The sequence below is a fragment of the Conyzicola nivalis genome (assembly GCF_014639655.1).
Classification (GTDB): Bacteria; Actinomycetota; Actinomycetes; order Actinomycetales; family Microbacteriaceae; genus Conyzicola; species Conyzicola nivalis.
Map to the genome: position 1 here is coordinate 568,368 of NZ_BMGB01000002.1, position 56,641 is coordinate 625,008.

59 protein-coding genes (2 of these 59 only partly in view) are annotated in these 56,641 nt (G+C 68.7%); 44 read left to right on the plus strand and 15 right to left on the minus strand.

Going from position 1 to position 56,641, the window contains the following annotated elements:
* Together IEV96_RS16200 and IEV96_RS16205 are read left to right on the plus strand one after the other, a co-directional pair.
* Positions 1-453, plus strand: the 3' portion of a protein-coding gene (locus IEV96_RS16200) for a LemA family protein (protein ID WP_188511756.1). The gene continues 114 nt to the left of window position 1, outside the view; 453 of the gene's 567 nt are visible here — the last part of the coding sequence; its start codon lies off the left edge, out of view; it ends in the stop codon at positions 451-453.
* Positions 454-474: 21 nt separating this feature from the next.
* Positions 475-1,368: a M48 family metalloprotease gene (locus tag IEV96_RS16205; RefSeq protein ID WP_188511757.1), complete on the plus strand. Its 894-nt coding sequence runs from the start codon at positions 475-477 to the stop codon at positions 1,366-1,368.
* Here the strand turns inward: IEV96_RS16205 and IEV96_RS16210 are convergent.
* Both IEV96_RS16210 and IEV96_RS16215 read right to left on the minus strand, forming a co-directional pair.
* The gene (locus tag IEV96_RS16210) at positions 1,365-2,018 is read right to left on the minus strand and encodes a dienelactone hydrolase family protein (RefSeq protein WP_188511758.1); all 654 of its coding nucleotides are present in this window, start codon (positions 2,016-2,018) and stop codon (positions 1,365-1,367) included. The genes IEV96_RS16205 and IEV96_RS16210 overlap by 4 nt on opposite strands.
* A gap of 66 nt (positions 2,019-2,084) precedes the next feature.
* On the minus strand, positions 2,085-3,413 hold the full coding sequence (locus tag IEV96_RS16215; protein ID WP_229733471.1) for a winged helix-turn-helix domain-containing protein: 1,329 nt from the start codon (positions 3,411-3,413) through the stop codon (positions 2,085-2,087).
* A 175-nt stretch (positions 3,414-3,588) separates the two neighbouring features.
* Between IEV96_RS16215 and IEV96_RS16220 the strand changes: the two genes are divergently transcribed.
* Genes IEV96_RS16220 through ilvA form a run of 6 tightly spaced genes read left to right on the plus strand, consistent with a single transcriptional unit; the run spans position 3,589 to position 9,981 of the window.
* On the plus strand, positions 3,589-4,707 hold the full coding sequence (locus tag IEV96_RS16220; RefSeq protein WP_188511759.1) for an ABC transporter substrate-binding protein: 1,119 nt from the start codon (positions 3,589-3,591) through the stop codon (positions 4,705-4,707).
* An 11-nt stretch (positions 4,708-4,718) separates the two neighbouring features.
* Positions 4,719-5,669: an ABC transporter permease gene (locus IEV96_RS16225; protein WP_229733472.1), complete on the plus strand. Its 951-nt coding sequence runs from the start codon at positions 4,719-4,721 to the stop codon at positions 5,667-5,669.
* Positions 5,669-6,460: an ABC transporter permease gene (locus IEV96_RS16230; protein ID WP_188511760.1), complete on the plus strand. Its 792-nt coding sequence runs from the start codon at positions 5,669-5,671 to the stop codon at positions 6,458-6,460. The genes IEV96_RS16225 and IEV96_RS16230 overlap by 1 nt, the downstream gene beginning before the upstream one ends.
* Positions 6,457-7,542, plus strand: a complete 1,086-nt coding sequence (locus tag IEV96_RS16235; RefSeq protein WP_188511761.1) for an ABC transporter ATP-binding protein — start codon at positions 6,457-6,459, stop codon at positions 7,540-7,542. The genes IEV96_RS16230 and IEV96_RS16235 overlap by 4 nt, the downstream gene beginning before the upstream one ends.
* Positions 7,543-7,579: 37 nt before the next feature.
* The gene (locus tag IEV96_RS16240; protein ID WP_188511762.1) at positions 7,580-8,746 is read left to right on the plus strand and encodes an AI-2E family transporter; all 1,167 of its coding nucleotides are present in this window, start codon (positions 7,580-7,582) and stop codon (positions 8,744-8,746) included.
* Positions 8,743-9,981 (plus strand): threonine ammonia-lyase, encoded by a 1,239-nt coding sequence (ilvA, locus tag IEV96_RS16245; protein ID WP_188511763.1) that lies wholly within the window; start codon positions 8,743-8,745, stop codon positions 9,979-9,981. Before IEV96_RS16240 ends, ilvA begins: the two co-directional genes overlap by 4 nt.
* 59 nt (positions 9,982-10,040) lie before the next feature.
* Here ilvA and greA read toward each other — a convergent pair whose 3' ends face one another.
* Both greA and IEV96_RS16255 read right to left on the minus strand, forming a co-directional pair.
* Positions 10,041-10,529 carry a transcription elongation factor GreA gene (greA, locus tag IEV96_RS16250; protein ID WP_188511764.1) on the minus strand — a complete coding sequence of 163 codons (489 nt, stop codon included), beginning with the start codon at positions 10,527-10,529 and terminating at the stop codon, positions 10,041-10,043.
* Positions 10,530-10,629: 100 nt separating this feature from the next.
* A complete protein-coding gene (locus tag IEV96_RS16255; protein WP_188511765.1) occupies positions 10,630-11,046 on the minus strand; it encodes a DUF4307 domain-containing protein in 417 nt (138 codons plus the stop codon).
* A 76-nt stretch (positions 11,047-11,122) separates the two neighbouring features.
* On the opposite strand from IEV96_RS16255, the gene mca reads away from it, so the two are divergent.
* From mca to IEV96_RS16295, 8 genes are all read left to right on the plus strand, one after another.
* Positions 11,123-11,998: a mycothiol conjugate amidase Mca gene (gene mca, locus IEV96_RS16260; protein WP_188511766.1), complete on the plus strand. Its 876-nt coding sequence runs from the start codon at positions 11,123-11,125 to the stop codon at positions 11,996-11,998.
* Positions 11,995-12,282 (plus strand): hypothetical protein, encoded by a 288-nt coding sequence (locus IEV96_RS16265; RefSeq protein ID WP_229733473.1) that lies wholly within the window; start codon positions 11,995-11,997, stop codon positions 12,280-12,282. Before mca ends, IEV96_RS16265 begins: the two co-directional genes overlap by 4 nt.
* Before the next feature lie 83 nt (positions 12,283-12,365).
* The gene (locus IEV96_RS16270) at positions 12,366-13,127 is read left to right on the plus strand and encodes a DUF1684 domain-containing protein (protein ID WP_188511767.1); all 762 of its coding nucleotides are present in this window, start codon (positions 12,366-12,368) and stop codon (positions 13,125-13,127) included.
* A 31-nt stretch (positions 13,128-13,158) separates the two neighbouring features.
* Positions 13,159-14,649: an ABC transporter substrate-binding protein gene (locus tag IEV96_RS16275; protein WP_188511768.1), complete on the plus strand. Its 1,491-nt coding sequence runs from the start codon at positions 13,159-13,161 to the stop codon at positions 14,647-14,649.
* A gap of 51 nt (positions 14,650-14,700) precedes the next feature.
* Positions 14,701-15,678: an ABC transporter permease gene (locus tag IEV96_RS16280; protein WP_188511769.1), complete on the plus strand. Its 978-nt coding sequence runs from the start codon at positions 14,701-14,703 to the stop codon at positions 15,676-15,678.
* Positions 15,675-16,526, plus strand: a complete 852-nt coding sequence (locus IEV96_RS16285) for an ABC transporter permease (RefSeq protein ID WP_188511770.1) — start codon at positions 15,675-15,677, stop codon at positions 16,524-16,526. Before IEV96_RS16280 ends, IEV96_RS16285 begins: the two co-directional genes overlap by 4 nt.
* Complete coding sequence (locus tag IEV96_RS16290) at positions 16,523-17,329, plus strand: ATP-binding cassette domain-containing protein (protein ID WP_188511771.1); 807 nt, start codon at positions 16,523-16,525, stop codon at positions 17,327-17,329. Before IEV96_RS16285 ends, IEV96_RS16290 begins: the two co-directional genes overlap by 4 nt.
* On the plus strand, positions 17,326-18,078 hold the full coding sequence (locus tag IEV96_RS16295) for an ABC transporter ATP-binding protein (RefSeq protein WP_188511772.1): 753 nt from the start codon (positions 17,326-17,328) through the stop codon (positions 18,076-18,078). The genes IEV96_RS16290 and IEV96_RS16295 overlap by 4 nt, the downstream gene beginning before the upstream one ends.
* Positions 18,079-18,242: 164 nt before the next feature.
* Here IEV96_RS16295 and trhA read toward each other — a convergent pair whose 3' ends face one another.
* The gene (trhA, locus tag IEV96_RS16300; protein WP_188511773.1) at positions 18,243-18,980 is read right to left on the minus strand and encodes a PAQR family membrane homeostasis protein TrhA; all 738 of its coding nucleotides are present in this window, start codon (positions 18,978-18,980) and stop codon (positions 18,243-18,245) included.
* Between the two features lie 65 nt (positions 18,981-19,045).
* Between trhA and IEV96_RS16305 the strand changes: the two genes are divergently transcribed.
* From IEV96_RS16305 to phoH2, 3 genes are all read left to right on the plus strand, one after another.
* Entirely contained in the window at positions 19,046-19,831 is a 786-nt protein-coding gene (locus tag IEV96_RS16305; RefSeq protein ID WP_188511774.1) for an isoprenyl transferase, read from the plus strand.
* A complete protein-coding gene (locus tag IEV96_RS16310) occupies positions 19,831-20,952 on the plus strand; it encodes an aminotransferase class V-fold PLP-dependent enzyme (protein WP_229733474.1) in 1,122 nt (373 codons plus the stop codon). Before IEV96_RS16305 ends, IEV96_RS16310 begins: the two co-directional genes overlap by 1 nt.
* A gap of 83 nt (positions 20,953-21,035) precedes the next feature.
* Positions 21,036-22,493, plus strand: a complete 1,458-nt coding sequence (gene phoH2, locus IEV96_RS16315; RefSeq protein WP_188511775.1) for an RNA 5'-3' helicase PhoH2 — start codon at positions 21,036-21,038, stop codon at positions 22,491-22,493.
* Between the two features lie 212 nt (positions 22,494-22,705).
* On the opposite strand, the gene IEV96_RS16320 is transcribed toward phoH2, so the two are convergent.
* The 5 genes from IEV96_RS16320 to xseA are packed head-to-tail and all read right to left on the minus strand — an operon-like array spanning position 22,706 to position 26,968.
* Positions 22,706-24,127, minus strand: a complete 1,422-nt coding sequence (locus tag IEV96_RS16320; protein ID WP_268235604.1) for a class II fumarate hydratase — start codon at positions 24,125-24,127, stop codon at positions 22,706-22,708.
* A 28-nt stretch (positions 24,128-24,155) separates the two neighbouring features.
* On the minus strand, positions 24,156-24,791 hold the full coding sequence (locus IEV96_RS16325; RefSeq protein WP_188511776.1) for a carbonic anhydrase: 636 nt from the start codon (positions 24,789-24,791) through the stop codon (positions 24,156-24,158).
* Positions 24,791-25,501, minus strand: coding sequence for a DUF4245 domain-containing protein (locus IEV96_RS16330; RefSeq protein ID WP_229733476.1), 711 nt, complete (start codon positions 25,499-25,501; stop codon positions 24,791-24,793). Before IEV96_RS16330 ends, IEV96_RS16325 begins: the two co-directional genes overlap by 1 nt.
* Positions 25,502-25,503: 2 nt before the next feature.
* Positions 25,504-25,722, minus strand: a complete 219-nt coding sequence (locus IEV96_RS16335; protein WP_188511777.1) for an exodeoxyribonuclease VII small subunit — start codon at positions 25,720-25,722, stop codon at positions 25,504-25,506.
* 13 nt (positions 25,723-25,735) lie between these two features.
* Entirely contained in the window at positions 25,736-26,968 is a 1,233-nt protein-coding gene (xseA, locus tag IEV96_RS16340; protein ID WP_229733477.1) for an exodeoxyribonuclease VII large subunit, read from the minus strand.
* 90 nt (positions 26,969-27,058) lie between these two features.
* On the opposite strand from xseA, the gene IEV96_RS16345 reads away from it, so the two are divergent.
* From IEV96_RS16345 to IEV96_RS16360, 4 genes are read left to right on the plus strand one after another with little or no spacing between them, the layout of a single operon-like run.
* The gene (locus tag IEV96_RS16345) at positions 27,059-28,114 is read left to right on the plus strand and encodes a 4-hydroxy-3-methylbut-2-enyl diphosphate reductase (protein WP_188511876.1); all 1,056 of its coding nucleotides are present in this window, start codon (positions 27,059-27,061) and stop codon (positions 28,112-28,114) included.
* The gene (locus tag IEV96_RS16350) at positions 28,111-28,632 is read left to right on the plus strand and encodes a DUF6264 family protein (RefSeq protein WP_188511779.1); all 522 of its coding nucleotides are present in this window, start codon (positions 28,111-28,113) and stop codon (positions 28,630-28,632) included. Before IEV96_RS16345 ends, IEV96_RS16350 begins: the two co-directional genes overlap by 4 nt.
* 5 nt (positions 28,633-28,637) lie before the next feature.
* Positions 28,638-29,873 (plus strand): sensor histidine kinase, encoded by a 1,236-nt coding sequence (locus tag IEV96_RS16355; RefSeq protein WP_188511780.1) that lies wholly within the window; start codon positions 28,638-28,640, stop codon positions 29,871-29,873.
* Positions 29,863-30,999 (plus strand): hypothetical protein, encoded by a 1,137-nt coding sequence (locus IEV96_RS16360; protein WP_188511781.1) that lies wholly within the window; start codon positions 29,863-29,865, stop codon positions 30,997-30,999. Before IEV96_RS16355 ends, IEV96_RS16360 begins: the two co-directional genes overlap by 11 nt.
* Before the next feature lie 5 nt (positions 31,000-31,004).
* Here IEV96_RS16360 and fbaA read toward each other — a convergent pair whose 3' ends face one another.
* The gene (gene fbaA / locus IEV96_RS16365; protein WP_188511782.1) at positions 31,005-32,033 is read right to left on the minus strand and encodes a class II fructose-bisphosphate aldolase; all 1,029 of its coding nucleotides are present in this window, start codon (positions 32,031-32,033) and stop codon (positions 31,005-31,007) included.
* A gap of 205 nt (positions 32,034-32,238) precedes the next feature.
* On the opposite strand from fbaA, the gene glpX reads away from it, so the two are divergent.
* From glpX to IEV96_RS16380, 3 genes are all read left to right on the plus strand, one after another.
* Positions 32,239-33,171 carry a class II fructose-bisphosphatase gene (gene glpX / locus IEV96_RS16370; protein WP_188511877.1) on the plus strand — a complete coding sequence of 311 codons (933 nt, stop codon included), beginning with the start codon at positions 32,239-32,241 and terminating at the stop codon, positions 33,169-33,171.
* Between the two features lie 148 nt (positions 33,172-33,319).
* Positions 33,320-33,652, plus strand: a complete 333-nt coding sequence (locus IEV96_RS16375; RefSeq protein WP_188511783.1) for a hypothetical protein — start codon at positions 33,320-33,322, stop codon at positions 33,650-33,652.
* 44 nt (positions 33,653-33,696) lie between these two features.
* Entirely contained in the window at positions 33,697-35,256 is a 1,560-nt protein-coding gene (locus tag IEV96_RS16380; RefSeq protein ID WP_188511784.1) for a PucR family transcriptional regulator, read from the plus strand.
* On the opposite strand, the gene IEV96_RS16385 is transcribed toward IEV96_RS16380, so the two are convergent.
* Together IEV96_RS16385 and IEV96_RS16390 are read right to left on the minus strand one after the other, a co-directional pair.
* Entirely contained in the window at positions 35,253-35,711 is a 459-nt protein-coding gene (locus tag IEV96_RS16385; protein ID WP_188511785.1) for a PPC domain-containing DNA-binding protein, read from the minus strand. The genes IEV96_RS16380 and IEV96_RS16385 overlap by 4 nt on opposite strands.
* The gene (locus tag IEV96_RS16390) at positions 35,698-36,693 is read right to left on the minus strand and encodes an adenosine deaminase (protein ID WP_229733479.1); all 996 of its coding nucleotides are present in this window, start codon (positions 36,691-36,693) and stop codon (positions 35,698-35,700) included. The genes IEV96_RS16385 and IEV96_RS16390 overlap by 14 nt, the downstream gene beginning before the upstream one ends.
* Positions 36,694-36,963: 270 nt before the next feature.
* On the opposite strand from IEV96_RS16390, the gene add (IEV96_RS16395) reads away from it, so the two are divergent.
* The 9 genes from add (IEV96_RS16395) (at position 36,964) to IEV96_RS16435 (ending at position 48,239) form a co-directional block, all read left to right on the plus strand.
* Positions 36,964-37,983: an adenosine deaminase gene (add, locus tag IEV96_RS16395; protein WP_229733480.1), complete on the plus strand. Its 1,020-nt coding sequence runs from the start codon at positions 36,964-36,966 to the stop codon at positions 37,981-37,983.
* Positions 37,984-38,141: 158 nt separating this feature from the next.
* Positions 38,142-39,341, plus strand: coding sequence for an amidohydrolase family protein (locus IEV96_RS16400; RefSeq protein ID WP_188511786.1), 1,200 nt, complete (start codon positions 38,142-38,144; stop codon positions 39,339-39,341).
* A gap of 47 nt (positions 39,342-39,388) precedes the next feature.
* Positions 39,389-40,999, plus strand: a complete 1,611-nt coding sequence (locus IEV96_RS16405; protein WP_188511787.1) for an ABC transporter substrate-binding protein — start codon at positions 39,389-39,391, stop codon at positions 40,997-40,999.
* Between the two features lie 24 nt (positions 41,000-41,023).
* Entirely contained in the window at positions 41,024-42,052 is a 1,029-nt protein-coding gene (locus IEV96_RS16410; RefSeq protein WP_188511788.1) for an ABC transporter permease, read from the plus strand.
* Complete coding sequence (locus IEV96_RS16415; RefSeq protein ID WP_188511789.1) at positions 42,049-42,846, plus strand: ABC transporter permease; 798 nt, start codon at positions 42,049-42,051, stop codon at positions 42,844-42,846. Before IEV96_RS16410 ends, IEV96_RS16415 begins: the two co-directional genes overlap by 4 nt.
* Complete coding sequence (locus IEV96_RS16420; RefSeq protein ID WP_188511790.1) at positions 42,843-44,498, plus strand: dipeptide ABC transporter ATP-binding protein; 1,656 nt, start codon at positions 42,843-42,845, stop codon at positions 44,496-44,498. The genes IEV96_RS16415 and IEV96_RS16420 overlap by 4 nt, the downstream gene beginning before the upstream one ends.
* Positions 44,495-45,634, plus strand: coding sequence for an adenosine deaminase (add, locus tag IEV96_RS16425; RefSeq protein WP_188511791.1), 1,140 nt, complete (start codon positions 44,495-44,497; stop codon positions 45,632-45,634). Before IEV96_RS16420 ends, add (IEV96_RS16425) begins: the two co-directional genes overlap by 4 nt.
* Positions 45,631-47,469 carry an adenine deaminase C-terminal domain-containing protein gene (locus tag IEV96_RS16430; protein WP_188511792.1) on the plus strand — a complete coding sequence of 613 codons (1,839 nt, stop codon included), beginning with the start codon at positions 45,631-45,633 and terminating at the stop codon, positions 47,467-47,469. Before add (IEV96_RS16425) ends, IEV96_RS16430 begins: the two co-directional genes overlap by 4 nt.
* Positions 47,466-48,239, plus strand: coding sequence for a GntR family transcriptional regulator (locus IEV96_RS16435; protein WP_188511793.1), 774 nt, complete (start codon positions 47,466-47,468; stop codon positions 48,237-48,239). Before IEV96_RS16430 ends, IEV96_RS16435 begins: the two co-directional genes overlap by 4 nt.
* A 28-nt stretch (positions 48,240-48,267) precedes the next feature.
* Here IEV96_RS16435 and IEV96_RS16440 read toward each other — a convergent pair whose 3' ends face one another.
* Complete coding sequence (locus IEV96_RS16440; protein ID WP_188511794.1) at positions 48,268-49,518, minus strand: DNA recombination protein RmuC; 1,251 nt, start codon at positions 49,516-49,518, stop codon at positions 48,268-48,270.
* A gap of 55 nt (positions 49,519-49,573) precedes the next feature.
* Positions 49,574-49,990, minus strand: coding sequence for a DUF1844 domain-containing protein (locus IEV96_RS16445; protein WP_229733481.1), 417 nt, complete (start codon positions 49,988-49,990; stop codon positions 49,574-49,576).
* 270 nt (positions 49,991-50,260) lie between these two features.
* Between IEV96_RS16445 and infC the strand changes: the two genes are divergently transcribed.
* From infC to pheS, 9 genes are all read left to right on the plus strand, one after another.
* Positions 50,261-50,944, plus strand: coding sequence for a translation initiation factor IF-3 (gene infC, locus IEV96_RS16450; RefSeq protein WP_229733490.1), 684 nt, complete (start codon positions 50,261-50,263; stop codon positions 50,942-50,944).
* Positions 50,937-51,131 carry a 50S ribosomal protein L35 gene (gene rpmI / locus IEV96_RS16455; protein ID WP_188511795.1) on the plus strand — a complete coding sequence of 65 codons (195 nt, stop codon included), beginning with the start codon at positions 50,937-50,939 and terminating at the stop codon, positions 51,129-51,131. The genes infC and rpmI overlap by 8 nt, the downstream gene beginning before the upstream one ends.
* A gap of 33 nt (positions 51,132-51,164) precedes the next feature.
* Positions 51,165-51,551, plus strand: a complete 387-nt coding sequence (gene rplT / locus IEV96_RS16460) for a 50S ribosomal protein L20 (RefSeq protein ID WP_188511796.1) — start codon at positions 51,165-51,167, stop codon at positions 51,549-51,551.
* A gap of 92 nt (positions 51,552-51,643) precedes the next feature.
* On the plus strand, positions 51,644-52,447 hold the full coding sequence (locus tag IEV96_RS16465) for a TrmH family RNA methyltransferase (protein WP_188511797.1): 804 nt from the start codon (positions 51,644-51,646) through the stop codon (positions 52,445-52,447).
* Between the two features lie 69 nt (positions 52,448-52,516).
* Positions 52,517-53,254, plus strand: coding sequence for an amino acid ABC transporter ATP-binding protein (locus IEV96_RS16470; RefSeq protein WP_188511798.1), 738 nt, complete (start codon positions 52,517-52,519; stop codon positions 53,252-53,254).
* A 36-nt stretch (positions 53,255-53,290) separates the two neighbouring features.
* Positions 53,291-54,166 (plus strand): glutamate ABC transporter substrate-binding protein, encoded by an 876-nt coding sequence (locus IEV96_RS16475; RefSeq protein ID WP_188511799.1) that lies wholly within the window; start codon positions 53,291-53,293, stop codon positions 54,164-54,166.
* 79 nt (positions 54,167-54,245) lie between these two features.
* Entirely contained in the window at positions 54,246-54,893 is a 648-nt protein-coding gene (locus IEV96_RS16480; RefSeq protein WP_188511800.1) for an amino acid ABC transporter permease, read from the plus strand.
* Entirely contained in the window at positions 54,890-55,807 is a 918-nt protein-coding gene (locus IEV96_RS16485; RefSeq protein ID WP_188511801.1) for an amino acid ABC transporter permease, read from the plus strand. Before IEV96_RS16480 ends, IEV96_RS16485 begins: the two co-directional genes overlap by 4 nt.
* Positions 55,808-55,831: 24 nt before the next feature.
* Positions 55,832-56,641, plus strand: the 5' portion of a protein-coding gene (pheS, locus tag IEV96_RS16490; protein ID WP_188511802.1) for a phenylalanine--tRNA ligase subunit alpha. 231 nt of this gene lie beyond the right edge of the window; the window shows 810 of its 1,041 coding nt (coding positions 1-810); it begins with the start codon at positions 55,832-55,834; the stop codon falls past the right edge of the window.

Here is a 56,641-nt window from a genome sequence, read left to right on the forward strand (position 1 = left end):
TGGAGCGACATCACCGTGCAGCTCAAGCGCCGGGCCGACCTGCTGCCCAACCTGATCGAAACGGTCAAGGGCTATGCGGCCCACGAGAAGGGCGTCTTCGAGGCCGTGACGAAGGCCCGCGCCGAGTCGATCAGCGCGTCGACCCCCGCCGAGGCGTCGGTCGCCGAGAACCACGTGCAGTCCGCGCTGAAGAGCGTGTTCGCCGTCGCCGAGGCCTACCCGCAGCTCCAGGCGAGCCAGAACTACCTGCAGCTGCAGGGCGAGCTCGTCGACACCGAAGACAAGATCCAGGCCTCGCGCCGTTTCTACAACGGCGGCGTGCGCGAGCTCAACACCAAGATCAAGGTCTTCCCCAACACCCTCTTCGTTCGCGGACTCGGCTTCTCCGAGCGCGAGTTCTTCGAGGTCTCCGACGCGGCGGCCATCGCGGAACCGCCCCGCGTGCAGTTTTAACCCTCCCGAGGTCGTAGCTAGATGTATCGCGCCATAGCCGCGAACAAGCGCAACACCGTATTCATCATCGCGCTGTTCGTGATCATCATCGCCGTGCTCGGCTGGGCGGCCAGCCTGATCATGGGCGGAGACCCGCTCGTCATCACGATCGGCACGGTGATCGGCGCCGGCGCGTACACGCTGATCCAGTACTTCGCCGCCTCCGGGCAGGCGCTCGCGATCAGCGGGGCGCACGAGATCCAGAAGTCGGATGACCCGCGGCTCTACCGCATCGTCGAGAACCTGGCCATCACCAACGGCATGCCGATGCCCAAGGTCTACATCATCAACGACGACGCCCCCAACGCGTTCGCCACGGGCCGCGACCCCAAGCACGCCGTCGTCGCCGCCACCACAGGCCTGCTCGCGATCATGGAGGACGACGAGCTCGAGGGCGTCATGGCGCACGAGCTGGGCCACGTGCAGAACTACGACATCCGCGTTTCCACCATCGTGTTCGGACTGGTCGTCGCCGTCGGTTTCATCGCCGACATCCTGCTGCGCTTCAGCTTCTTCTCCGGCGGCAACCGCAACAACAACAACGGCGGAGGCAACCCGCTGCTGCTCATCCTCGGCATCGTGGCGCTCATCGTGTCGCCGCTGGTCGCCGGGGTCGTGCAGGCGGCCGTGTCCCGCCAGCGCGAATACCTCGCGGATGCGACGGGAGCGATGACCACGCGTCATCCGGAGGCCCTCGCGAGCGCCCTCGAAAAGCTCGGCGCCTACGGGCGCCCGGTGCGCCGCCAGAACTCGTCGATGGCGCACATGTGGATCTCCGACCCGAACAAGCCCGGCCTGATCGACAAGCTGTTCAGCACCCACCCGCCGCTCGCGGAGCGCGTCGAGCGCCTGCACCGGATCGGCGGCGGCTTCTAACCCTGCCCGCTCCGCGCCGCCACGAACGGCAGCACCCGGCTCCAGAGCAGCTCGGTCGCCTCGGGGTCGTACTCGTCGGGCAGCGTCGGGTCGGTGAACAGGTGGCCCGTGCCCGGGTAGTCGAACAGCTCGAGCGTCGCGCCGGCCGCCGCCACGTCGGCCAGGGCCTGCTGCTCGACGGGGTCGCGGAACGGGTCGTCCACCTTCTGGTGGCTCTGCGAATCGACACCCGTCGGCCACACCGCGTCGTCGCCGAACCACTCCACGGGGTTGAGGCCGGCAAACTGCAGCACGCCCGACACCCGGCGACGGGTCGCGACGTACACGGCGTTGGACGACCCCATCGAGAAGCCGCCGACGACGAAACCGTCGGACAGTTCGGCGACGGACGCCAGGGCGCGCTGCTGCCGGAAACCTTCGGGCTGCTGCCGCGCCCACTCCATCGCAGGCTCGTAGTCGTCGAAGACCCGGCCGTCGTACAGATCGGGCACGATCACCTCGTGGCCGTCCGCGTGCAGTCGAGCTGCCGCATCGAGTTCGCCCTCGCGGATGCCGAGGACGGAGTGGAAGATCACAACCGTCGTCATGGTTCCCCATGATGGCAGTGCGGCGGGCGCCCGTCCACGGGTATGAGCCGCTTCCGGCGCCATGAGCCATCCGCGGCGGCGTCATTCCGCCGGAAACGGCTCGCGTGCGGGGTGGCGGCTCGGTCGCGGCTAGGGGAGCGGTTCGGCGAGCTCCGCCGCGTCCGGCGCCTCGGCGAGCTCCGCCGCGTCCGCCGCCGGGTCCTTCGCCGCGGCCGGCTCCGGGTCCTGGACCGCCGCGGCCGGCAGCAGCGGCAAGCCCGCGGCGCCAGCCAGCGCAGCCGCGAGATCCCCGCGGTCGATGATCTCGATCGCGTCGAGACCCTGCCAGGCGCGGGCGCTCTCGAGCAGCGGCACGATGCGCTGCTCGATGCCCGCGGGGGCGTCGGCCTCGCGCCAGGCCGACTGCACGCGCAACACGCGGTTCTGACGGTCGCTCTTCAGGTCGATGCGGCCCACGATGCGGTCGTCGAGCAGCACCGGCAGGCTGTAGTAGCCGAATACCCGCTTGTGCGCGGGCGTGTAGATCTCGATGCGGTAGTGGAAGTCGAACAGGCGCTCGGCCCGCGGCCGCGCCCACACGACGGGGTCGAAGGGGGAGAGCAGTGCCGCGGCCTCGATGCGGCGCGGAACCCGGGCGTCGCGATGCAGGTAGGCCTGCTGCTTCCAGCCCTGGACCGTGACCGGTACCAGCTCGCCGTCGTCGACGAGGTCGGCGACGGCCTCCCGGGCCGGACCCTGCTTGATGCGGTAGTAGTCGGCGATGTCGGCGAGCGTGCCGATGCCGTGGGCCCTCGCGCCGTCGGCCATCAGGGCGCGCACCGCGTCGGCCTCCGGAACCGTGGTCGCGAGGATCTCGGCGGGCACCCGGTGCTCGGCGAGGGCGTAACTGCGCTCGAACCGGGTGCGCCCCGCCGAGACGACCTCGCCCCAGCCGAACAGGTACTCGAGCCCGTACTTCACGTCGCTCCAACCCCACCAACTGCCGGTGCCGCGGTTGGCGTCGTGCTCGATCTGGCTCGCCGGCAGCGGACCCTTCGCGGCGAGTTCGGCGCGCAGCCAGTCGAGCATGGGCCCGTTGTTATGGGCCCAGCCCGTGACATCCGCGGTCTGTTTCGCGCGACGCGCGTCCATGCGCCACTGGAACAGCGGCCGCTTCGCCATCGGAATGATCGCCGCCTCGTGAGCCCAGTACTCGGTGTACCTGCTCTTGCGGCCGAAGGTCAGGCGGTCGAGGTCGGCCTTGTCGTAGTGGCCGAGTCGGGCGAAGACCGGCAGGTAGTGGCTGCGCTCGTAGACGTTCACCGAGTCGAGCTGCAGCAGCCCGAGGCGGTCGACGAGGGAACCGAGCTGACGGACGCCGAGTTTCTGGATGCTCGGGGCCGCGTCGGTCGGACGCCGCCCGAACCCCTGCGCCGCGAGGGCGATGCGCCGAGCCTGAGCCGCTGAGATCTGTGTCACGGCTCGACCCTACCGACCTCCGCCGACACGGCTCTATACCGACGCCGTTCGCCGAGCGTTCACCCGCGCGTCCCATGGCGGTACCCGGTGCTCCGTACCGTTCTGAAAAGGTCGACCGGTTCCCTTCTGCCCGCTCACAGCGCGGGCGGCCGGTGCGGCCACCAGGAGGAACCCCTTGTTCAGAAAGCGCCACCTCGCCGGCATCGCGGTCTTCGCCGCCGCAGCGATCACCCTCAGCGCCTGCGCGTCCAGCAGCGAGACTCCCGCCGCGTCCGACGTCGACGCCGCGACCGCCACCTCGGCCGAAGACTTCGGCGGCCTCGACGCTCTCGTCGAAGCGGCCAAGGCCGAGGGCGAACTCAACGTCATCGCCCTCCCCGACGACTGGGCCAACTACGGCGAGATCAAGGCGGCCTTCGAAGAGAAGTACGACATCACCGTCAACTCGGCCGACCCCGGCATCTCGAGCGCCGAGGAAATCACCGCCGCCGACAACCTCAAGGGCCAGGACACCGCCCCCGACGTCTTCGACCTCGGCACCGCCGTCGCCCTCGCGAGCACCGACTACTTCGCCCCGTACCAGGTCGAGAACTGGGCCGAGATCCCCGACGAGAACAAGGAGCCGACCGGCCTCTGGGTCAACGACTACACCGGCTCGATGTCGATCGGCTACAACTCGAACGAGGTTCCCGAGCCGGAGTCACTCGACGACCTGCTCGGCGATGACTACAAGGGCGCGGTCGCGCTCAACGGCGACCCGACGCAGGCCGGTGCCGCCTTCGCCGCCGTCGGTCTCGCCACCGTGCAGGAAGGCGGAACGCTCGACGACTTCCAGCCCGGCATCGACTACTTCGCCGAGCTCAACGAGGCGGGCAACTTCATCCCCGTCAACGCGACCCCGGCCACCATCGCCTCGGGCGAGACCAAGGTCGTCTTCGACTGGAGCTACAACAACCTCGCCCAGACCTCGGTCGTCGACGGTTGGAAGGTGACGACCCTGCCGGGTGCCGCCTACACGAGCTTCTACAACCAGGCCATCAACAAGGACGCCCCGCACCCCGCGGCCGCCCGTCTCTGGCAGGAGTTCCTCTTCAGCGCCGACGCCCAGAACATGTTCATCGTCGGCGGCGCCTACCCCGTCACCCTCGAGGCCATGAACGAGGCCGGCACGACCGACGAGAACGCGATCTCCGCGATCGGCAACCTCGAGGGCGAGATCGTCACCCCGACGACCGAGCAGTCCGAGGCGGCATCCGCCCTCCTCGCAGAGAAGTGGGCTGCGGCCATCGGCTAGCAGCGCCCCACATGACTGTCGCTAACGCGCCAGTTCTGGTATCGGATGCTGCGGGGGCCACGCCTCCGCAGCATCCGATCGCCGAACCGGCCAGCTCTCCCCGGCGCCGCGCCCTCAGCGGGCTGGCCAAGTATTTCGGGCTCGCGCCCTTCGCCGTCTACGTCGTGCTCTTTCTCGGCGTTCCGACGGTGCTCGCGATCGTCACCGGCTTCTTCACCGAAGACGGGGCGTTCACGCTCGCCAACATCGCCGGGCTGTTCGAACCGGCCGTTCTCGCCACCTTCGCCAGCTCGTTCTGGGTGTCGGCCGTCACCGCCGTCATCGGCGCGGTGGTCGGGGCGCTCGTCTGCTACGCGCTGCTCGGCACCCGGCCAGGGGGAGCACTGCGGTCCTTCATCGACTCCGCATCCAGCGTGCTCGCGCAGTTCGGCGGCGTCATGCTGGCGTTCGCGTTCATCGCGGCGATCGGCACGCAGAGCCTGCTCACCATCTGGCTCAACGACAGCTTCGGCGTCGACATCTACGCGGGCGGCCCGTGGCTCTACCAGCCCGCCGGGCTGCTCGTCGTCTACACCTACTTCCAGGTGCCGCTCATGATCATCACCTTCCTGCCGGCGCTCGAGGGTCTCAAGTCGCAGTGGGCCGAGGCCAACGCGACGCTCGGCGGCACCCGGTTCACCTACTGGACGAAGATCGCTTTCCCCGTGCTCGCACCCTCGTTCTTCGGCAGCCTGCTGCTGCTCTTCGCCAACGCCTTCTCCTCGTACGCCACGGCAGCGGCCCTCGTCAGCCAGGGCTCGCCCATCGTGCCGCTGCAGATCCGCGCCGCCCTCGTCAGCGAGACCGTGCTGGGCCGCGAGAACATGGCGGGGGCCCTCGCCCTGGGCATGGTCGTCGTGATGGTCGTGGTCATGTGGGGCTATTCCGTGCTGCAGGCGCGCACCTCGAGGTGGCAGAAATAATGCAGCCGAGCAACCTCACCCGTTGGATCATCCTCGGCGTCGTCGGGATCGTCTTCGCGTTCCCGATCCTGGCGATGGTCGAGTTCACCTTCCGCGACGGCCTGTCGGGCGGGCACACCCTCGACCACTGGACCGGCCTGTTCTCCGAAGACGCCGCGCGCACCTACCGGGGCCTGTTCACCGCCGTCGGCAACTCCCTGCTGCTCGCCGTCGTCACGGTCGGCATCGTGCTCGTGATCCTGCTGCCCACGATGATCCTCGTGCACCTGCAGTTCCCCCGCCTGAAGCGTGTGCTCGAGTTCATCTGCATCATCCCGATCACGGTGCCCGCGATCGTTCTCGTCGTGGGACTCGCCCCGGTCTACGCCGTGGTCGTGCAGGTCTTCGGCGGGTCGATCTGGACCCTCGCCTTCGCCTACGGCATCACCGTGCTGCCCTACGCCTACCGTGCCATCCAGTCGAACCTCGACGCGGTCGACATGATCACCCTGAGCGAGGCCGGCCGCACCCTCAGCGCCAACTGGGGCCGCGTGCTCTGGCACGTGCTGCTGCCCAACCTCAAGCGCGGGGTCCTCGCGGCGAGCTTCATCTCGGTGGCCGTCGTGCTCGGCGAGTTCACGATCGCGAGCCTGCTCAACCGGGTCAACCTGCAGACGGCCCTGCTGCAGGTCGGCCAGTCCGACCCCTACGTCGCCATCATCTTCGCGTTGCTCGCGCTGCTGCTGGCGTTCGTGCTCCTGCTCTCCATCGCCCGCATCGGTCGATCCCGCCGCACCGGAAGTGACTCATGACCCTCACCGCACCCACCCGCACACAGACGCCCGACCCCGGCTCCGGCGCCACCGTCGAGCTGCGCGGCGTAGTCAAGACCTACGGCGCCGTGCAGGCGCTCTCCGGCATCGACCTCGTGATGCAGCCGGGGGAGTTCATCGCCCTGCTCGGCCCGTCCGGTTGCGGCAAGACGACCGCACTGCGCGCGCTGTCCGGCCTCGAGACCATCGATTCGGGCAGCATCCTGATCGACGGCGTCGACGTGGCATCCACCCCCACCAACAAGCGCGACATCGGCATGGTCTTCCAGTCGTATTCGCTCTTCCCGCACATGACGGTCATCGAGAACGTCGAATTCGGGCTCCGGATGCGCAGGGTCCCGAAGACCCAGCGCCGGGAGCGGGCGACCGACGCCCTCGAGATGGTCGGCCTCGGTGCCCACGGCACCCGTTTCGCGCACCAACTCTCCGGCGGCCAGCAGCAGCGCGTCGCGCTCGCGCGGGCCCTCGTCACCCGTCCCCGCGTGCTCCTGCTCGACGAGCCGCTCAGCGCCCTCGACGCGAAGGTGCGCGTGCAGCTGCGCGAGGAGATCCGCCGCATCACGCGCGATCTCGGTATCACCACGGTGTTCGTCACGCACGACCAGGAGGAGGCCCTCGCCGTCGCCGACCGGGTCGCCGTGATGCGGGCCGGCCGCATCGAGCAGATCGGCACGCCGCGCGAGTTGTACGCTACGCCCGTGAACCCGTTCGTGGCCGACTTCGTCGGGCTGACCAGCCGCATCCCCGGCGACATCGTCGACGGCGAGGTCGTGGTCTTCGGCGCCCGGCTGCCGCTGCTCGGCGAACCGCAGCCCGACGGCCCGGTGACCGCGCTCATCCGTCCGGAGGACGTGGCGCTCGCCACCGCCGACACCGAGGGCGCCCTCGCGGCGTCCGTCGTCGCCTCGAGTTTCCTCGGCTCGCTGCGCCGCACCGAGTTCCAGCTGCCCGACGGAACGGTCATCGCGGTGCAGCACGACGTGAACGACGCCCCCGAGGTCGGAGACGGCGCGTTCCTCAGGCTGAAGAAGGCGCCGGTCGCCGCAAGCCCCCGCCACTAGATAGTTCAACCCGGCGCGGGAAACATAGACTCGGGAAATGCTCTTTCGATCGCGCCGCCCCGACGAGTCCGCAGCCCTCACGACCCCGCAACTGACGGTCGACGCCGGGGAGCGGTCGCTGCCCGACGGCATGAAGATCGCCGGCGCGTGGGCGTGGCGGCTCCTCGCCGTCGCGGGCGTGCTCGTGGTGTTCGGGCTGCTCATCATCCAGCTGCGCGACATCGTGATCCCGCTGATGATCGCCGTGCTCGTCGCGGCGCTGCTGGTTCCCATCGTGCAGTTCCTCGTGCGCCACCGCTGGCCGAAGGCGCTCGCGGTCGCGGTCGCGCTGCTCGGGGCGATCGTCGTGATCACGGGGCTCATCTACCTCATCGTCTGGCAGATCCGTCAGGGCTACGGCGACATCCAGGAGCGGTCGATCACCGCCTACGAGGACTTCCAGACCTGGCTCAACACGACCTTCGGCATCAACTCCGACGAGTTCAACGGCTACCTCGACGACGGTATCGCCGCGATCCAGGCCGACAGCTCGTCGCTCTGGTCGGGCGCGCTCACAGTGGGAACGACCGCGGGGCACTTCCTCGTCGGAGTGCTGCTCGTACTGTTCGCGACGCTGTTCATCCTCATCGACGGCAAGGGCATCTGGAACTGGGTCGTGCGCCTCTTCCCCCGCAAGGCACGCGCCGCCGTCGACGGTTCGGGCCACGCCGGCTGGATCACGCTCACCACCTTCGTCAAGGTGCAGATCTTCGTCGCCTTCGTCGACGCGGTCGGCATCGGCCTCGGCGCGTTCATCCTCGGGCTCCCGTTCGGCGGGTTCCCACTGGTCATCCCGATCACCATCGCGGTGTTCCTCGGCTCCTTCATCCCGGTGGTCGGCGCGGTCGTCACCGGCACCATCGCGATCTTCGTGGCGCTCGTCTACCTCGGCCCGATCCAGGCGCTCGTGATGCTCGGCATCGTGCTGCTCGTGCAGCAGATCGAGGGCCACGTTCTGCAGCCGCTCGTGATGGGCGCGGCCGTCAAGGTGCACCCGCTCGCCGTGGTCTTCGCGGTCGCCGCCGGCTCGGGAGTCGCGGGCATTATCGGGGCGCTGTTCGCGGTACCGTTGGTGGCAACGCTCAATGTCATGGTGACCTATATCGCGAGCGGAAAATGGCGCAACACCACGCGTCCCGGGTTGAAAGAAGCTATCAAGCAATGACGGACATCTCCCTCATCGGGCCCACACTGGCCGATTTCGAGGGAGCGCGCAGCATCGTCTCCCACGTGGCAGACGTCACCCCCATGGAATCGGCGCGCTTTATGGCGGAGGTCCTCGGATCGCCCGTCTACCTCAAGTGCGAGAACCTGCAGCGCACCGGCTCCTACAAGATCCGCGGCGCCTACAACCGGCTCGCGCGGCTGTCCGACGAGGAGAAGGCGCGCGGTGTCGTGGCCGCCTCCGCCGGAAACCACGCCCAGGGCGTCGCCTTCGCCGCCCGTGAGCTCGGCATCAAGGCCACGATATTCATGCCCGTCGGCGTGCCGCAGCCGAAGCTCGCCGCCACCCGCGGCTACGGCGCCGACGTCGTGCTGCGCGGCACCACCGTCGAAGAGCCGCTGCGGGCCGCGGCCGAGTTCGCCGAGAAGACCGGCGCCGTGCTCATCCCGCCCTTCGACCACGTCGACGTGGTCACCGGCCAGGGCACGCTCGGGCTCGAGATCCTCGACCAGGTGTCCGACCCCGACACGGTCATCGTGCCGATCGGCGGAGGCGGGCTCGCGTCCGGCGTCGCCAGCGTGATGAAACAGCGTGCGGCCCTCGAGGGGCGCACGGTGCGCATCATCGGCGTGCAGGCCTCCAACGCGGCCCCGTACCCGCTCTCGCTGCAGAACGGCTACATCACGGCGGTGAAGACGCTGCCGACGATCGCCGACGGCATCAACGTCGCACGCCCGGGCGTGCTGAACTTCGCCATGGTCACCGAGTACGTCGACGAGGTCATCACCGTCGACGACGACCTCATCGCCCGGGCCATGCTGCTGCTGCTGGAACGCGGCAAGCTCGTGGTGGAACCGGCCGGTGCCGTGGGCGTCGCCGCGATCCTCAGCGGCCAGGTGAGGAACGCCGGGAAGACCGTCGTGGTGCTCAGCGGCGGAAACATCGACCCGATGATGATGGAGCGCGTCATCAGCCACGGCCTCGCGGCGTCGGAACGCTACCTCAAACTGCGCATCCCGCTGCCCGACCGCCCCGGCCAGCTCGCGCGCACGGCGGCACTCGTCGCCGAGGCCAACGCGAACGTCGTTGAGGTGCTGCACACGCGGCACGGCGACGGCATGCAGTTCAGCCAGGTCGAGCTCGAGCTGCACATCGAGACGCGCGGACCAGAGCACGCTCAAGAGGTGCTCACCCGGCTGCGCGACGAGGGCTACGAGCCGCGCGTCGACTTCTAGCCGATCGGTCCCTGAGCCTGTCGAAGGGACGCTTCGACGCGCTCAGCGAGCGATGAGCGCTACGGCGTGTACGTCTCCACCGCGATGATCTCGACGGTGATCGACTTGCCGTTGGGGGCGGTGTAGCTGGTCGACTCGCCGACCTTCTTGCCGAGGATGGCGACGCCGAGCGGGCTGCCCTCGCTGTAGACGTCGAGGTCGGCGTCTCCCACGATCTCGCGGCTGCCGAGCAGGAACACGCTCTTGTCGCCGAGGATGTTCGCCGTGATCACGGTGCCGGGTTCGACCACGCCGCTCGACTGGGGGGCCTCGCCGACGTTGGCGTGGCGCAGCAGTTCGGTGAGCACCCGGATGCGGGCCTCGATCTTGCCCTGCTCCTCTTTCGCGGCGTGGTAGCCGCCGTTCTCCTTGAGGTCGCCCTCTTCGCGCGCGATCTCGATCTTCTTCGCGATCTCGAGGCGCCCTTCGCTCGAAAGGTGCTCGAGTTCTGCACTGCGGCGATCGAACGCCTCCTGGGTCAACCAGGTGACTGAACCGTCGTTAGTCACAATGCTCTCCTTAGTCGTACGGATGGGGCCCGTGTACAGGCCGTTATACAGATGAAGACCGGTCGGTGCCGACCGGTCTTGTGGGGCGAATCGATCAAGACTATGTGAGCCAGCAGCGGTATATCAACCCGGTCACGGCGAGCTCGGTCGTGCGGATCTCCGCGCCGAGGGTGCGCACGCGGCGATCCGAGGCCGGCACGTCGACTATGTTCCAGCCGACGATCGCGAAGGTCGAGTTCTGCGCCTGCAGAGCGCAGCTCATTGTCGAGCCGGGTGCCACGGTCAACTGGTACCGCACCTGCACGAGCGTGTCGTCGACGACCGTGTGGCCGGTGTCGACCACTTCGAAGTCGGAGTTCGCGCTGAGCAGCCCGCCCCAGACGAGCCAGGCCACGAGCGCCACGACGAACGCGATCGCCGTGCCGATCACGATGCCGCGCGTGCGCCGGACGTTGCCGCGAGTGCGACCGTAGCGTCGGTCGAGCTCGGCGGCAGTGTCCTGCGCGGTTGATGACACGAGAGCTCCAGATGCTGCGGTTAGTCTTGACTACAGGCTTTGTCCTCAAGGGTATTCGATCGGCGCTAGGAGTTCGGTGACACTGCGGCTGCTGGCGGTCCACGCCCACCCCGACGACGAGTCGAGCAAGGGCGCCGCGACCTACGCCTACTATCGCGACCGCGGCGTCGACGTGACCGTCGTCAGCTGCACGGGCGGCGAACGCGGCGACATCCAGAACCCGGCCCTCGAGGCGACGGCGATGGCCGACCGCGACATGTCCGGACTCCGCCGCATCGAGATGGCCCGCGCGCAGGCGTTTATGGGCATCGACCACCGCTGGCTCGGCTACCTCGACTCGGGACTGCCCGAGAACGGCGAGGCGCTCCAGCCGCAGAGCTTCGCGATGACGCCGCTCGAGATCTCGGGGGTGCCGCTCGTCAAGGTCATCCGCGAGCTGCGGCCGCACGTCGTGATCACCTACGACGAGAACGGCGGGTACCCGCACCCCGACCACATCCGCGCCCACGAGGTGACGATGTGGGCGTTGGCCGCGGCGGCCGACGCGGCGCAGCTGCCCGAGTGGGGCGCGGCCTGGACCGTGAGCAAGCTGTACTACGACCGCATCATCAGCCCGCAGCGCTTCCGCGCGGTCTACGACGCGATGGTGTCGAAGGCCCCGGATCATCCGCTGCTCGCATCTTTGGAAGAGATGAAGGGGTGGATGACGCAGCGGGGCGAGTCGAACCTGACCACCCAGATCGCCGTCGGCGACTTCTTCGACGTGCGCGACAGCGCGCTTCGCGCCCACGCCAGCCAGGTTGCGTCCGACAGCCCCTACTTCTTCTGGCCCAACGAGATCCAGCAGGCCGTGTGGCCCTGGGAAGACTTCGAACTTGTGCGCTCGAGCGTCGACACGACGCTGCCCGAGACCGACCTGTTCGCCGGAATCACCGATGAGGACGAACAATGACCCCACTGACCACAGTCCTGAGCGACACCGCACTGCGAGCCGGCGTGTGGCTGACCACTAACACGACCCCGAGCCCGTCGCCGACCTTCGGCTCGTACACCGGCGACGAAGACCTGATCACGCCGGGCTGGATCGGCTTCGCGATCACCTTCCTGATCATGGCCGCGACCGTGCTGCTGGTGCTCGACATGACCCGCCGGGTGCGCCGCACGCGCTACCGCGGAGAGATCCGCGAGCGGCTCGAGGCCGAAGCCGCGGCCGAAGACTCGGCGAAGCCGGAATAAACCCGCCCGCCCCGCGGCTTGAACGACACGGGGCGACACATGATTTCGTGCGCCCGTCCGTGTGACACGAAAATGAGCTGACAATGACTATCTCCCTCGATGAGCCACGTTCGGATGCGCCCGCCGAATACACCGCCTGGCGCAGCGCGCGGCTCGCAGCCGTGACCTCCGCCACCGGCAACCTCTCGCTCGTCGAGACGCGCTGGCTGCCCGCCGAGGCCGACCCCGCGGCCGAGTTCGCCGCGGCCACTGCCGCCGCGCCCGCCACGGTCACGGTCACCGCCCTGCAGCGCAGCAACCTCGACACCGGCGAGCCCGAGCACGGCCTGCGGTTCTGGGACGCCGCCGCGCCCGCGATCCAGGCCTTCGACACCATCTCGGCCTTCCCGTACGACCCCGACTGGGTCGTCGAGGCGACCTTCACCCCGGTGGCGGGCGACCGTACGATCCCGTTCGAGCACATCAGGGACAACGGCGGAAGCCGCGAGCTCGTCGTTCCCGGCGACATCACCTTCAGCCGCGACGGCGTCGACCACTCGCTCAGCGCCTTCGACGACGACGGCACGCTGCTGCTCGTCTTCGGCGACGCCACCAATCGCCGCGACGACGACACCGCCACCTACTCCGCCGGCCGCTTCCTCTTCGTGCCGCGTTCCGACGGCGCGGGCTTCGGCGACGCCGGCCCCGTCACGCTCGACTTCAACCGCGCGTTCGTGCCGCCGTGCGGCTTCTCGGTGCAGTACAACTGCCCGATGCCGCCCGCGCAGAACCGGTTCGCCGGCGCGATCGAGGCGGGGGAGCGCAACGTCGTCTTCACCGGCGCCTTCGACATCTACGCGCTCTGACCTTCACCCCCACACAGCACACAGGAGCACCATGAAAAAGCCCATAGCGTTCGTCGCACTCGGTCTCGCAGCGACCCTCTCGCTCGCCGGCTGCGCGAGCGGCGCCGACTCGTCGTCCGAGGGCGACTCGACGGTCGAAATCGGTTCGCTCTACGAGCCGCAGAACCTCAGCAACGTCAGGGGCGGCGGCCAGGGTGTCACCGAGGCGTTCAACGGAAACGTGTACGAGGGCCTCTACAAGCTCACCGACGACGGCGAGGTCGAGCCGCTGCTCGCCGAGAGCAATACCGTGAGCGACGACGGACTCACCTACACGTTCACGCTGCGCGACGGCGTGACCTTCCACTCCGGCAAGGAACTCACCTCCAGCGACGTCAAGGCGAGCATCGAGTCGGTTCTCGCCGAAGACTCGCAGTCGGCCCGCAAGAGCAGCTTCGGTGCGGTTCAGACCATCGAGACCCCGGATGACTCGACGGTCGTGGTCACGCTGGCGGAACGCTCGATCTCCTTCGTCTACAACCTCAGCTACGTCTGGATCGTCAACGCCGACGCTGTCGACCCGGAGACCACGGAGGACGGCACCGGCCCGTACACCCTCGACGAGTGGAAGCGCGGCAGCTCGCTCAGCCTGACCGCTTTCGCCGACTACTGGGGGGACGCGGCATCCAACGACGAAGTCGTCTTCACCTACTTCACCGACGCGACGGCCCTCAGCAACGCACTGCTGACGGGCGAGGTCGACATCGTGACGAGCGTGCAGAGCCCCGACGCCCTCACCCAGTTCACCGACAACGCCGACTACGTGGTCAGCGACGGCGAGTCGACCACGAAGGAGATCCTGGTCTTCAACGACCGGGTCGCCCCGTTCGACAACGTCGACGTGCGTAAGGCCGTGTACTCCGCGATCGACACGAAGAAGCTGCTCAACTCGATCTGGGGCGACTACGGCACCCTGATCGGATCGATGGTGCCGCCCACCGACCCGTGGTACGAAGACCTCACGCAGGAGAACCCGTACGACCTCGACCTCGCGAAGCAGCTGCTCGCATCGGGCGGTCAGCCCGACGGCTTCGAGTTCACCCTCGACACCCCCAGCTACGACCCGCACCCCGCCGTCGCCGAGTTCGTGAAGAGCGAGCTCGCCAAGATCGGCGTCACCGTGAACATCAACACCATCAGCAGCGACGAGTGGTACACCAAGGTCTACAAGGCCCAGGACTTCACCGCGACGCTGCAGGAGCACGTGAACGACCGCGACGTGGTCTGGTACGGCAACCCCGACTTCTACTGGGGCTACAACAACCCGCAGGTGACCACCTGGGTCGACGAGGCCGAGGCGTCGGCGACGACCGACGAGCAGACCGAGAAGCTGCGACAGGTGAACGAGCAGATCGCGGCCGACGCCGCGAGCGTCTGGCTCTACCTGTACCCGCAGATCGTCGTGGCGGCGAGCGACGTCAGCGGATACCCGGTGAACGGCCTCAACTCGCAGTTCTACGTCTACGACATCGTCGTCGAGTAGCCCTCTTCTGCGGCTAGCCCGCCCGCTGCGGCGGGCTAGCCTTGAGGTCGCATGACTGTCTACCTGCTGCGCCGGAGCGCGTTCCTCCTGGTCTCCTTCGTCATCGCCATGGTGGCCATCTTCGTGCTGCTCCGGCTGCTGCCCGGCGACCCGTCGAATGCGCTGCTCTCGGCGACGTCTACGCCCGAGCAGATCGCAGCCGCTCAGGCCCAGGTGGGCGCCGACCGTCCGGTGCTCGAGCAGTTCACGACCTGGTTCGGGCAGCTCGCGAGCTTCGACCTCGGCGAGTCGTTCATCAGCTCGCTGCCGGTCGGTCCGGAGATCGCGGCGCGGCTCGCGGTGACCGTGCCGCTCACGCTGATGGCCTTCGCGCTGGCTCTCGTGATCTCGCTCGTCGCCGGCTTCGTCGCGGCGACGAAGAGCGACCGCTGGTACGGCATCCTGATCTCCGGATTCTCGCAGCTCGGCGTCGCCGTTCCCGTGTTCTGGGTCGGCATCCTCCTCGTCAGCGTCTTCGCGGTCGGCCTGCGCTGGCTGCCGTCGAGCGGGTTCCCTCGCGACGACTGGGCCGACCCGGCCGACGCCCTCCGATCCCTCACCCTGCCGGTGATCACCGTCGCGATCGTGATGAGCGCGTCGCTCACCCGCTATGTGCGCTCGGCCACCCTCGACGTGATCGGCAGCGACTACCTGCGCTCGGCGCGCGCGCAGGGGTCGGGGTACGTCGAGGCGCTCTGGCGGCACGGGCTGCGCAACGGTGCCGTGCCGGTCATCTCCATCCTCGGAATCGAACTGGCCACCACCTTCCTCGGCGCCGTCGTGGTGGAGAGCGTCTTCGGGCTTCCCGGCCTCGGCAGCATGCTGCTTCGCGGCATCGAACAACACGACTACCCGAACATCCAGGGCGTGCTGTTCGTGAGCACGCTCGCCGTGCTGGTGATCGGCTTCGCCGCCGACATCGCCCAGCGCCTCGTCGACCCGCGCCTGCGGCTGAGCCTGTCGGGCAACAGAACGGGGGCAAGCCGATGAGCGCAGCGACCGTGCTGGTCTCGACCCTGCCGCCCCGCCGCCGCTCGTGGACCCTCGTCGTGGGCCTCGTGCTCTCGCTCGCCGTCGTCGCGGTGGCGCTGGTCTCCCTCGTCTGGCTGCCGTTCGACCCCTCCGACACCAGCGGCACCCGGCTCGAGACCCCGAGCGGCACGCACTGGCTCGGCACCGACCGGCTCGGCCGCGACCTCGCCACCCAGCTGATGATCGGCGCCCGTATAGCGCTCGCCGTGGGCCTCGGCTCGGTCGCGGTGGGCGCCGTCGTGGGCATCACGGTCGGTCTCGTGGCCGCGTTCGCGGCCGCCTGGCTGGATGACACGATCTCCGCCGCCCTCGACGTGGTGATCGCGTTCCCGGTGCTGCTGCTCGCCATGCTCATCGTCGCGGCCCAGGGGGCGTCGCTCGGCTCGGTCATCCTGGCCATCGGGCTCGCGATGTCGGCCGTCGTCGCCCGCCTCACCCGCGTGCTCACCAAGCGCGTGCTCGGCGAACAGTTCGTGACCGCCGCACGCACCTCGGGCACGCGCTGGCCCGGCATCGTCGCGCGGCACATCCTGCCCAACATCTGGCCGACCCTCAGCGTGAACCTCGCCCTGCAGTTCGGGGTCGCTGTGCTCGCCGAGGCCAGCCTCTCGTACCTGGGACTCGGCGCCCCGCCACCCAACGCGTCGTGGGGCAGGCTGCTGCAGGAGGCACAGGGGACGGTCGTGACCGCGCCCGTCGGCGCCATCGCCCCGGGCCTCGCGCTCGTCGTGCTCGTGCTCGGCGTGAACTTCGTCGCGGACGGCCTGCGCGACGTCGCCGACCCGTCGAGAAGGAGGAGCCGATGAGCGCTTCAGCCAGCACGGCACTGCTCGACGTCACCTCGCTCGGCGTGCACACGCCGGCCGGGCGTGCCCTGGTGAGCGACTTGTCGTTCGACCTCGACGCGGGCCAGCGCCTCGGGCTGATCGGCGAATCCGGCAGCGGTAAATCCGTCACGTCGCTCGCGGTCACCGGGCTGCTCGGTGCGGGCCTCACACCCACCGGCAGCGTGCTGCTCGACGGCGTCGAAGTCGTGGGGGCCGGTGAAAAGAGCCTCGTCCCGCTGCGGGGGCGCGTGGCATCCGTCGTCTTCCAGGAACCGCTCACCGCGCTCGATCCGCTCATGCGCATCGGACGCCAGGTCGCCGAACCGATCGCCCGGCACCGCGGGCTGCGCGGTGGAGCCCTGCGCACCGCCGTCGCCGAGGCGCTCGACGAGGTCGGACTCGACGACGCGCGCATCGCCCGCGCGTACCCGCACGAGATCTCCGGCGGACAGCGCCAGCGAGCCGCCATCGCCATCGCGCTCGGCAGCCGTCCGCGGCTGCTCATCGCGGACGAGCCGACCACCGCGCTCGACGTGACCGTGCAGGCGCAGATCCTGGGGCTGCTCGACGAGCTCGTCGACGCCCGCGGCATGGCACTGCTGTTCATCAGCCACGACCTCGCCGTCGTATCGGCGATGACCAGCGACGTGATCGTCATGCGCCACGGTGTCGCCGTCGAACGCGGGGCGATCGCCGACCTGCTGCGCGCACCCGCCGACCCGTACACGGCCGAGCTCGTGCGCAGCGCGCGGGCCCTTGACGACATGCTGGGGGCGTCATGAGTCTGCTCGAACTGCGCGGTGTCTCGTACCGCTACCGCAAGGGCGCGCTCGCGCTCGACGACGTGTCGATCGCCGTGGGCGAGGGGCAGAGCGTCGGGCTCGTCGGCGAATCGGGGAGTGGCAAGTCGACGATCGTGCGGCTGATGCTCGCGCTCGCGAAACCCGCCTCGGGCCAGCTGCTGTTCGAGGGCGCGCCAGTCACTGCCGCCACGACGCGGCGCTTCCGGGCGTCGGTGCAGACCGTGTTCCAGGATCCGTACTCGTCGCTCGACCCGCGGCAGCGGATCGCCTCGATCGTCGCCGAGCCGCTGCGGTCGCTCGGCATCGCCCGCGGCGACGAGGCCCGCACGCTGGTCACCGCCTCGCTCGCCTCGGTCGGACTCGCCGCCGACACCCTCGCGCGCTACCCGCACGAATTCTCCGGCGGACAGCGCCAGCGCATCGCGATCGCCCGCGCCACCGTGAGCCACCCGCGGCTGCTGCTCGCCGACGAGCCGGTGAGCGCGCTCGACGTGACCACGCGCATCCAGGTGATCGACCTGCTGGCGCAGCTGCGGGAGTCGGCCGGGCTCGCGATTCTTATGGTGTCGCACGACCTGAGCGCGGTCGCCGCGCTGTGCGACGAGACCGTTGTGCTGAACGCGGGGCGCATCGTCGAGCGGGGAGCCACGGGGGATATCCTGAGTGCCCCGCGCGAGCCGTACACGCGCCGCCTCGTCGAGGCCGTGCCGCGGCTGCCGCCGCTCTAGCCGGCCCCGCCGGTCGAATGCGAGCTCTGCGAGCGTATCGAGATCCCCCCGAGCCGAAACCGGCTGGATGAGCCCGCCACGGTCGCGTCATCCGCCCGAAAACGGCTCGTAAACCCGGCCGGGTTTCGATACGGGCGCCCGAGCGCCCTACTCAACCAGCGGCTCTACAGCACCGGCGGGTTCGTCGCGACGATGAAGATGCCCGCCCAGTGGCACAGGAACGCCAGCAGCGTCAGCGTGTGGAAGATCTCGTGGAACCCGAACTTCCCGGGGAACGGGTTGGGCCGCTTCATCCCGTAGATGACGGCGCCCACCGTGTAGAACAGACCGCCGACCAGGATCAGCGTCATCATCGCGGCGTCGGCCTGGAAGAAGTCGACGATGAAGATCAGCGACGCGTAGCCGAGCAGCAGGTACAGCGGCACGTACAGCCAGCGCGGGGCGCCAATCCAGAAGACGCGGAACAGGATGCCCAGCCCGGCACCGCCCCACACAAGCCAGAGCAGCAGCACCGACTTGTCGTGGGGGAGCGCGAGCACCGTGATCGGCGTGTACGAACCGGCGATCAGCAGGAAGATGTTGGCGTGGTCGATGCGCTTGAAGATGGCCTTGGTCTTCGGTTTCCAGTCGATGCGGTGGTAGAGCGCGGAGTTGCCGAAGAGCAGAAGAGAGGATGCCACGAAGACGCTCGAGCTGATGCGCGCCGCGGCGCCGTCCGCTGCCACGATGAGGATGATGCCGAGCACGATCGCCAACGGGAACGTGCCGGCGTGAATCCACCCGCGCCAGGTCGGCTTCGCGTCGAGGGCGTCGTATTCGATCGCGTCATCCAACAGGGGGACATTCGGCAGATCCGCCGCGGGCTCTTCGTCTGCTCGGGTTCCGGGTGCGTCTGCGGTCATGACTGAAGCTTACTTGGACGGGTTTCTCCCAGAGTGTGCGTCCGGATTGGGCTAGCGTAGGCGAGGTGAAAGACAGGCAAGTACCCCTCGGCCGTGGCTTTCTCTATGGGCTCTACCAGACCCGGCTGCGCCGCCGGCTCGACAAGACCGCCATCCCCCAGCACGTCGCCATGATTTTCGACGGCAACCGCCGGTGGGCCCGGCAGCGCGGCCTCGAGACGGCCGCCCACGGGCACAGCGCGGGCGCGCTCAAGATCCACGAGTTCCTCTCCTGGTGCGACGACCTCGGCGTCTCCGTCGTCACCCTCTACCTGCTCTCGAACGACAACCTCGTCAACCGCGGCAACGAAGAACTCGACCAGCTGTTCGACATCATCGCCGAGCTCAGCGAAGACCTCGCCGCGACGAGCGACTGGCGCGTGCAGCAGGTGGGCACGAAGGAGGGTCTGCCCTCCTCGCTCGTCGACGCGATGGCCGCCGCGGAGAAGAAGACCGCGACGAACTCCGGCCTGCACATCAACCTCGCCGTCGGCTACGGCGGACGCCGCGAGATCGCGGACGCCGTGCGCAGCATCGTGCACCAGCACAACTCCGAGGGCGGCAAGCTCGACGACCTCGCCGAGCTGCTCACCCCCGAGCTCATCGCCGAGCACCTCTACACGCAGGGCCAGCCCGACCCCGACCTCGTCATCCGCACCTCGGGTGAGCAGCGGATGAGCGACTTCATGCTCTGGCAGAGCGCGCACAGCGAGCTGTACTTCGTGGAGGCCTTGGGTCCCGACCTGCGCGAGGTGGACTTCCTGCGCGCCCTTCGCGACTACGCCAAGAGACAACGGAGGTTCGGGTCCTGATGCACATCGACGAATTCGCCGCCCGCTTCAACGAAGAACCCGGCTACCTCGACTTCGCGCGCGTCGGCCCGATCGGCACCGCCGTGATCGAGGAGCAGAACGCGCAGAGCGACCTGCTCTCCCGTGGCCGGTTCGGCACCCTCTCCTCGCTCGACGACGAAGACGTGCGTGTGCGCGATGCCGTCGCGGCGCTCACCGGATTCGCCGCCGACCACGTCGTCTTCCAGCCGAACACCAGCCAGGGCCTGATGCACGCCATGTTCGGCGTGACGGGCGGCGTCGCCCTCTCGATGGGCGAGTTCCCCAGCGTGACCTTCGCGGCCGCCCGCGCCGCCGAGAGCCTCGGTGTGCTCGCCCCGCTCTGGCTCGAGACCGACCACGGCCGGGTCACGCCCGGCAACCTGCGCGACCAGCTCACGCCCGCCATCACCGCGGTCGCGGTGAGTCTCGTGGACTACCGCACCGGGTACCTCGCCGACATCGAGGGCATCCGCCAGGTCATCGGCGACCGCCTGCTCATCGTCGACGCGATCCAAGGCTTCGGGGTGGCGGATGCGCCCTACGGTGTCGCCGACGTCGTCGTAGCCGGCGGGCAGAAGTGGGTACGTTCCGGTTGGGGCACCGGCTTCCTCGCGCTCAGCGACCGCGCCCTCGAGCAGCTCACCCCGGTCTTCTCCGGATTCACCGGCACCGACTCCGAATCCCAGCCCATGGACGAAGTTCTCGAGCCGAGCACCGGCGCTCGGGCGTTCAGCGTCAGCAACCCCGACCGGGTAGCCCAGGCGCGGTTCGCGGCGGCTCTCGAGGAGATCAGTTCTGTGGGTGTCGGGCCCATCCGCGACCGCATCATCGAGAAGACGACGCGCATCATCGACCTGGCCGACGAGTTCGGCATCCCGGTCGCGTCGTCGCGGGCCGAGAACGAGCGCGCCGGCATCGTCGTGATCGAACCGGCCGCCGACCAGCTGACCATTCTCGAGGCGTCGCTGTTCAACCACGGGGTCACGGCGACGACCCGCGCGGGCCGGGTGCGCCTCAGCGCGCACGTCAGCACCGACGACGACACGTTCGACATGCTGCGCGCGAGCTTCACCAGTTTCGGGTCGGCGATCAACGTTTAAGGATTTACCTCCCGGACACATTGGCCATGGCGTGTCGGTTAGTCGCCGGGGTCGCCCGACGCTTAGCGTCAGTTCCATCAGGTATGGCGCCTGGTCGAGACGGCCATGTAAGTTCGTCTTCGCAACGTAGTTGGCCGTCTTCGCAGACTGGATCCGAGTGCGCGTCACTCGGGGATGGAGTGCACGTGCCCTACAACGCTAGCCCCCGACAGAACACCGCACAGTCTTCGGAAAACCAGGCCGCGACAGCCGAGCGCACGTACGTGCTCGACACCTCGGTCCTGCTCTCCGACCCGAAAGCGGTCTTCCGCTTCGCGGAACACGCGGTCGTCCTGCCGGTCATCGTTATCAGCGAACTCGAGAGCAAGCGCAACGACCCGGAGATCGGGTACTTCGCCCGCCAGGCGCTGCGCAACCTCGACGAGCTGCGCGTGCAGCACGAACGCCTCGACTTCCCGATCGCCGTCGGCGACGACGGGGGAACGCTGCGGGTCGAGCTCAACCACTCCAACATGTCTGTGCTCCCGTCGGGTCTGCAGCTGGGCGACAACGACTCGCGCATCCTGGCCGTGGCGCTCAACCTCGCCAACGACGGGCTCGCGGTAACGGTCGTCTCGAAGGACCTCCCGCTGCGCGTCAAGGCCGCCTCGATCGGCCTCGCCGCCGAGGAGTACCGCGCCGAACTGGCGGTCGACTCGGGCTTCACCGGGCAGGCCGACATCACGCTCTCGAGTGAGCAGATGAACCAGCTCTACGACAATGAACAGCTCGACTCGCGAACCGTGCAGGAGATGCCGGTGAACACCGGCCTGGTCATCCACTCCGACCGCGGCTCGGCCCTCGGCCGGGTCACCGCGCGCGGCAAGATGCGGCTCGTGCGCGGCGACCGCGACATCTTCGGACTGCACGGCCGCAGCGCCGAACAGCGCCTCGCCATCGACATGCTGCTCGACCCGGAGATCGGCATCGTGTCGCTCGGCGGGCGCGCGGGAACCGGCAAGTCGGCCCTCGCCCTGTGCGCGGGTCTCGAAGCAGTGCTCGAGAAGCAGCAGTACCGCAAGATCATGGTGTTCCGGCCGCTGTACGCGGTCGGCGGCCAAGAGCTCGGCTTCCTGCCCGGCGACGCCGCCGAGAAGATGAACCCGTGGGCACAGGCCGTGTTCGACACGCTCGGCTCGGTCGTCTCGCAGAACGTGCTCGACGAGGTGCTCGAGCGCGGCATCCTCGAGGTGCTGCCGCTCACCCACATCCGCGGACGCTCGCTGCACGACGCCTTCGTGATCGTCGACGAGGCCCAGTCGCTCGAGCGCAACGTGCTGCTGACCGTGCTCAGCCGCATCGGCCAGAACTCGCGGGTCGTGCTCACCCACGACGTCGCGCAGCGTGACAACCTGCGGGTGGGACGCCACGACGGCGTCGCCTCGGTCATCGAGAGCCTCAAGGGGCACCCGCTGTTCGGGCACATCACGCTCATGCGTTCTGAGCGCAGCGCCATCGCCGCCCTCGTCACCGAGATGCTGGAGTCGAACGAGCTGGCCTAACCGCACCCGCCGCACAACGCAGGGGCAAGTTTTCGACCTTCCCAGCCGGGCTGGGAGTCGATTGCTTGCCCCTCTGTTCGTTCGGCGGCCGCGTGCCGGCCGCCCCAGCCACATCGCGCGCCGAATCATCTCGGCCGCCGACGCAGAACCGCCCGCCCCGGCGAACCGGGACGGGCGGCGGCGGAACCCCGACGGGTGCTAGCGGGGGCTGGCTAGCCCGGGTGCGTCATGCTCAGCACGTCGAGCGACTTGTCGAGCTGCTCCTCGGAGATCTCGCCGCGTTCCACGAACCCGAGGTCGATGACCGCCTCGCGGATCGTGATGCCGCTGGCCACCGCGTGCTTGGCGATCTTGGCTGCCGACTCGTAGCCGATGAACTTGTTGAGCGGCGTCACGATCGACGGCGACGACTCGGCCATCGAGCGGGCGCGGTCGAGGTTGGCGCGCAGGCCGTCGACGGTCTTGTCGGCGAGCAGCACGCTCGAGTTGGCGAGCAGGCGGATCGACTCGAGCAGCGCCGTTCCCATCACCGGGATGGCCACGTTCAGCTCGAAGTTGCCGGTCGCGCCGGCCCAGGCGATGGTGGCGTCGTTGCCGATCACGCGGGCGCCCACCATGATGACGGCTTCGGGGATGACGGGGTTGACCTTGCCGGGCATGATCGACGACCCGGGCTGCAGGTCGGGGATGTGCAGCTCGCCGAGACCGGTGTTCGGGCCGGAACCCATCCAGCGCAGGTCGTTGCAGATCTTCGTGAGCGACACCGCGATCACCCGGAGGGCTCCGGATGCCTCGACGAGCGCATCGCGGGCACCCTGCGCCTCGAAGTGGTCGACTGCCTCGGTGATGGGTAGTCCGCTGTCGGCTGCGAGCTGCGCGATGACCTTCTGCGGGAACCCGACGGGAGTGTTGATGCCGGTGCCCACGGCGGTGCCGCCGAGCGGAACCTCGGCCACGCGCACGATGGTGGCGTTGACCCGGTCGATGCCGAGGCGGATCTGGCGGGCGTAGCCGGCGAACTCCTGGCCGAGCGTGACGGGGGTCGCGTCCATGAGGTGGGTGCGGCCCGACTTCACCGCGGTGGCCCAGAGGGCGGCCTTCTCGTCGAGGGCCGCGGCGAGGTGCTCGAGGGCCGGGATCAGGTCGCCGAGCAGTGCGCCGGTGACGGCCACGTGCACCGAGGTCGGGAACACGTCGTTCGACGACTGCGACGCGTTGACGTGGTCGTTGGGGTGCACGGGCGAGCCGAGGGTCGCCGTCGCGAGCGACGCCAGCACCTCGTTGATGTTCATGTTCGACGACGTGCCACTGCCGGTCTGGTAGGTGTCGACCGGGAAGTGGTCGTGGTGCTCGCCGGCAATCAGGGTGTCCGCGGCGGCGACCACGGCATCCGCGATTTTCTGATCGATGATCCCCAGCGATCCGTTGACGATCGCGGCAGCGCGCTTGATCCGGGCGAGGGCGACGATCTGGGCCGGCTCCAGACCGGAGCCGGAGATGGGGAAGTTCTCGACCGCGCGCTGCGTCTGGGCGCCGTAGAGAGCGTCGATGGGAACGAGCACTTCGCCCATCGTGTCGTGTTCGACGCGGAACGCGCTCGAATCGACGGGGGATGAGGCGGGGGAGGTGGTCACGTCATTGGGCCTTCCGTTGGTGGGGGTGTTACAGATTTCCGATGCGGATGTCGGGGACCGCGCGGCCCTCGAGCAGCCGGTAGTTCGCGCCCACGATAGCCAGCGTACCGGCGGCGATACCGTCGCTGATGAGCTCGGATGACTCGATCAGCTCGGCGATCGTGTCGCGCAGGTGCTCGCGGCCGACGTCGTGGGCGTCCACCGCTCCCGGCGCGAGCGCACCGTCGGTCGAACCGGCGACGCGGCGCACGGCCGGCACGATTTTCGAGATCAGATGGCCGATGTGCGGCGGCAGCGCGGGGGCGTCGTCGGCCTGCGAGTCGATCGCGGCGCGCACGGCACCGCACTCGTCGTGGCCGAGCACGACGATGAGCGGCACCTTGAGCACCGCGACCGCGTACTCCAGCGAGCCGACGACCGACTCGGAGATGATCTGGCCGGCGTTGCGCACCACGAACAGGTCGCCGATGCCTTTGTCGAAGATGATCTCGGCGGCGAGGCGCGAGTCGCTGCAGCCGAAGAGCGCGGCGTCGGGCCGCTGTGCCGTGGCGACGGACTCGCGACGCTCGACGTCTTGACGCGGGTGCAGCGGCGCGCCGGACACGAACCGGTCGTTGCCGCGGACCATCTCGGCCCAGGCCTTTGCGGGAGCTTTATCGGGCATTACTCGGCCTCCATCGCCTCTGCTGCGTCTATTTCTGTACCGACCGACCCCGCGAGTGTGCGGAATTCGTTCGTGTCTGCGGTTCCGTAGAGAACGTAGGTGCTGTCGCCCGACTCGGTGACCATCGCGTACGCGAGGTTGCCCGGGTCGTCGCCGTCACGGTTGTCGTACACCGTCCACTCGCGGCCGTCGACGGTGTCGGTTCCGGTGGCGAGCTGTTGGTCGAGCAGGGTCAGCAGCCAGGTGGGATTCGCGTCGATGCCCTGGTTCAGTGCGATGAACTGCGTCGACGGGGTGATGAAGCCGATGTTCCAGGTGGAGACCCCGTCGCGCGACTGGCCGAGGTCGGCGTTGTTCGCCGTCCACTGGGCTGGGACGTCGGGCACCGCGAGCGGCTCGTCGATCGTGGGCTGCGCCTGCTCTGCGACGTCGGCGAAATCCACTGCCTCACGCGCCGGCTGGTCGGGGCGCACGACGACGATGACGATGAGCAGCATCAGTCCGACCGAGGCCACGAGCGACCAGACGAGGTTGCGCAGGGTCTGGTTGGCGCGGTGCTTGCGCGAGTTCTCGGCCTTGCGCGCGGCCGTCTCTTCGGGCGTCTCGGGGCGGCCGAGCTCGGCGACGATCGGCGCCGGCTTCTGCTGCGGAACCCGCGTGGTGACCGCGCCGGTCGCCTTGCGGTCGCGCGGGGGCTTCTTCTCTGCCACGGCTACTGCGCGCTCGCGGAACGAGCGGCGTCGAGTCGGGCCTTCGCGCCGAGCAGCCACTCTTCGCAGCGCTTAGCGGCGGCTTCTCCGCGCTCCCAGAGGGCGAGCGATTCTTCGAGCGTCGACGAGCCCTGCTCGAGCTCGGACACCACCCGCACGAGTTCGTCGCGCGCCTGCTCGTAGCTGAGCGCGCTGACGTCGGAGTTCACTGCAGTGGCCACGGAACGATTCTACCTAGCTCTCGATGGGAGACTCGTCGACGGTGGAACGGATGCGCCCGCGCGCGATGGTGAGGACAAGCTCGGTGCCCACCGGCGCGTCTGCCACGTCACGCAGCGCCGCTCCCGAGGGCAACTGTGCGATCGCGTAGCCGCGGTCGAGCGTGCCCTGCGGAGACAGGGCGCGCAACTGTCCGGCGAGCTCGCCGACGCGGGTCAGCGAGCGTTCGACGACCCGGTCGACGAGTTCGTGGCTGCGGGCCACCCAGCGGGTGAGTTCTTCGGCGCGCGCGTCGACGAGCGCGACCGGGTTCGCCAGCACCGGCCGGGTGCGCAGCTGCTCGAGCCGGTCGATCTCGTGCGTGAGCAGGGAAGTCATTCGGGTGCCGATGCGCGAGCGGGCCTGGGCGACCCTGGCGAGCTCCTCCGCGACATCCGGAACGACGCGCTTCGCGGCATCCGTCGGCGTCGAGGCGCGCAGGTCGGCGACCTCGTCGAGCAGGGGCCGGTCGGCCTCGTGGCCGATGGCGCTGATGAGGGGGGTGACGCAGGCCGCCGCTGCGCGCACGAGCGACTCGTCGCTGAAGACGAGCAGGTTCTGGAAGTCGCCCCCGCCGCGGGCGACGATGATCACGTCGACCTCGGGGTCGGCGTCGAGCTGGCGGATGCCGGCGGTCACCTCGGCCACGGCGCGTTCGCCCTGCACCGCGGCGTACGCGACCCGGAACTTCACGCTCGGCCAGCGCAGTTGCGCGTTGCGCAGCACGTCTTTCTCGGCGTCGCTGTCTTTGCCGGTGACGAGTCCGATCATGGCGGGCAGGAAGGGCAGGGGTTTCTTTCGCGAGGCGGAGAACAGCCCCTCGCCGGCCAGCTTCTGGCGCAGCAGTTCGAGCCGCTCGAGCAGGTCGCCGAGGCCGACGTGCCGCATCTCGAAGACCTGCATCGTGAGCGTGCCGCCCTTGACCCAGTAGTTCGGTTTCACGAGGGCGACGACGCGGTCGCCCTGCTTGAGGTCGGCCGGCAGTTTCGCCTTGACCGACGACCAGATGGTGAAGCCGACCGTGGCGTCTTGCTCGAGGTCTTTCAGCTTGCCGTAGACGTTTCCGCCGGAAACGCCCCACTGCGTGATCTCTCCCTCGACCCACACGGTGCCGAGACGGTCGATCCAGCCTTTGATCTTCGACGAGAGCAGACCGACGGGCCACGGGGAGTCGACGGTGGCCGGGCCATCCGGTGTGAACTCGACCAAGCTGACCCCTCCCAGACAGGCGCGGCGCACGCCACGTAGAATTGCCCCGTGAGCAATATCACTAATGGAAACGTCGCCGTGCATCTCGAGATGCCGCGCGTTCCCGCGCTGCGGAACAGGCTAAAGGATACCCCCGTCACCGGAAGCAAGCGGGTTCTGCTCGCCGCCCCCCGCGGCTACTGCGCTGGGGTGGACAGGGCGGTCATCGCCGTCGAGAAGGCACTCGAACGTTTCGGCGCCCCCGTCTACGTGCGCAAGCAGATCGTGCACAACATCCACGTCGTCTCCACCCTGGAGAAGAAGGGCGCCATCTTCGTCGACGACGTCGCCGAAGTTCCGCAGGGCTCGCACATCGTCTTCAGCGCCCACGGCGTATCGCCCGCCGTCGTGCAGGGCGCCGCCGACCGCCAGCTCGACGCCATCGACGCCACCTGCCCGCTCGTGACCAAGGTGCACCGCGAGGCCGTGCGCTTCGCGAAGCAGGACTTCGAGATCCTGCTGATCGGGCACCACGGCCACGAAGAGGTCGAGGGAACCATGGGCCACGCTCCCGAACGCACGACCCTGGTCAACAGCCCCGCCGACGTGCCGAACATCGTCGTGAACAACCCCGACCATGTCGTCTGGCTCTCGCAGACGACGTTGAGTGTGGATGAAACGATGGAAACCGTTCGCCTGCTGCGCCAGCGCTTCCCGAACCTCCAGGACCCGCCGAGCGACGACATCTGCTACGCCACCACCAACCGCCAGGTCGCGATCCGCAAGGTCGCCGCCGAGGCCGAGCTGGTGATCGTCGTCGGCTCCTCGAACAGCTCGAACACGATGCGTCTCGTCGACGTCGCCCTGGAGTACGGCGCGAAGGCCGCCTACCGGGTCGACTACGCGAGCGAGATCCAGCAGGAGTGGCTCGACGGCGTCGCGACCGTCGGTGTCACCAGCGGCGCCTCCGTTCCCGAGGTGCTCGTGCAGGAGGTCCTCGACGACCTCGCCGACGCCGGCTACGGCGACGTGAGCCAGGTCGTCACGGCCGAGGAAGACCTCATGTTCTCGCTGCCGAAGGAGTTGCGCAAAGACGCCGACGGCAACGCCGACGAGCGCGGTCTCGGTGGCCGGGTGCGGCAGCTGGACTGGCAGAAGAACCGATGAGCGACCAGCGCGAGCGGCCGCAATACGGCGAGTACGCGAGTGTCGACGAGCAGGTCGCCGCCGGAGGTTTCCGGGTCGAACACGAGCAGCCCGCCGCCGCGCCCCTCGCGCCGCCGCTCGCCACGACCCGTGTGCCGGGCGCCCCGCCGACCCCGCGCCCGTGGGACCTCGCTCTCACCGTCACCTTCCTCGTCTTCGGTGCCTACTCGGTCGCGTCGTCGGTCCCGAGCCTGCTCGACTTCGGCGCCACCCTCGACCAGATGTACGCGCTGAGCGGCTACGGCGATTACACCGAGCTCGAGCTGGCGCACAGCATCGGCATCGCCATCCTCGTCAGCCAGTCGGTGCTCTTCGTGGTGACGGTGATCGTCACCCTGATACGGTTGCGCGCCCGCAAGCTGGCGTTCTTCGTTCCCCTGATCGGCGGTGCCCTCGCCGGAATCGTGATCTTCGTGCTGCTGCTGGTGGCAATGGTCTCGGATCCCGCGCTCGCCGCCACCATCGGCACACCGAGCTAGCCACGGTGGCGGAGACGTCGCGGGTCGCGATCCTGCCCCGCGGGGTGGCGTCGAACATCCTCGTCATCGCGATCTCCCGGGGAGCGTGGGCCGTCTCGGTCGCGCTGATGATCATGACGATCCCGATCGTGATCGACGTCGCCGTCGACCGCGGATTCGCCGACCGGGTGTGGCTGCCCTTACTCTGCATCGCCGGCCTGCTCGCGCTGCTCGGCGTCAGCGGCTGGCGACCCGGCACCGCGACCCGGGTGCTCTTCGTCCTCGGCGGCGCCGCGCTCGCGGTCGTCTACGAGGTGGCGCTGCTCTCCGCCGATCCGACGCTGAACGACGACGCGAGCTTCGTGCTCAACCGGCCGGCGATGGTCCTGGCCTTCGCCGGCGCGTCGACCCTGCGACCGCTCGTCGGTGCGGTCTGGAGCCTCGCCGGCTACGCTCTCTCTTTCGTCGTGTCGGCCATCGCGTCGGCGATCACGGGGCTCGCCTTCGTGCCGGGCTGGGGCCCGACGATCGCCTTCGTCGTCTATGCCGGCTGCTATCTGGCGCTCATCGCCGTGCGGGCCACCCAGGACAAGCAGATCCCCGACCTCGCGCGGCTGGAGGAGGACACCAGGCGCCTCGCGATCGAGAGCCAGTTCGAGCAGCGTGCCGCGGCGATCGTGCACGACACGGTGCTCAGCGACCTGACCGCGATCATGAACGCCAACGGTCCCCTCGACGAGCGGGCCCGTGCACGCTTCCGGGCGGATGTCGCGACCCTCAGCGATTCCGCCTGGCTGCGTGAATCGGCGGAACCCACGGTCGTCGCCCCGCTCGATGCCGTGCTGCGCAACGCCCTCGAGACCCTGGTCAGCGACTTCCAGTGGCGCGGGCTCTCGGTCGACGTGACCGGGGATTCCCGCGAGGTCATCCGGGTGTCGCCGGAGGCGGCATCCTCTCTCGTCCTCGCGGTGCGCGCCTGCCTCGACAACGTGCTCGACCACGCCGAGACGGGGTCGGCCGAACTCGTGATCTCGACCACGACGCGGGCCATGACGATCATGGTGGTCGACCACGGCGTCGGCTTCGACCCCGCGGCGGTCGCGGGCGACCGGCTCGGCCTGCGCTCCTCGGTGGTCGCGCGTATCCGCTCGCACGGCGGATCGGTGCGCGTCTGGTCGACGCCGGGCAGCGGCACCTCCGTGCTCATCAGCGTGCCCGCCGCCGAGTTCGAACAGCCGAGCGGAGCGTCCAGTGTCTCGTGACGACTGGACGGTCTCGCCGCAGCAGATCGATCCGCTGAGCTGGTTCACGCGCCCGCTGGTGCCCGTCGCGTTCGCGCTGCTCACCGTCGTGGTCGGCCTCGCCACCACCTTCTTCCAGTGGAGGCTCGTCGGCGAACCCTGGCTCGACGTTCTGGCGATCGCCCTCATCGCGAGCGCCTGCGTGCTCGTCCAGATCTCGACCAGACCGCTGCGCCCCACCTTCGGCCCGCGTCAGGCGCTCGCGCCGCTCGCCCTCGCCGTCGGCGGTCTCGCCCTCGCGACGCTGAGCGCGATCGACTCCGACACTCTCGTGCAGTACTGGTGGGCATCGATCGGGGTCGGCTGTGTCGTCGCGGCGCTCGGACCGTTCTCGACGGCGCGGCAGGTGCTCGTCTACGGGACCGGCCTGACCGTCGTCACCGCCGCGTGCGGCTATGTCGCGTTCGCGCCCGACTCGAACGTCTGGCCCGGCCTCAGCGTCACGCTCATCGCCGGGTGCGCCGGTGTGATCGCGACGGTGGCGACCGCCACCTTCTGTTACGTCGTCGTCTCGCGCACGCGGTTGCTGCTGCGCGGAGCCGAGCCGCCCACCCAGGAAGGGCCGAGCGACGAGCTGGCGCGCCGGGTCGAACGCCGCACACTGGCGCGGCTCGGCAGCAGGGTGGCGCCGTTCCTCGAGGGCATCGCCGACGCCGGGGAGGTGACGGCCGCCGACCGCGCGCTCGCCGGGCAGCTCGCCCGCCAACTACGCTCCGACCTCGTGAGCCAGGTGAACCGCACCTGGCTCGACTCGGTGGCGCTGTTCGGGCGCATCTACGTCGTCGACCCCGACCGGCTCGCCGACCGGATGAACCCGGCGCAGCGCACCGCCCTGCGCGCGCTGCTGCTCAGCGTGACCACGAACCCGGGAGCCGCCGCGGGTTCGCTCTTCATCGAACTGCGCGGAGAACCGGATGGCTCGACGGCGGTGGCCCTCAGCCTCGACTTCTCGCTTCCCGAGGGCAGACGCGCCATGCTGCTCGCGCCGTACTACCTGACGCTGCAGACCACCGTCGACTCGCTCACGTGGGACCCCTCACGCGACCTGCTGCGATTCCAGCTGCCCGCGCAGGGGTCCGACACGTAGCGGGGTCAGCCGATCGAGTTGCCGGCAGAGCCGAGCTGCTTCGTGGCCTCGACCACGCGGGCCGCGAGGGCGGTCTCGGCGAGCTTGCCCCACGAGCGCGGGTCGTAGACCTTCTTGTTGCCGACCTCACCGTCGACCTTGAGGAAACCGTCGTAGTTCTTCAGCACGGTGTCGGCGACCGAGCGGCTGTAGGCGTACTGGGTGTCGGTGTCGATGTTCATCTTCACGACGCCGTTCGCCACCGCCGTCGCGATCTCCTCGTCGGTCGAACCCGAACCGCCGTGGAAGACCAGGTCGAGCGGCTTGGGGCCGGTGGCGTACTTCGCCTGGATGCCGGCCTGGATCTCGCCCAGCAGCTCGGGCCGCAGCTTCACGTTGCCGGGCTTGTAGACGCCGTGCACGTTGCCGAAGGTGAGAGCCGCGATGTAGCGCCCCTGCTCGCCGAGCCCCAGGGCCTCGATCGTCTGGATCGCGTCATCCAGAGTCGTGTAGAGATGTTCGTTGACGACATCGTGTTCCACGCCGTCTTCTTCGCCGCCGACGACGCCGATCTCGACCTCGAGGATCGAGTTGATCGCCTTCATGCGCGGCAGGATCTCCTTCGCGATGCGGAGGTTCTCATCGAGCGTCACGGCCGAGCCGTCCCACATATGCGACTGGAAGATCGGGTTGCGACCGGCCTTCACCTCGGCCTCCGAGGCCGCGATGAGCGGGTACAGGAAGCCGTCGAGCGCGTTCTCGGGGCAGTGGTCGGTGTGCAGCGCGACGGTGATGGGGTAGTTCTTGGCCGCCTCGGTGACGAACGCCGCAAAGGCGAGGGCTCCGGATGCGCGCGCCTTCACGGTGTGGCCGGCGAAGAAATCGGCGCCTCCCGTGGTCACCTGGATGATTCCGTCGGAGCCCGCCTCGGTGAGTCCCTGGAGGATGCCGTTGATCGTCGACGATGACGAAGCGTTGACGGCCGGGAAGGCGAACCCGGTGCTTTTCGCCTTGTCGAGCATCTCCGCGTACTGTTCGGGGGTTGCGATGGGCATACGGCCTCCAGAGCTGAATTCTTCGGACTATCCGGTCGGGGAAAGTCTAGCCAGCGCGGGGCCGAGCGGGCCCGCGCTACAGTTGAACAGACGTTGATTCGCCTCTCGAATCCCACCACAGCGCCACGCAATCGACCTTGAGGACGACCCACACGTGAGCCCAGAATCCGGCACTCTCTACCTGCACCCCGACCGCAACCTCGGCATGGAACTCGTTCGCGCCACCGAAGCGGCCGCCATCCGCGCTGTACCGTTCATCGGCCGCGGCGACAAAAACGCGGCCGACGGCGCCGCCGTCGACGCTATGCGCAAGTTCCTCGGCACCGTCGAGTTCGACGGTCTCGTCGTCATCGGCGAGGGCGAGAAAGACCACGCCCCCATGCTCTACAACGGCGAGCACGTCGGCTCCGGCGAGGGGCCCGCGTGCGACATCGCCGTCGACCCGATCGACGGCACGTCGCTCACCGCCGCCGGCCGCCAGAACGCGCTGAGCATGATCGCCGTCTCCGACCGCGGCAGCATGTACGACCCGAGCGCCGTGTTCTACATGGAGAAGATCGTCACCGGCGCCGAGGGTCACGGCATCGTCGACCTGCGTAAGCCGATCGGCGAGAACATCCGCGCCTTGGCCAAGGCCAAGGGCAAGGACGTCTCCGACATGGTCATCGCCGTGCTCGACCGCCCGCGCCACCAGCAGCTGGTCGAGGACATCCGCGCATCCGGCGCCGGCACCCGCATGCTGCTCGACGGCGACGTCGCGGGCGGCATCAACGCCGCGATGCACGGCACCCGCATCGACATGTGCGTCGGCACCGGCGGAACCCCCGAGGGCATCATCACCGCCTGCGCCCTGAAGGCCCTCGGCGGATTCATCCAAGGCCGCCTCCTCCCGCGCGACGACGACGAGCGCCAGCGCGCCATCGACGCCGGACACGACCTCGACCGCGTGCTCGAGGTGAACGACCTCGTCACGAGCGACAACACCTACTTCGTCGCGACCGGCGTCACCGACGGCCAGCTCGTCGACGGTGTGCGCAAGGTCGGGCCGAACATCCGCACCGAGAGCATCATCCTGCGCGGCCGCTCGGGCACCGTGCGTCGCGTCGTCGCGGAGCACCTCGCCGAGAAGTGGCTGTAACGCCGCCGCTCGACAGGACCGCCTGATTCGAACGCCGCGTCGACAGGACGGATGCGCCCGCACGGGCCCGTCCCGTACTGTTGACGCGGCGTTCGTTTCATCCGCCCGACTGACGCGGCTTGCGCGCCCCGTCCGTCAGACTGTTGACGTGAGAGCCCACCCCGTCGCAGCCGCGCTCGGGCTCGTCGCCGCCCAGCTCGGGCTGGCGGCCGTCCTCACGTCGCAGATTCTCGCGGTGGCCTATCGGATGCCGGGCGTAGGAAGCCTCGACGAACTCGGGCGCCTCGGATCGGGACCCGGGTGGGCGTTTGCGGCGGCCTGGGCGCCGGCGGCGGTGGCGATCCCGATCACCTTGATTCTGCTCGCGCAGAGATTCCGGCGGCGGGCGTGGACCCTGCCGGCCGTCGGGATGCTGGTGAGCGTCGCGGGCTGGCTGTGGGCGGTCTCCACCTTCGAGCAGCCCACGATCGTCGGCGGCTGAACGGCCGCCCGGTAAACTCCTCTGACGAACGGAAAGGTGGGGCGGTGCGAGTTCTCGATCTGCTCGACCGTGCCGAGCTCGGGCTGTCGACCGTATGGGCAGAGCCCGCGATGCTCGAGCGCGACGTCAAGGGTTCGTACATCGTCGACCTGCCGAACCCCGGCAAGTTCCTCTCCGAGGGCGACCTCGTGCTCACCGCGGCGATCTGGGCGACCGGGCCCGAGAGCGCCGAGACCTACGTGTCCGCGCTCGCCGTGAAGAACGTCGCCGTGCTCGTGGTCGGCACCATTATCGTCGGCGAGATCCCCGACTACATCGTGGCCGCCTGCCGCGCCCGCGGGATCGTGCTGCTGACGGTGTCGCAGGACGTGTCGTTCAAGGCCGTCACCCAGTACATCGAGTCGACCGTAGCGAGCGCCGACAGCGCCGGCACCTCACGCAGCGGAAACGTCACGCGCACGCTGCTCGACGGAATCGGGTCCGGCACAGGGGCGCAGGGCGCGCTGCGGTTGTTCTACGAGGAATTCGCCACCGAGTGCTGGCTGCTCGAGTCGGGCGGCGCCGTCTCGGCGGTGGTCGGAACCGCGCCGAGCGTCGACGACGTGGCCGCGGTGTGGAACCGGATGCTCGGCTCCGCCGAGACCGCGGTGGTGGTCGTCGACGGACGCGGCCGACCCGCGTCGGTCTGGCCCATCGTCACCGAGACCGTGCGGTCGATCGGTTATCTCGTCTGCGCCGGCGACCACCGCTCCTGGCCCACCGACCTCGAGCGGGTCGTGCGCACCCTCCTGCTCGTGGTGCGCGTCGAGCTCGAGCTCGCCGCCAACAAGCGCGAGGCCGAGCAGGCGCAGGCCATCGAGTTCGTGCAGCAGCTCATCTCGGACACGCTCTCGCCCGGGGAGGCCTCGGCGCGGCTGCGGCTGGTGGGCATCGACCCGCTGCTGCCGGTGACCGCCATCGCCGCCCAGGTCGACGACACCGACTACCCGACCAGGGCCGTGCTCGACGCCGCCACCTCCCTGCTCGCGGCGCCCGGACGCGTGGTGATCGGCTGCGACCTCGGCGACGAGGCCGTGGTGCTGCTCGGCGGGGTCACCGAGACGCCAGAAGAACTCATCGCCGGCGCCGAAGCGGCCGCCGACCGCCAGCGCGCGCTGCTCGGCGAGCGGCACCTGCGCATCGGGGTGAGCGAACGCACCCTGAGCCTCAGCCAGCTGAGCTCGGCCGTCGGTTCCGCCCGCGCCCGCATGCGTTCGGCCGTGGGGGAGGGCGCCATCGTCTGGTCGACCCGCTCGACGCCGCGCTCGTACGAGGCGTTGCTCGAGATGCTGCCCGACCGGGTGCGCGTGGCGTTCGGCCGCTCGCTGCTCGCGCCGCTCATCGACTACGACGTGCGGCACGGCTCCGACCTGGTGCAGACGCTGCGGGTGTTCCTCGACGCGAGCGGCGCGTGGCAGCAGGCCGCGACCGAACTGCACGTGCACGTCAACACCCTGCGCTACCGCATCGGCCGCATCGAGGATCTCACGCAGCGCGACCTGTCGACCATGCGCGACCGCGTCGACTTCTTCCTCGCGCTGGCGACCGTGCCGTCGGCCGACTAGTCGAAGCTCAGGTTCGCCAGTCCGTGAGCCGCGGCATCCGGCTTGCGGATGAACCGGGGCGACAGCACCTCTTCGATGACCACCTCGGTGACGTAGTGCACCGTCGCCGCGAGCAGGTGGCCCGCGTAGCCGTTCGCCGAGTAGGCCTTGACTCCCACGGCCACGTGCACGTGCGGGGTCACCGCGCCCGTCGCGGGGTCGAAGGCGATGGTCCCCGACCCGGTTCCCTCGACACCCTCGAGGTGCACCGAGTCGGGCAGCGGTGCGTCGTGGTCGTCGATCACCGAGCAGGTGCCGATGAGCGAGACGCGGGTGAAGGCGCCGAGGAACACCGGCAGGTAGCCCTGTTCGATGCCGTGCTCGGCGCAGACCGCCGCGATCGACGACAGCACGTCGTCGCCCGGCTGCAGCACGACGGCGAAGCGTCGGCCGGTCGTGAGCTCAGCGCTGATCATTCTCGAGCGCCTTCCTCACCTCGAGGCGCAGCGCCTGCTTCTCCGCCTCGGGCAGGAACGACGAGGTGAACGAGTTCTCGGCGAGGGTGCCGAGCTGCTCGGGGCCGAGGGCGAGTTCGTTGGTGATCGCCGCGAAGTTGTCGTTGACGTAGCCGCCGAAGTAGGCGGGGTCGTCGCTGTTGATCGAGACGAGCAGGCCCTCGGCGAGCATCGCGGGCAGCAGGTGGTCGGCGAGCTCGGGCGGCGCCGTCTTGAGCGCGATGTTCGACAGCGGGCACACCGTGAGCGGGACCTGCTCGTCGCGCAGGCGGGCGACGAGTTCGGGGTCCTCCATCGCGCGGTTTCCGTGGTCGATGCGTTCGACGGCGAGCAGGTCGAGCGCCTCCCAGACGTAGTCGGGGCCGCCCTCTTCGCCCGCGTGGGCGACGCGGTGCAGGCCCTCGGAGCCCGCGATACCGAACGCCTCGGTGAACAGCGAGGGCGGGAAGCCGAGTTCGGAGGAGTCGAGACCCACCCCGATGAAGCGGTCGCGGAACGGCATGGCCTCCCGCAGCGTCTGCGTTGCCGCCTCGCCGCCGAGGTGCCGCAGGAAGCACAGGATGAGGTCGGCCGAGATGCCCGTGGCGGTTCGCGCGTCGGCGATCGCCGCGGTGAACCCGGCGAAGACGGCCTCCTGCGGAACGCCGTTCTGGGTGTGCGTCTGCAGGTCGAAGAACATTTCCGCGCGGCGAACTCCGGATGCCGCGGCGCGCGTCAGGTAGGCGGTGCCCAGATCGTAGAAGTCTTCTTCGGTCTTCATCACGGCGAGGTTCGCGTAGTAGATGTCGAGGAACGACTGGAGGTCGGTGAAGCGGTAGCGGGCCTTCAGCTCGACCGGATCGAAGGTCGGAAGGTCGACACCGTTGCGGCGGGCGAGAGCGACGACGAGTTCGGCCTCCAGTGATCCCTCGATATGCATGTGCAGTTCGGCTACTGGGAGCACGGGCGTTCCTCTCGATTCTCGCGACACTTGTGGTGTGTGGCTTTCGAGCTAACCACAGCATTGCGGGGCGGTATTCGGAGGATCGCCCAACCTTGCCCCGATCCGGGGGAGCGGAAGTCGGTGGATCCACCAAGCCGCAACACGGCGACCACGGGCCGTAACCGGGGTGAAACGTGTTCGGACGATCGTCTAAACCGAGCGGGGCGGATGACCCGTTTCTTTGTCCGGCTCGTTATGGTGCGAGCGTCGCCCGATTGCTTGACTGAGCCGGTGATAACCCGAACCGAGCCAGACGAGGCCACCGCCGCGTTCATCGCCGGCATGCCCAAAGCGGAGCTGCACGTGCACCTCGAGGGCACCCTCGAACCCGTCCAGCGGCTCGAGTTCGCCGAGCGCAACGGCGTAGCGCTGCCGCAGGACGACGTCGCCGTCTACACCGATCTCACCAGTTTCCTCGCCTCGTACTACCCGAACATGACGGTGCTGCAGACCGAGCGGGATTTCTTCGACCTCGCCTTCGCCTACCTGACGAAAGCGGCCGGCCAGAACGTGCGGCACACGGAGATGTTCTTCGACCCGCAGGCCCACACGAGCCGCGGCATCGCGTTCGCCACCGTGATCGCCGGGTACCACGAGGCGGTGGTGCGCGCCGAGCGCGAACTCGACATCAGCGCGCAACTCATCATGTGCATCCTGCGCGACCACAGCGCCGAGTCCGCCATGGACACCCTCGCCGAGTCGTTGCACTACAAGCACTGGATCGTGGGCATCGGGCTCGACTCCGACGAGCGTGACAACCCGCCGTCGAAGTTCGCCCGGGTGTTCGCCCGCGCCCGCGAGGAGGGCTACCTGCTCACGATGCACTGCGACGTCGACCAGCCGAACAGCATCGAGCACATCCGTCAGGCGATCGAGGACATCGGCGTCGACCGCATCGACCACGGCACCAACATCCTCGAGGACCCGCGACTCGTCGCGCTCGCCCGCGACCGGGGGATCGGGCTCACCTCGTGCCCCCTGTCGAACGCCGTCGTGAGTGACGGCGGAAAGGCGCCCGAGATCGTCGAGCTCCTGCGCGCGGGCGTGAAGATCACCGTCAACTCGGACGATCCGCCCTATTTCGGCGGCTACGTGACCGACAATCTGCTCGCCCTGGCCGCGGTGACCGACCTCAGCCGCGACGAGCTGGTGCTGCTGCAGCGCAACGCCTTCGAGATCTCGTGGATCTCGTCGGTCGACCGCGACGCCCACCTCGACGCGCTCGACGCCTACGCGGCGGGAACGGACTGACCGACCCCACACACTGTTTCGACTTCATTAAGAAATCGCCCGATCGGGCCCACTTGTCAACAAGTGTTGCCGATGCTCGATACGGTCGAAGCAACTCTCCTGCGCGGGGCATCGTCGCCACCGCTACCGACATCACCCACGCTTGGAAAGGCACCGCTATGAGCCGCATCGATGGCATCGCGATCTGGAACGGCCGCTCCGCGGTCGGAACGGGATCGCTCAGCTGGGAGGGCGACGAGATCGTCGCCGTCGAGCCGAGCGAAGCCGACGCGGCGGCGCTCGCCGAGTACGGCATCATCCCCGGCCTGGTCGACACCCACGTTCACATCAGCGGCTATGCGGGCGAGCGCACCGTCGACTGGTCGAGCTGGCCGATCACGACCCCGGCCGTCGAGAAGTCGCTGCACATCGCCGCCAACGCCCGCAAGGCGGCGGCGATGGGGATCACCACGCTGCGCGACCTCGCCGGCGACGAGAACCAGATGGCCGTGGCCCGGGTGTTCGACGAGGGCATCCTGCCCGGCCCGCGCCTGCTGGTCAGCGGACAGGTGGGCATGACCGCGGGGCACGGCGACCTCTTCGTGCCGCCGCACTACCCGCACCGCGACCCCGTCGCCGACAGCCCCGACGAGTGCCGCAAACTCGTGCGCCACTGGGCGAGGGCCGGCGCGACCGGCATCAAGATCTACCTCAGCGGCGGCGTGCTCTCGATGGGCGACAAGGTGGGCTGGCGCAACCAGACCCTCGCCGAGATCCGCACCACGATCGACGAGGCGCACGCGCTCGGCATGCCGGTCGCGGCGCACACCCACTCCGCCGAGGGCGTCGAGATCGCGCTCGCCGAGGGCGTCGACTCCATCGAGCACGGCACGGGGATTTCGAGCAAGCACTGGGCCGATCTCGTGGCGAAGAACGTGCCGGTCGCGCCGACCCTCATGATCAACAACTTCATCGCCGACGGCACCGTCTCGTTCTCCGAGGAGGCGCAGCAGAAGGCCCAGCAGGTCGTCGCCGAGCGCGACGCCGGGTTCGTCGGGGCCGGTGCTGCCGGCGTGCGGTTCGTGCTCGGTACCGACGCGAACGGCAAATTCGTGAAGTTCGGCGACCAGTACGAGGAGATCCGCATGATGGCGAAGACCTTCGAGTGGACCGCCGAGCGTGCCCTCGTCGCCGCCACCTCCGACGCGGCCGACGTGGTGGGCCTCGGCGGGAAGGTCGGAACGCTCGCCCCCGGATTCGGCGCCGACTTCATCGTGATGAAGGGACGTCCCTGGGAGGACATCGCCGACATGCGCGTCGAGAACATCGTCGCCGTCGTCTCCCGCGGCTCGGTCGTCTTCGGCCAGCTCCCCGCCTGACCCCGCTCTTCCCCAAGCACATCTACAGCACCGTGAAAGGAACCACAGTGAGCACCAAGAAATCTCGCGTCTTCCGCCTGACGGCCATGCCCGTCGCCGCGCTGGCGGCGATCAGCCTCCTGGCCGCCTGCAGCTCGGGCACCGCGGACAACGACGCGGCACCCCTCGAGTCGTCGAAGGACACCATCGTCTTCGCGATCAAGGAAGACCCCACCTGCCTCGACCCCCAGCTGACGTCGCTCACCACCTCGCTGAACATCGGACGCCAGGTCGTCGACTCCCTCGTCGACCAGAACCCCGAGACCGGCGAGATCGTGCCGTGGCTCGCCGAGTCGTTCGAGACGAACGACGACCTGAGCGCCTTCACCTTCACCCTGCGCGACGACGTCACCTTCAGCGACGGCACGGCCCTCACCTCCGCGGTGGTCAAGGCCAACCTCGACTCCCTCATCGCGCTCGGCAAGACCGCACCCCTCGCTTCGCAGTTCCTCGCGGGCTACGTGAGCACCGACGTCGTCGACGACCTGAATTTCACGGTGACCTTCAGCGCGCCGAACGCCCCGTTCCTGCAGGGCGCGTCGACCATGACGCTCGGCATCGTCTCCGAGGCCACGACCGCGCAGGCCGCCGACGTGCGCTGCACCGCCGGCCCGATCGGCTCCGGTTCGTTCGTCTACGACTCGTACACCCCCAACGACTCCGTCGTCATCGTCAAGCGTGACGGCTACGACTGGGCCTCGGAGCTGCGCGAGCACACCGGCGAAGCGCTCGTCTCGACCATCGAGTTCCCGGTCATCACCGAGAACGGCGTGCGCACCGGCGGCCTCGAGTCCGGAGAGTTCGACATCATCCAGGACCTCCCGTACATCGACGAGTCCCGCTTCACCACCGACGACTACAACCTGTACGCGGCCGCCAACACCGGCGTGCCGAACAGCCTCATCCCCAACACGACCCGACCGATCGTCGCCGACGAGGCCGTGCGCAAGGCCATGCTGCTCGGCACCGACCGCGAGGAGATCAACCTGCTCACCGGTTCGGTGAGCGGCCAGCCGGCGACGAGCGCGCTCACCAGCTCGACCTCGGGCTTCGAGAGTCAGGCCGAGGCCACCGCCTACGACCCCGACGCCGCCGAGGAACTGCTCGACGACGCCGGCTGGGAGATGGGTTCCGACGGAATCCGCGAGAAGGATGGCACGAAGCTCACCGTCACCGCGACCGCGTTCTACGCCCAGGACGTGCTCGAGGCCACCCAGATCCAGCTCAAGAAGATCGGCATCGACCTGCAGCTGAAGATGGTCACCTCCGGCGACTTCTTCGGCGCGATCGCGACGGGCGACTACGACTTCCTCGCCGCCGGCCTCACCCGGAGCGACCCCGACGCCCTGCGCGTGCTCTTCTCCCAGGCCTCGGCCGCGAAGTGGGGCATCGTCGACGACGCCGAACTCGAATCGATCCTGCTCGAACAGGCCGCGACATCCGACACCGCCGACCGCCAGGCGCTCATCGACCAGGCCCAGGAGATCATCATCGACAAGGCCTACCTCGTGCCGATGCTCGAGACCACGCAGCTGCACGCGTCGGTCTCGACCGTCTCCGGCGTCACCTTCGACTCCGCGTCGCGCGTCCAGCTCTACGACGTTCGCGCGTCGGAGTAATCGGGTAGTCCGGAAAGCACCGCAGTGAAATCAGCAGGAACGTCACCCACCAGGTTCGCCGTAGCCGTGCGCTACCTCGCGCCCAAGCTCGTCCAATTCGCCTTCGTGATCTGGGCGACCTACACGGTGACGTTCCTGCTGATCCACCTGCTGCCCGGCGACCCGTTGCTCGCCGCACTGTCGGTCAAGGGCGGCGACGCGACGACCACCGATCCGGCCGCGCTCGAGATCCTTCGTGCGCAGTACGGTCTCGACGGTTCGCTCTGGGACCAGTACTGGGGCCACCTCATCCAGGCGTTGCAGGGAAACCTCGGCCTCTCGATCGCCACGGGCCAGCCGGTGGGAGACATGATCGCCCGCGCCCTGCCGAACACCGCGGCCGTGGCGATCCTCGCCCTCGTGCTCGGCGTCGTCTCGTCGGTCGTCATTACCTACTTCGCTTACGTCACCCGGTGGGGCTGGGTGCGCAACACCCTGCTGCAGATCCCGCCGCTCGGCGTCGCGATCCCCGCGTTCCTCTCCGGCCTCGTGCTCGTGAGCATCTTCGCCTTCGGCCTCGACCTGCTGCCGTCGTCGGGGAGCCGCAACCCGCTCAGCATCGTGCTGCCGGCCATCACCCTGGCGCTGCCGGTGGGGGCCATCTTCTTCCAGGTCTTCTCCGCGGCCGTGCTCGAGGCGATGGCGAGCCCCTACGTCTTCACCGCGACCGCCAAGGGTCTCGCCCCACGCACGATCTTCCTCCGCCACGTGCTGCGCAACTCGTTGCTGCCGTCGATCACGATCCTCGGCCTGCTCATCGGCTACCTCGCCGGCGGTACCGCGGTCGTCGAGACCGTCTTCTCCCGCGACGGCATCGGCCGCCTAACCGTCGACGCCGTGCTCGCCCGCGACTCCAACGTCATCCAGGGAATCATCATCGTCGTCGCCCTCGTCTATTCCGTCGTCAACCTTCTCGTCGACCTCTCCTACGGCGTGATCGACCCGCGCACCCGGGCTGCGCTCAGCGGCACCGCGGTGGCACGGGCCAAAGACGAGGCGGCGGTCGAGGTATGAGAATCCTGCGCCAGCCCGGAATCATCGTCTCTCTCGTCATCATCCTGTTCACCGTCGCGGTGATGCTCTGGCCTTCGCTGTTCGCCACCCACGACCCCTACGAGGGTGTGGCGGTCGACCGCCTGCAGGGCCCGAACGGCACCTACTTCTTCGGCACCGACCACCTCGGCCGCGACCTCTTCTCACGGGTCGTGTACGGCGCCTTCCTCTCCCTCGCCTCCGCGGGGGCGGCCGTGCTCGTCGGGGTCGTCGTCGGCGCCGTCGTCGGACTCTTCTCAGGCTTCGTCGGCGGCCGCGTCGACTTCGTGATCATGCGCTTCGTCGACGTGCTCATCGCCGTGCCGAGCATCCTGCTGGCCCTGATCGTCGTCGCGAGCCTCGGCTTCGGCCCTTGGTCGGTCGCGTTCGGCGTCGGGCTCGGGGCCACCGGCTCGTTCACCCGCATCATGCGCTCCCAGGTCGTGCGCGTGCGCAACGAGGAGTACGTCGAGGCGGCGCGCACCCTCGGGGTCCGCTGGCCGAGCATCCTGTTCTCCCACATCCTGCCCAACTCGGCGCGTCCCGTGATCGCCTACGCGGCGCTCGAGCTCGGCACCGCGATCCTCGCCGTGTCGGCCCTCAGCTTCCTCGGTTTCGGCGCCCAGCCGCCCGAGCCCGAATGGGGCGCCCTCGTCTCCGCCGGCCGCGACTTCGTGTCGACCGCGTGGTGGCTCAGCGTGATCCCCGGCTTCGTGATCCTCGTGATCGTGCTCGCCGTCAACCGCCTCGCGCGAGCGATCGGAGAGAACAAATGACCGACAACCTCCTCACCGTGACCGGCCTCGCGGTCGACTACACCTCGCGCACGGGCACCACGCACGCGGTGCGCGGCGTCGACTTCGCTGTGCCGCGCGGTGCGATCGTCGCGATCGTCGGCGAGTCGGGATCCGGCAAGAGCACCATCTCCCAGTCGATCGTGCGCAGCCTCGCCGAGGGCGGAAGGCTCGTGGCCGGCTCCATCGAGTTCGACGGCCGTGACCTCGCCCTGTTGCCGGAGCGCTCGCTCCGTGGCATCCGGGGCAAGGAGATCGGCTTCGTTCCGCAGGATCCGAGCAATTCGCTGAACCCCCTCCTGCGGGTCGGCGAACAGATCGCCGAGACCCTGCGCCTGCACAAAAATCTGGACAGGGCGGATGCCGCGGCGGAAGCCGTGCGCATCCTCGACGAGGTCGGCATTCCGAACGCGGCAGCCCGCGCGGGACAGTACCCGCACGAACTCAGCGGCGGAATGAAGCAGCGCGTGCTCATCGGCATGGCGTGGGCCTGCACGCCGAAGCTCGTGATCGCCGACGAGCCGACCAGCGCGCTCGACGTCACCGTGCAGCGCCACGTCCTCGACCGCATCGAGCAGCTCGCCCGCGATCACGGCACCGCGGTGCTGCTGGTCACGCACGACCTCGCCGTCGCAGCCGACCGGGCCGACCAGATCATCGTGATGCAGCGCGGCCTCGTCGTGGAGACGGGCACGGCCGCGGAGGTGCTCGGCTCGCCGAAGCACGAGTACACCCGCGAGCTGGTGGCGGCGGCGCCCGGCCTGTCGAGCACGCGGCTCACCGCGCGCGCGGTGAACGTGGCGAGCGAGGCGCTCACCCTCGGATTCCGGGCGCGCCCCGCGAAGCCGGCTCCGAACATCCTCGAGGTCGAGCACCTCACCAAGACGTTCGTGCTGCGCAACGCCGGCGTCGCCGCGTCGTTCACGGCGGCCGACGACGTGTCGTTCCAGGTGCCGCGCGGGTCGACGTTCTCGATCGTGGGGGAGTCCGGCTCGGGCAAGACCACGACCGCGCGCATGGTCGCGCGCATCACGGCGGCCGACTCCGGAACGGTGCGTTTCGACGGCGAAGACATCTCCGCCGCGAAGGGCGACGCGCTGCGTCAGCTGCGCCGCCGCATCCAGGTCGTCTACCAGAACCCATTTGGTTCGCTCGACCCGACCATGTCGGTGACGAGGATCGTGACCGAGCCGCTGCGTGCCTTCCACATCGGCTCGCGGGCGCAGCGCGCCGAGACCGCGCGTGCCCTGCTGAGCGCCGTGCGCCTCGACCCCGAACTCGCCGAACGCCGCCCCACCCAGCTCTCGGGCGGCCAGCGCCAGCGGGTCGCCATCGCCCGCGCCCTGGCCCTCGGGCCCGAACTGCTCGTGCTCGACGAGCCGGTCTCCGCGCTCGACGTCTCGGTGCAGGAGCAGATCCTGCAGCTGCTCGTCGACCTGCAGGCCGAGTTCGGGTTGAGCTATCTCTTCATCTCGCACGACCTCGGGGTGATCCGCCAGGTCTCCGACCACATCGCGGTCATGCGCCTCGGCCGCATGATCGAGCAGGGGCCCGCACGCATCGTCATGGCGAACCCGACCGAGCAGTACACCCGCGAGCTGCTCGAGGCGATCCCCGGAAGACGGCACGCGTGACCCGCGCCGACCGTGTCGACGAGAACACGATCCGCGCGCTGCCCAAGGCCGAGGTGCACGTGCACCTCGAGGGCGGCTTCGAGCTCGTCGACCTCGTCGACCTGGCCAAGGCGGCGGGGGTCGCGCTTCCCGGCCCCGCGCGTTCGCTCTTCGATGTCAGCACCCACTACGAGCCCGCGCCCGACGCCGTCTCCTCGGGCGGCGGCGCCGCGAACGGCGTCGGTGTCGGCGGGCTGAGCGGGTTCCTGCGTTTCCTCGACTGGCAGTGCTCGCTCGTCACGACCGCCGAGCAGGCGGCGCGCGTCGCCTACCGCTTCGCCGCCCGCGAGAGCTCCTCGGGCGTGCGCTACGCCGACGTCGTGGTGAACCCCACCCACTGGAACGCGTGGAACGGCCGCACCCCCGAGCTCTTCGCCGCCTTCGCCGCCGGGCTCGACGAGGCGCGGCAGGACGGTCTCGCCGACATCGGGCTGTGCGTCTCGCTGCTGCGGTCGCAGAGCAGGGCCGAGGCCCGCGAGCTCGTCGAGTGGATGGCCGCCGCCCGCCCCGCCCACGTCGTCGCCCTCTCCGTCGACGGCGACGAACGGGTCTCCGGCCGCACCGGCGAGAAATTCGCCGAGGCCTTCACCCTCGCCCGCGACTCCGGATTCCACCGCACCGTGCACGCCGGCGAGTCGAGCGGGCCCGAGGGTGTCTGGGACGCCATCGACCTGCTGCACGCCGAGCGCGTCGACCACGGCGTGCGTGCGATCGAGGATCCCGCCCTCGTGCGACGCCTCGTCGACGACGGCATCCCGCTCGGTATCTGTCCCCGCTCGAACGTCTCGCTCGGCATCTACCCCGACTGGGCGAGCCACCCCGTCGAGCGCCTGCGCGCCGCCGGCGTGACGGTCACGGTCAACACCGACGATCCCGCCCCGCTCGGCACCCGCCTCGAGTCGGAATGGGCGATCTGCGCCGACACCTTCGGCTGGGATCTCGCCGACCTCGGCCAGCTCGCGCACAACTCGGTGCGCGCCAGTTTCGCGGCCGACGACCTCAAGCACGAACTGCACGCCGAGATCGACGCCTTCATCGCGGACGGCAGAAGAATTTCGGATGCCGCGGCGCCGGTTACGGCAGAATCGGCATCGTGACCACTGCGCTGCGGCCCGAGTTGCTCCCCACCCACGCGGAGCTGGCGCTGCTCCGCCGTGTCGCGATCGGCCAGGCCCCGGCCGACCTGATCGTGCGCGGCGGCCGGGTGCTCGCGGTGCACACCGGCGAATTCCTCGAGCGCGACGTCGTCGTGTCGGGCAGGCACATCGCCGCCGTCACCCCGGTCGGCCACTTCGACTGCGACAACGTGATCGACGCGACCGGCAAACACGTCGTACCCACCTTCATCGACGCGCACCTGCACATCGAGTGGACCATGCTCACGCCCGGCGAGCTCGCCAGGGTGAGCGTTCCGCGCGGCACCACCACGGTTCTCACCGACCCCGACGGCCTCGCCAACGTCGCCGGCCTCGCCGGCATGGACTTCATGCGCGAGACCGGAACGCCGCTGCGCATCTTCGAACAGGTGAGCCCCTCGACGCCGGTGAACGCCGAGCTCGAGCGCGGCGGCGCGACGATCCCCGAACAGGACGTGCTCGACCGCCTCGCCGACCCGCGGTCGGTCGCGCTCGGCGAGGGCAACCCGTTCGACCTGAGCGACGTCGCCACGAACCGCTTCCGCGAGGCGCTCGTCACCGGCAAGCGCGTCACCGGACACAGCGCGCGCCAGAGCGGCGAAGGCCTGTGGGGCTACCTCGCGGCCGGCGTCGGCGACGACCACAACGCGGCCACGATCGACGAGGTACTCGACCGGGTGCGCCTCGGCGCCATGATCACGCTGATGAGCGGCTCGATGAACGACAACACCGTCGAGGTGTTCTCCGACCTCGACCGGGTCCGCCCGGCCCTCGACCACATGTCGTTCTGCGCCGACGACAAGCACGTGCTCGACATCGCCACCGAGGGCCACATCGACCACCACGTGCGCCAGGCGATCGCCGCCGGCATCGCGCCGGCGCAGGCCTACCGCATGGCCACCTGGCAGCCGGCGCTGTACTACCGGCTCGACCACGTGCTCGGCTCCGTCACGCCCGGCCGGCTCGCCGACCTGCAGATCATCGGCGACCTCGCCGCGGTCACGCCCGAGAAGGTCGTGGTCGGCGGACAGCTCGTCGCCGCCGAGGGCGTGCCCTTTTTCGACAACACCGACGACGTGCCGCGGTGGCTGCTCGACACGGTGCACGTGCCCGACGATTTCGACCCGTCGTTGCTCGCCGTCGCCGCGCAGGGACCGACCGCCACGGTGCAGGCCATGGAGATGTACGACGGCTACTTCAAACGGGCTTTCCACGTGGCCCTCCCCGTCGTCGACGGGGTAGTCCGCACGCATCCGGACCTCGACGTCCTGAAAATCGCCGTCGTCGACCGGCACTACGGCGACGCGCAGTGCGGAGTCGGCTTCGTCCGCGGCTTCACCCTCACCCGCGGAGCCATCGCCGTGAGCATCAACTGCACCAACGCCAACATCGTGGCGGTGGGCGCCGAGGACGTCGACATCGCCGTCGCGGTCGGCGCGCTGCGCGACCAGGGCGGCGGGTTCGTCGTCGTCGACGGCGGCGTGGTCACCGCCCGCGTCGAGTTGCCCGTCGGCGGGATGATGAGCGGCGCGCCCTGGGAGGCGACCGCTGCCGCCCTGTCGGTCGCCAACGACGTGGCCTTCGAGCTCGGATGTCGCATCCGCTCGCCCTTTATGGTGTTGTCGTTCGTCGGGCTCGGGGTGGTGCCGGATCTCGGCCTCACCGAGCTCGGCCTCATCGACGCCACGAGCCAGAGTTTCATCGATCTGGTGCTGACGGTGGGTCCGGACGGGATAGCCTGCCGTTGTCCCAATCACGACTTTCCCGTACACGCCCTCATGGAGGACCAATCGTGACGATCAACCGCACGGCCCACGTGGACGGCCGCGCGCGCTCCGAAGACGACAGGGTGCGCGGGGGAGTGCTGCGCTACGTACGCGAAGCGGTCGTCGCGAACGAGTCGCTTCCCGGCGAGGTCGAACTGGCCAAGCGGCTCGACGTCTCGCGCCAGCAGATACGTAACGCGCTCACGTCGATCGAGCGCCTGGGCATCGTCAAGCGCAGGCAGGGCGCGGCCACGGTCGTCGACCCCGTCGCCCTGCGCATGAGCGTGCGGCTCGAAGAGCAGCTCGAGCATTCCGAGCTGCTCGCCCGCATGGGCTACGAGCCGGCGGTCGAGGTCATCGAGTCGTCGCTCGTGCCCATGCAGCAGCACATCGCGCCGCTGCTCACCGCCGAGGCCGGTCCGCGGGCGTTCAGCGTGCTCAAGCGGTGGACCGCCGACGGCGTGCCCGCGATGGTCGCCGAGAACCTCGTCGCGCTGCCCGTCGACGTTCCCGACGATGTCGGAGGAGCCGAGTCGGTCTTCACGCTCGCCGAGCGCATCTGGGGCGAGTCCATCGTCTGGGAGGTCGCCACCCCGGGCGTGGCGACGCTCGACGAGCGGCGCGCAGCCCTGCTCGAACTCCCCGTCGGTTCCGCCGTGCTCACCCTCGAGATCATCGGCACCACGGTGAGCGGACGCCGCACCTTCCACGCCTTCGAGACCCACAACCCGGAGATCGTCACCTACTCCTTCGTGCGCACGGTGCGCCCGCCGTGGAGCAATCCCTACAACGAGGGATGACGCCCCGCGGCCGTGCGCGCGGCAACGGTCAGCTCGCGCGTTCGCCGCGCTCGTCGTCGCCCAGCTCGTGCGGGCTCCGCTCGTGCGGGCTCACGCGGTCGAACTCGACGGCCGTGAGCGGCTTCGCCGTCGCGTCGAGCGGGACGGCGGCTCCGAGTACCTTCGACTCGTCGAGGGCGCCCAGCTTGCGCGCCGACACCAGCACGCGCGACTCGAGCGAGTTGGCGAACTGGTTGTAGCTCGAGACCGTCGAGTCGATGCTGCGGCGTAGCTTGTCGGCGTGCTCCGACAGCGTCGACAGCCGCTGGTAGAGCTCTTTGCCCAGGTCGAACAGGTTCTTTGCCTCGTCGGTCAACACGTCTTGCTGCCAGCTGAACGCCACGGTCTTCAGCACCGACCAGAGGGTGACGGGGGAGGCCAGCGCGACCCTCTTGCTGAAGGCGTAGTCCATGATGCTCGGGTCGGCCTCCATCGCCGATGACACGAGCGACTCGCTCGGGATGAACGCGATCACCAGCTCGGGGCTCGCGTCGAGGCCCGCCCAGTAGGCCTTGCTCGCGAGGGTGTCGATGTGGCCGCGCACCACGCGCACGTGCTGCTTGATCAGGGCGTCGCGACGCGCGCCCTCTTCGCCGGTCGCGGTGACCGCGATCTGGGAGGCCTCGAGAAACGCGGTGAACGGCACCTTCGCGTCGACCGCGATGTTCTTGCCGCCCGGCAGGTGGATGACCATGTCGGGCCGACCGGCGCCAGTGTCGCTGCGCACCGACTGCTGCACGTCGAAGTCGACCCGCTCGACGAGCCCGGCCGCCTGCACCACGTTGCGCAGCTGGGTCTCGCCCCAGACGCCGCGGGTGCCGTTGTTGCGCAGCGCAGAAGCGAGCGACTCGGCGGTGCCGCGCAGCCGTTCTTCTGATTCGGTGGCGTTCTTGAGCTGCTCGCTCAACTGGCCGTGCTGCAGGCTGCGCTGGCTCTCCAGGTCGGCGACGGTCTGCTGCATGGTGCGCAACGTCTCCTGCACGGGGGAGAGGGCCTGGAGCACGCGGTTGTCGGCGTCCCTGCTCTGCTGCGCCGCGCGCTGCTGCGCGAGCAGGTGTTCGACCTGCTCGCGGAGTGCGACGGCTGTGGCATCCGAAGCGGCCGCTTCTGCCTTCAACTCGCTGAGCACAGCGATGGTCGCAGGCGAGTTCGACCGGGCGCGCGCGACCAGCAGGCCGATGATGGCGCCGAGGATCACGCCGAGCAGCAGGCCGAGCACGAGCGACAGTATGGGGTCCATGCGCCCAGTGTCGCACCGCCCGCCGACACCGTCGCCGCGCCCTACCGGCGGTGGGTCAGTTGACCGGGCCGGTCCACTTCTCGCCGGGGCCCTTGCCCACGCCGTCGGGGATCGACGACGCCTCGCGGAAGGCGAGCTGCACCGTGCGCAGTCCGTCGCGCAGGGCCAGGGCGTGGTGGTCGCCGAGGTCGGGGGCGCTCGCGGTGACGAGGCCGGCGAGGGCGTTGATGAGCTTGCGTGCCTCGTCGAGGTCGATCTGCGCCTCGGCGTCCGGCTCGTCGGCGAGCCCCAGCTTCACGGCGGTGGCGCTGAGCAGGTGGATGGCGACCGTGTTGATGACCTCGATCGCCGGAACCTCCCCGATGTCGCGGATCTCGACGTCGGGGTCGAGGTTCGCGCCGCTGTGATCGTGGCCGTCGCCGCCGTGCAGCGCCGAGCTCGAGGCGTGATCGTGGGAGTAGGGCTCGCTCATTCGGTGCATCCTTAGTCTTTTCGCGCGGCGTCTGCTATTCTTGTGCAGGCTTCGGGGCTTGCCCCGATACGAAAGTGGAGATTCTCCCACCCGTCAACCGCTTCTCAAGGTTACCGGGTAGTTACACCCCGCCGAAGTTGTGCGTCACAGCGCGATAGGTAGATAAACAGGGTGTTGGCGTCGCAATAAACAGCACGCGTGATTCTTCTCTTCGTCCCTGCCCGGCATCCGCCGACAGAGTGGCCACCAGAAGATCTAAAGGAGTCCCGCATCAGCGATCCCCGTACTAACGACCGAATCCGCGTACCGGAGGTCCGACTCGTCGGACCCGCCGGAGAGCAGATCGGTGTCGTTGCCATTGACGTGGCACTTCGACTTGCCCAGGAGGCCGACCTGGATTTGGTTGAGGTTGCTCCCAACTCCAAGCCTCCCGTCGCCAAAATCATGGACTACGGCAAGTTCAAGTACGAAGAGGCCCAGAAGGCCAAGGAAGCACGTCGTAACCAGGCGAACACGATCCTCAAAGAGGTCCGTTTCCGTCTGAAGATCGACGTGCACGACTACGAGACCAAGCGCAAGCGTGCCGAGGGCTTCCTCGCCGCCGGCGACAAGGTCAAGGCGATGATCCTGTTCCGTGGTCGCGAGCAGTCGCGTCCCGACCAGGGCGTGCGCCTGCTCAAGCGTTTCGCGGAAGACGTCGCCGAGTTCGGCACGATCGAGTCGAGCCCCACGATCGACGGCCGCAACATGGTCATGGTCATCGGCCCGCTCAAGACGAAGGCGACAGCCAAGGCCGAGGCCGAGGCACGCCGCGTCGCGAACAAGCCCGCAAAGGGCGGTTCGGATGTCACGGACGGCGACGACGAGACCGACGAGGTCTCCCCAGAACCCACTGAAAATGTGTCGGCTGACTCAGCCGAAGATGTATCAACGAAAGAGGATAAAGATGCCTAAGCAGAAGACGCACTCGGGCGCCAAGAAGCGTTTCAAGCTCACCGGAACCGGCAAGATCAAGAAGCAGGGTGCCGGCATGCGACACAACCTCGAGGTCAAGTCGAGCAAGGTCAAGCGCAGCTTGAGCAAGGACCGTCTCGTCGCACCCGCCGACGCGAAGATGATCAAGAAGCTTCTCGGCAAGTAACGCCGCCGGCCCCCAAGATTTAGGACAAGAAAAATGGCAAGAGTCAAGAGAGCAGTAAACGCTCACAAGAAGCGTCGCGTAATCCTCGAGCGCGCAAAGGGCTACCGCGGACAGCGTTCGCGCCTGTACCGCAAGGCCAAGGAGCAGGTCACCCACTCCCTCGTCTACGCGTACCGCGACCGCCGCGCCCGCAAGGGTGACTTCCGTCGCCTGTGGATCCAGCGCATCAACGCCGCGTCGCGCGCGAACGGCCTCACCTACAACCGCCTCATCCAGGGACTCAACCTGGCCGGCGTGCAGGTCGACCGTCGCATCCTCGCCGACCTCGCGATCACCGAGCCGGCCACGTTCGCGGCGATCGTCGCGACGGCCAAGGCAGCACTGCCCGCCGACACGAGCGCCCCGAAGGTCAAGGCGTAACACCCCGCTTTATCCCACCGCCGCGCTGGCGCTCCTCGTGAGCGTCAGCGCGGCGGCCGTTAAACGGCCGTTCTGCCGCCTAAACTGGCGGCATGATCGACAACCCGCGCTCCCCTCGAGTACGCGGCGTGGCCAAGCTAGCCAAGAGAGACGCCCGGTCCCAGACCGGGTTCTTCCTTTTGGAAGGCCCCCAAGCCGTCACCGAAGCCCTCACCTACCGGTCGGAGCTTCTCGTTGAGCTCTTCGCCACCCCGACAGCCCTCGACAAGTACCCCGAGATCGCGAGAATCGCCGACGAGATCGACCTCGAGGTCGAATTCGTGACAGAAGACGTGCTCGACTCCATGGCCGACACCGTGACGCCGCAGGGCATCATCGCCGTCTGCAAGCAGTTCCCGACGTCGCTCAAAGACATCCTCGCGTCGGAGCCGAAGCTCATCGCCATCCTCGAAGAGGTGCGGGACCCCGGCAACGCCGGAACCATCATCCGGGCTGCGGATGCCGCCGGAGCCGATGCGATCATCCTGACCGGCCGGAGCGTCGACCTCTACAACCCGAAGGTCGTGCGAGCGACCACCGGGTCGATCTTCCACATCCCCGTCGCCATCGCGGCCGACCTCGAGACCGTCATCGAGAAGGTCAAGGGCTACGGCCTGCAGATCCTCGCCGCCGACATCAAGGGCGCCGACCTGCTCGAAGCGCGCACGACCGGCGTTCTCGACCAGCCCACCGCGTGGCTGTTCGGCAACGAGGCCCGCGGTCTGAACGACGAGCACTACGCGCTCGCCGACAAGGCGATCACGGTGCCCATCTACGGACACGCGGAATCGATGAATCTGGCCACCGCGGCATCCGTGTGCCTGTACGAAAGCGCGTTCGCGCACCGCTCGGCCTGATTGTTTCAACTTAGTTAAGAATTTCGTTCAAGTTTGTACCCCACCCGACCCGTGTGGTTGGGTGGGGGCATGGAACCTCTAGTCGTCGTCGACCACGTCAATAAGCACTACGGCGAACTGCACGTTCTGAAAGACATCACCACCACGATCCACCGTGGTGAAGTGGTCGTCGTCATCGGCCCCAGCGGCTCGGGCAAGTCCACGCTGTGCCGGGCGATCAACCGTCTCGAGACCATCGACAGCGGCACCATCACCATCGACGGCAAGCCGCTCCCCGCGGAGGGTTCGGAGCTGGCGAAGCTGCGCGCCGACGTCGGAATGGTGTTCCAGAGCTTCAACCTCTTCTCGCACAAGACCATCCTCGAGAACGTCACCCTCGGCCAGACCAACGTGCGCAAGCGTTCGAAGGCGGACGCCAACAAGCGCGCCATGGAACTGCTCGACCGGGTCGGTGTCGCGAACCAGGCGAGCAAGATGCCGTCGCAGCTGTCCGGCGGACAGCAACAGCGCGTGGCCATCGCCCGGGCGCTCGCAATGGACCCGAAGGTCATGCTGTTCGACGAGCCCACCTCGGCCCTCGACCCCGAGATGATCACCGAGGTGCTCGACGTGATGGTGGGGCTCGCCAAAGACGGCATGACCATGATCGTCGTCACCCACGAGATGGGCTTCGCCCGCAAGGCCGCCCAGCGCGTGCTGTTCATGGCCGACGGCTCGATCGTCGAAGAGGCCACCCCGGAGAAGTTCTTCACCGACCCCCAGAGCACGAGAGCGCAAGACTTCCTCTCGAAGGTACTTACCCACTAATCGGTGGGCGAGCAACACAGCAACCAGGAGGAAACCATGAGACTCAAAAAAAGTCTAATGATCTCAGCCATCGCCCTCACCGGCGTGCTCGCGCTCAGCGCCTGCACCAACTCGGCTGAGACCGCACCCGAGGCGACCGTCGAAGAAGATGTCAGCTTCGACGAGGGAACGACCATGGCCGCGCTCAACGAGGCCGGCGAAATCACCATCGGCACCAAGTTCGACCAGCCCCTCTTCGGCCTGGCCGGCCCCGACGGCAACCCCGTCGGCTTCGACGTCGAAATCGGCAAGCTGATCGCCGCGAAGCTCGGCATCCCCGCCGACGGCATCACCTGGACCGAGACGGTGTCCACCAACCGCGAGCCGTACATCCAGAGCGGACAGGTCGACCTCGTCATCGCGACCTACACGATCAACGACGCCCGCAAGGAAGTTGTCTCGTTCGCCGGCCCCTACTACGAGGCCGGTCAGGACATCCTGGTTCTCGAGGGCAACCCCGAGGGCATCGAAGGCCCCGAAGACCTCGAGGGCAAGAACGTCTGCAGCGTCTCCGGTTCCACCTCCGAGAAGAACCTCGCCGAGTACGGCGCCGTGGTTCTCCCGGCCGCCGGCTACAGCGACTGCCTCGAGCCCCTGCGCACCGGCGCCGTGGTCGCGGTCTCCACCGACAACGTCATCCTGGCCGGCCTCGCCGACCAGAACGAGGGCGAGTTCGAGGTTGTGAACAACCCGTTCACGCAGGAGCCCTACGGCATCGGCCTCGCGCTCGAAGACGACGAGTTCCGCGCCTGGATCAACGAGACACTCACCGAGGCGTACGACGACGGCGACTGGGAAGCCGCGTGGGAGGCAACCGCCGGAAAGGTCCTCGACCTTCCGGAGCCGCCCGCAGTAGACAACTACACGCGCTAACCAGCACTCACGGAATGGCCCGCGCGGTTCGCCGCGCGGGCCATTCCCCAGCGAAGACAACAAGAAAGGGAGGTGGGCTGTGGATGCCGTAATCGAGAACCTTCCCGTATTCCTCGACGGATTCGGGCGAACGCTCACCCTCCTCATCTTCTCCGGCGCCTCGGCGCTCGCCATCGGCATCGTCGTCGCGGCCATGCGCATCTCGCCGGTCGCGTCGTTCCGCGGTTTCGCCGCGTTCTACACCGAGATCGTGCGCAACACCCCGCTCACCCTCGTGCTGTTCTTTATGGCCGTCGTCGTGCCGTACCTCGGCATCCGGGCCGACTACTTCCCGCTCGCGACCATCGGCCTGGCGGTGTACACCTCGCCGTTCTTCGCCGAGGCCATCCGCTCGGGCATCAACGGCGTGCCGATCGGTCAGGCGGAAGCCGCACGCAGCATCGGGCTCGGCTTCGGCCAGACCCTGCGCCTCGTCGTTATGCCGCAGGCCCTGCGCATGGTCGTGCCGCCGCTCATCAACGTCTTCATCGCTCTCACCAAGAACACCTCCGTCGCCGGCGGGTTCTTCGTGATCGAGCTCTTCGCCTCGGCGCGCGTCGTGATCAACGACCGCGGCGACGCCGTCATCGCGATCCTCATCGCGGTCGCCGTCTTCTACCTGATAGTCACCATTCCGCTCGGCCAGATCGCCGCGCGGATCGAAAAGAAGGTGGCGATCCTGCGATGAGTTCCTCCGTTCTGTACGACGCCCCCGGACCCAAGGCCAGGCGTCTCTCCCGGATCATCTCCGTCATCGGCGTCGTGCTGATCCTGGGCCTCGTGGCCTGGGTCGTCACCGCCCTGGCCGCGCCGCGCGTCTCGATCAACGGCAACGTGCAGCCGAGCCTGCTCGACCCGAGCCGCTGGGACATCTTCAGCGACGTGCAACTCTGGCTCGGCGTGGGGGAGGGCGTGCGGGCGACGCTCGCGATGTTCGTCGCCGGCGCCATCGGCGCGCTGCTCATCGGCCTGCTGTTCTGCTTCGGCCGGATCTCGAACACCAGGTGGATCCGCGTCCCGGTGTCGATCCTGCTCGAGTTCTTCCGTGGCATCCCGGTCCTGCTGCTTATGCTGTTCACCCTGCTGGTGTTCAGCACGGGTTCCTACTGGGCCGGCGTCATCGGTCTCGCTGTCTACAACGGTGCGATCATCGGCGAGGCGCTGCGCGCCGGCGTCAACTCGCTGCCCAAGGGCCAACGCGAGTCGGGACTGGCCATCGGGCTGACTCCGCTGCAGACCAGGCTCAAGATCGAGTTCCCGCAGGCGTTCCGCCAGATGCTGCCGATCATCATCGCCCAGCTGGTCGTGCTGCTCAAGGACACCTCGCTCGCCTACGTGATCGCGTACCCCGAGCTCCTGCGTCGCACCATGAACTACCTCGTCAACTACTACGGCGAGAGCTACCGGTTCTCGCTGTTCGTCATCACGTTGGCGATCTACCTCGGCATCAACCTGCTGCTCTCGTGGGTCGCGCGCATCGTCGCGCGACGCACCGCGGGCGGGCGCAAGAGGAAAGGTCCGCGAAAGACGGTCGGCGAGCCGGTGCTGCTGGATCCCGACGCGGGTGCCACCGCCGGCGGCGGCCTCGGCGGTTCGCGCTAACCGTTCCCGCTAAACTCGGTGCTTGTGTCAGAACCCACCCAGATCACCGAAGAAGCCGTCGCAGCGGCGGTCGACGCCGCCCTCGCCGCGGTCGCAGCCACCACGACGGTGAGCGAACTCAAGCTCGCCCGCGCCGCGCACACGGGGGAGACCTCGACGCTCGCCCAGCTCAACGCGCTGATGCGCAGCGTGCCCGGCGACCAGAAGGCCGCGGCCGGGAAACTCGTTGGCCAGGCCCGCGGCACCGTGAACCAGGCGGTCGCCGCTCGCGAAGCCGAGCTGGCCGTCGCCGAGGAGAGCGCGAAGCTCGCCGCGGAGGCGGTAGACGTGACCGCCGTCCCCCTGCGCTGGACGGGCGGAGCGCGTCATCCGATCTCTCTCCTGATGGAGAAAACGAGCGACATCTTCGTCGGCATGGGCTGGGAGATCGCGGAGGGACCCGAGCTCGAGAACGAGTGGTTCAACTTCGACGCGCTCAACTTCGACGAGGACCACCCGGCCCGCGCCATGCAAGACACCTTCTTCGTCGACCCGGTCGACTCGCACCTCGTGCTGCGCACGCACACGAGCCCGGTGCAGGTCCGTTCGCTGCTCGGCCGTGAGCTGCCCGTCTACATCGTCGCGCCCGGCCGCGTCTACCGCACCGACGAGCTCGACGCCACGCACACCCCCGTGTTCCACCAGATCGAGGGCATCGCGATCGACAAGGGCCTGACGATGGCGCACCTGCGCGGCACGCTCGAGCACCTCGCCCGCGCGCTCTTCGGCGAGGGCGCGCAGATCCGCCTGCGCCCCAACTTCTTCCCGTTCACCGAACCCAGCGCCGAGATGGAC

Bases quoted from the DNA above. Each gene is read 5' to 3' on its own strand.
- IEV96_RS16205 (WP_188511757.1), top strand. From the start codon at position 475: ATGTATCGCGCCATAGCCGCGAACAAGCGCAACACCGTATTCATCATC.
- IEV96_RS16210 (WP_188511758.1), bottom strand. From the start codon at position 2,018: ATGGCGCCGGAAGCGGCTCATACCCGTGGACGGGCGCCCGCCGCACTG.
- IEV96_RS16225 (WP_229733472.1), top strand. From the start codon at position 4,719: ATGACTGTCGCTAACGCGCCAGTTCTGGTATCGGATGCTGCGGGGGCC.
- IEV96_RS16230 (WP_188511760.1), top strand. From the start codon at position 5,669: ATGCAGCCGAGCAACCTCACCCGTTGGATCATCCTCGGCGTCGTCGGG.
- IEV96_RS16235 (WP_188511761.1), top strand. From the start codon at position 6,457: ATGACCCTCACCGCACCCACCCGCACACAGACGCCCGACCCCGGCTCC.
- IEV96_RS16240 (WP_188511762.1), top strand. From the start codon at position 7,580: ATGCTCTTTCGATCGCGCCGCCCCGACGAGTCCGCAGCCCTCACGACC.
- ilvA (WP_188511763.1), top strand. From the start codon at position 8,743: ATGACGGACATCTCCCTCATCGGGCCCACACTGGCCGATTTCGAGGGA.
- IEV96_RS16265 (WP_229733473.1), top strand. From the start codon at position 11,995: ATGACCCCACTGACCACAGTCCTGAGCGACACCGCACTGCGAGCCGGC.
- IEV96_RS16270 (WP_188511767.1), top strand. From the start codon at position 12,366: ATGACTATCTCCCTCGATGAGCCACGTTCGGATGCGCCCGCCGAATAC.
- IEV96_RS16275 (WP_188511768.1), top strand. From the start codon at position 13,159: ATGAAAAAGCCCATAGCGTTCGTCGCACTCGGTCTCGCAGCGACCCTC.
- IEV96_RS16280 (WP_188511769.1), top strand. From the start codon at position 14,701: ATGACTGTCTACCTGCTGCGCCGGAGCGCGTTCCTCCTGGTCTCCTTC.
- IEV96_RS16285 (WP_188511770.1), top strand. From the start codon at position 15,675: ATGAGCGCAGCGACCGTGCTGGTCTCGACCCTGCCGCCCCGCCGCCGC.
- IEV96_RS16290 (WP_188511771.1), top strand. From the start codon at position 16,523: ATGAGCGCTTCAGCCAGCACGGCACTGCTCGACGTCACCTCGCTCGGC.
- IEV96_RS16295 (WP_188511772.1), top strand. From the start codon at position 17,326: ATGAGTCTGCTCGAACTGCGCGGTGTCTCGTACCGCTACCGCAAGGGC.
- trhA (WP_188511773.1), bottom strand. From the start codon at position 18,980: ATGACCGCAGACGCACCCGGAACCCGAGCAGACGAAGAGCCCGCGGCG.
- IEV96_RS16310 (WP_229733474.1), top strand. From the start codon at position 19,831: ATGCACATCGACGAATTCGCCGCCCGCTTCAACGAAGAACCCGGCTAC.
- phoH2 (WP_188511775.1), top strand. From the start codon at position 21,036: ATGGCGCCTGGTCGAGACGGCCATGTAAGTTCGTCTTCGCAACGTAGT.
- IEV96_RS16325 (WP_188511776.1), bottom strand. From the start codon at position 24,791: ATGCCCGATAAAGCTCCCGCAAAGGCCTGGGCCGAGATGGTCCGCGGC.
- IEV96_RS16345 (WP_188511876.1), top strand. From the start codon at position 27,059: ATGCCGCGCGTTCCCGCGCTGCGGAACAGGCTAAAGGATACCCCCGTC.
- IEV96_RS16350 (WP_188511779.1), top strand. From the start codon at position 28,111: ATGAGCGACCAGCGCGAGCGGCCGCAATACGGCGAGTACGCGAGTGTC.
- fbaA (WP_188511782.1), bottom strand. From the start codon at position 32,033: ATGCCCATCGCAACCCCCGAACAGTACGCGGAGATGCTCGACAAGGCG.
- glpX (WP_188511877.1), top strand. From the start codon at position 32,239: ATGGAACTCGTTCGCGCCACCGAAGCGGCCGCCATCCGCGCTGTACCG.
- IEV96_RS16385 (WP_188511785.1), bottom strand. From the start codon at position 35,711: ATGATCAGCGCTGAGCTCACGACCGGCCGACGCTTCGCCGTCGTGCTG.
- IEV96_RS16400 (WP_188511786.1), top strand. From the start codon at position 38,142: ATGAGCCGCATCGATGGCATCGCGATCTGGAACGGCCGCTCCGCGGTC.
- IEV96_RS16415 (WP_188511789.1), top strand. From the start codon at position 42,049: ATGAGAATCCTGCGCCAGCCCGGAATCATCGTCTCTCTCGTCATCATC.
- IEV96_RS16420 (WP_188511790.1), top strand. From the start codon at position 42,843: ATGACCGACAACCTCCTCACCGTGACCGGCCTCGCGGTCGACTACACC.
- IEV96_RS16440 (WP_188511794.1), bottom strand. From the start codon at position 49,518: ATGGACCCCATACTGTCGCTCGTGCTCGGCCTGCTGCTCGGCGTGATC.
- IEV96_RS16445 (WP_229733481.1), bottom strand. From the start codon at position 49,990: ATGAGCGAGCCCTACTCCCACGATCACGCCTCGAGCTCGGCGCTGCAC.
- rpmI (WP_188511795.1), top strand. From the start codon at position 50,937: ATGCCTAAGCAGAAGACGCACTCGGGCGCCAAGAAGCGTTTCAAGCTC.
- rplT (WP_188511796.1), top strand. From the start codon at position 51,165: ATGGCAAGAGTCAAGAGAGCAGTAAACGCTCACAAGAAGCGTCGCGTA.
- IEV96_RS16465 (WP_188511797.1), top strand. From the start codon at position 51,644: ATGATCGACAACCCGCGCTCCCCTCGAGTACGCGGCGTGGCCAAGCTA.
- IEV96_RS16470 (WP_188511798.1), top strand. From the start codon at position 52,517: ATGGAACCTCTAGTCGTCGTCGACCACGTCAATAAGCACTACGGCGAA.
- IEV96_RS16475 (WP_188511799.1), top strand. From the start codon at position 53,291: ATGAGACTCAAAAAAAGTCTAATGATCTCAGCCATCGCCCTCACCGGC.
- IEV96_RS16485 (WP_188511801.1), top strand. From the start codon at position 54,890: ATGAGTTCCTCCGTTCTGTACGACGCCCCCGGACCCAAGGCCAGGCGT.